Source organism: Thermobaculum sp. T2p, from assembly GCF_059335935.1.
The window spans coordinates 1-57,671 of the sequence record NZ_JANZYQ010000027.1 but is presented as its reverse complement, the minus strand read 5'-3'; the positions used below and the strand labels follow the sequence as shown (position 1 = coordinate 57,671).

59 protein-coding genes (1 of these 59 running past the window's edge) are annotated in these 57,671 nt (G+C 48.7%); 25 read left to right on the top strand and 34 right to left on the bottom strand.

All coding sequences use genetic code 11. From position 1 onward, the window contains the following. The 7 genes from N2245_RS12610 to N2245_RS12580 all read left to right on the top strand — a co-directional run. Nucleotides 1-201 carry the 3' portion of a hypothetical protein gene (locus N2245_RS12610; protein ID WP_494537086.1) on the top strand. It extends 21 nt beyond the left edge of the window, so only the last 201 of its 222 coding nucleotides appear in the window; its start codon lies off the left edge, out of view; its stop codon occupies nt 199-201. A gap of 20 nt (nt 202-221) precedes the next feature. Beyond that, entirely contained in the window at nt 222-1,091 is an 870-nt protein-coding gene (locus N2245_RS12605) for a formate dehydrogenase accessory protein FdhE (protein WP_494537085.1), read from the top strand. After that, nucleotides 1,076-1,477, top strand: coding sequence for a hypothetical protein (locus tag N2245_RS12600; protein WP_494537084.1), 402 nt, complete (start codon nt 1,076-1,078; stop codon nt 1,475-1,477). Before N2245_RS12605 ends, N2245_RS12600 begins: the two co-directional genes overlap by 16 nt. Nucleotides 1,478-1,560: 83 nt before the next feature. Further along, nucleotides 1,561-2,424, top strand: coding sequence for a GNAT family N-acetyltransferase (locus N2245_RS12595; protein WP_494537083.1), 864 nt, complete (start codon nt 1,561-1,563; stop codon nt 2,422-2,424). Beyond that, on the top strand, nt 2,421-2,978 hold the full coding sequence (locus N2245_RS12590) for a GrpB family protein (protein ID WP_494537082.1): 558 nt from the start codon (nt 2,421-2,423) through the stop codon (nt 2,976-2,978). The genes N2245_RS12595 and N2245_RS12590 overlap by 4 nt, the downstream gene beginning before the upstream one ends. A gap of 19 nt (nt 2,979-2,997) precedes the next feature. After that, complete coding sequence (locus tag N2245_RS12585) at nt 2,998-4,521, top strand: hypothetical protein (RefSeq protein ID WP_494537081.1); 1,524 nt, start codon at nt 2,998-3,000, stop codon at nt 4,519-4,521. Next, on the top strand, nt 4,514-5,323 hold the full coding sequence (locus N2245_RS12580; protein WP_494537080.1) for an inositol monophosphatase family protein: 810 nt from the start codon (nt 4,514-4,516) through the stop codon (nt 5,321-5,323). The genes N2245_RS12585 and N2245_RS12580 overlap by 8 nt, the downstream gene beginning before the upstream one ends. A gap of 5 nt (nt 5,324-5,328) precedes the next feature. Here the strand turns inward: N2245_RS12580 and N2245_RS12575 are convergent, their stop codons facing one another. Beyond that, nucleotides 5,329-6,153, bottom strand: a complete 825-nt coding sequence (locus N2245_RS12575; protein ID WP_494537079.1) for a serine hydrolase — start codon at nt 6,151-6,153, stop codon at nt 5,329-5,331. 191 nt (nt 6,154-6,344) lie between these two features. On the opposite strand from N2245_RS12575, the gene N2245_RS12570 reads away from it, so the two are divergent. Genes N2245_RS12570 through N2245_RS12560 form a run of 3 tightly spaced genes read left to right on the top strand, consistent with a single transcriptional unit; the run spans nt 6,345 to nt 8,363 of the window. Beyond that, nucleotides 6,345-7,124 carry an alpha/beta hydrolase gene (locus N2245_RS12570; RefSeq protein WP_494537078.1) on the top strand — a complete coding sequence of 260 codons (780 nt, stop codon included), beginning with the start codon at nt 6,345-6,347 and terminating at the stop codon, nt 7,122-7,124. 43 nt (nt 7,125-7,167) lie between these two features. Beyond that, on the top strand, nt 7,168-7,413 hold the full coding sequence (locus N2245_RS12565) for a 4Fe-4S dicluster domain-containing protein (protein WP_012874553.1): 246 nt from the start codon (nt 7,168-7,170) through the stop codon (nt 7,411-7,413). Between the two features lie 29 nt (nt 7,414-7,442). After that, nucleotides 7,443-8,363: a proline dehydrogenase family protein gene (locus N2245_RS12560; RefSeq protein WP_494537077.1), complete on the top strand. Its 921-nt coding sequence runs from the start codon at nt 7,443-7,445 to the stop codon at nt 8,361-8,363. Here the strand turns inward: N2245_RS12560 and N2245_RS12555 are convergent. The 3 genes from N2245_RS12555 to N2245_RS12545 form a co-directional block, all read right to left on the bottom strand. Beyond that, nucleotides 8,360-8,701, bottom strand: a complete 342-nt coding sequence (locus tag N2245_RS12555; protein ID WP_494537076.1) for a hypothetical protein — start codon at nt 8,699-8,701, stop codon at nt 8,360-8,362. The two genes, N2245_RS12560 and N2245_RS12555, sit on opposite strands and share 4 nt — an antisense overlap. A gap of 20 nt (nt 8,702-8,721) precedes the next feature. Beyond that, complete coding sequence (locus N2245_RS12550; RefSeq protein WP_494537075.1) at nt 8,722-9,075, bottom strand: hypothetical protein; 354 nt, start codon at nt 9,073-9,075, stop codon at nt 8,722-8,724. Nucleotides 9,076-9,166: 91 nt separating this feature from the next. After that, the gene (locus tag N2245_RS12545; RefSeq protein WP_494537074.1) at nt 9,167-10,657 is read right to left on the bottom strand and encodes an NCS2 family permease; all 1,491 of its coding nucleotides are present in this window, start codon (nt 10,655-10,657) and stop codon (nt 9,167-9,169) included. A gap of 131 nt (nt 10,658-10,788) precedes the next feature. Between N2245_RS12545 and N2245_RS12540 the strand changes: the two genes are divergently transcribed. Further along, nucleotides 10,789-13,155: a DNA-directed RNA polymerase subunit alpha C-terminal domain-containing protein gene (locus tag N2245_RS12540; protein WP_494537073.1), complete on the top strand. Its 2,367-nt coding sequence runs from the start codon at nt 10,789-10,791 to the stop codon at nt 13,153-13,155. Nucleotides 13,156-13,180: 25 nt separating this feature from the next. Here the strand turns inward: N2245_RS12540 and N2245_RS12535 are convergent, their stop codons facing one another. The 10 genes from N2245_RS12535 to N2245_RS12490 form a co-directional block, all read right to left on the bottom strand. After that, nucleotides 13,181-13,876 carry a cyclic nucleotide-binding domain-containing protein gene (locus N2245_RS12535; RefSeq protein ID WP_494537072.1) on the bottom strand — a complete coding sequence of 232 codons (696 nt, stop codon included), beginning with the start codon at nt 13,874-13,876 and terminating at the stop codon, nt 13,181-13,183. Then, complete coding sequence (locus N2245_RS12530; protein WP_494537071.1) at nt 13,860-16,163, bottom strand: ATP-binding cassette domain-containing protein; 2,304 nt, start codon at nt 16,161-16,163, stop codon at nt 13,860-13,862. The genes N2245_RS12535 and N2245_RS12530 overlap by 17 nt, the downstream gene beginning before the upstream one ends. Nucleotides 16,164-16,275: 112 nt before the next feature. After that, nucleotides 16,276-17,655: an NAD(P)/FAD-dependent oxidoreductase gene (locus N2245_RS12525; protein WP_494537070.1), complete on the bottom strand. Its 1,380-nt coding sequence runs from the start codon at nt 17,653-17,655 to the stop codon at nt 16,276-16,278. 182 nt (nt 17,656-17,837) lie between these two features. Next, nucleotides 17,838-18,635 (bottom strand): LLM class F420-dependent oxidoreductase, encoded by a 798-nt coding sequence (locus tag N2245_RS12520; protein ID WP_494537069.1) that lies wholly within the window; start codon nt 18,633-18,635, stop codon nt 17,838-17,840. Between the two features lie 98 nt (nt 18,636-18,733). Then, on the bottom strand, nt 18,734-18,973 hold the full coding sequence (locus N2245_RS12515; protein ID WP_494537068.1) for a heavy-metal-associated domain-containing protein: 240 nt from the start codon (nt 18,971-18,973) through the stop codon (nt 18,734-18,736). Between the two features lie 262 nt (nt 18,974-19,235). Beyond that, nucleotides 19,236-19,943, bottom strand: a complete 708-nt coding sequence (locus N2245_RS12510; protein ID WP_494537173.1) for an ABC transporter ATP-binding protein — start codon at nt 19,941-19,943, stop codon at nt 19,236-19,238. Nucleotides 19,944-20,011: 68 nt separating this feature from the next. Then, entirely contained in the window at nt 20,012-20,779 is a 768-nt protein-coding gene (locus tag N2245_RS12505; protein WP_494537067.1) for an ABC transporter ATP-binding protein, read from the bottom strand. 11 nt (nt 20,780-20,790) lie between these two features. After that, a complete protein-coding gene (locus N2245_RS12500) occupies nt 20,791-21,858 on the bottom strand; it encodes a branched-chain amino acid ABC transporter permease (protein WP_494537172.1) in 1,068 nt (355 codons plus the stop codon). Between the two features lie 141 nt (nt 21,859-21,999). Then, on the bottom strand, nt 22,000-22,923 hold the full coding sequence (locus N2245_RS12495) for a branched-chain amino acid ABC transporter permease (protein WP_494537066.1): 924 nt from the start codon (nt 22,921-22,923) through the stop codon (nt 22,000-22,002). A gap of 74 nt (nt 22,924-22,997) precedes the next feature. Beyond that, nucleotides 22,998-24,359, bottom strand: a complete 1,362-nt coding sequence (locus N2245_RS12490) for a branched-chain amino acid ABC transporter substrate-binding protein (RefSeq protein ID WP_494537065.1) — start codon at nt 24,357-24,359, stop codon at nt 22,998-23,000. 160 nt (nt 24,360-24,519) lie between these two features. On the opposite strand from N2245_RS12490, the gene N2245_RS12485 reads away from it, so the two are divergent. Beyond that, nucleotides 24,520-26,025, top strand: coding sequence for a molybdopterin-dependent oxidoreductase (locus N2245_RS12485; RefSeq protein ID WP_494537064.1), 1,506 nt, complete (start codon nt 24,520-24,522; stop codon nt 26,023-26,025). Nucleotide 26,026: 1 nt separating this feature from the next. On the opposite strand, the gene N2245_RS12480 is transcribed toward N2245_RS12485, so the two are convergent. From N2245_RS12480 to mptA, 5 genes are all read right to left on the bottom strand, one after another. After that, nucleotides 26,027-26,704 carry a DUF4230 domain-containing protein gene (locus tag N2245_RS12480; protein WP_494537063.1) on the bottom strand — a complete coding sequence of 226 codons (678 nt, stop codon included), beginning with the start codon at nt 26,702-26,704 and terminating at the stop codon, nt 26,027-26,029. A 19-nt stretch (nt 26,705-26,723) separates the two neighbouring features. Further along, the gene (locus tag N2245_RS12475; protein ID WP_494537062.1) at nt 26,724-27,134 is read right to left on the bottom strand and encodes a VOC family protein; all 411 of its coding nucleotides are present in this window, start codon (nt 27,132-27,134) and stop codon (nt 26,724-26,726) included. Nucleotides 27,135-27,184: 50 nt separating this feature from the next. Then, the gene (gene cobA / locus N2245_RS12470) at nt 27,185-27,979 is read right to left on the bottom strand and encodes a uroporphyrinogen-III C-methyltransferase (RefSeq protein ID WP_494537061.1); all 795 of its coding nucleotides are present in this window, start codon (nt 27,977-27,979) and stop codon (nt 27,185-27,187) included. Next, complete coding sequence (locus N2245_RS12465; RefSeq protein ID WP_494537060.1) at nt 27,976-28,656, bottom strand: precorrin-2 dehydrogenase/sirohydrochlorin ferrochelatase family protein; 681 nt, start codon at nt 28,654-28,656, stop codon at nt 27,976-27,978. Before N2245_RS12465 ends, cobA begins: the two co-directional genes overlap by 4 nt. Before the next feature lie 201 nt (nt 28,657-28,857). Further along, nucleotides 28,858-30,300 carry a GTP cyclohydrolase MptA gene (mptA, locus tag N2245_RS12460; RefSeq protein ID WP_494537059.1) on the bottom strand — a complete coding sequence of 481 codons (1,443 nt, stop codon included), beginning with the start codon at nt 30,298-30,300 and terminating at the stop codon, nt 28,858-28,860. Between the two features lie 165 nt (nt 30,301-30,465). Here mptA and N2245_RS12455 point away from each other — a divergent pair, with 165 nt between their 5' ends. Then, nucleotides 30,466-31,044, top strand: a complete 579-nt coding sequence (locus N2245_RS12455) for a BP74-related protein (RefSeq protein ID WP_494537058.1) — start codon at nt 30,466-30,468, stop codon at nt 31,042-31,044. A 58-nt stretch (nt 31,045-31,102) separates the two neighbouring features. Here the strand turns inward: N2245_RS12455 and N2245_RS12450 are convergent, their stop codons facing one another. From N2245_RS12450 to N2245_RS12430, 5 genes are all read right to left on the bottom strand, one after another. Then, nucleotides 31,103-31,837 carry a C40 family peptidase gene (locus N2245_RS12450; RefSeq protein ID WP_494537057.1) on the bottom strand — a complete coding sequence of 245 codons (735 nt, stop codon included), beginning with the start codon at nt 31,835-31,837 and terminating at the stop codon, nt 31,103-31,105. Between the two features lie 318 nt (nt 31,838-32,155). After that, nucleotides 32,156-32,611: a PRC-barrel domain-containing protein gene (locus N2245_RS12445; protein ID WP_494537056.1), complete on the bottom strand. Its 456-nt coding sequence runs from the start codon at nt 32,609-32,611 to the stop codon at nt 32,156-32,158. Between the two features lie 18 nt (nt 32,612-32,629). Continuing rightward, complete coding sequence (locus N2245_RS12440; protein ID WP_494537055.1) at nt 32,630-33,391, bottom strand: hypothetical protein; 762 nt, start codon at nt 33,389-33,391, stop codon at nt 32,630-32,632. A 67-nt stretch (nt 33,392-33,458) separates the two neighbouring features. Then, entirely contained in the window at nt 33,459-34,109 is a 651-nt protein-coding gene (locus N2245_RS12435; protein ID WP_494537054.1) for a DedA family protein, read from the bottom strand. A gap of 160 nt (nt 34,110-34,269) precedes the next feature. Continuing rightward, a complete protein-coding gene (locus N2245_RS12430) occupies nt 34,270-35,055 on the bottom strand; it encodes a 3D domain-containing protein (RefSeq protein WP_494537053.1) in 786 nt (261 codons plus the stop codon). Between the two features lie 282 nt (nt 35,056-35,337). Between N2245_RS12430 and N2245_RS12425 the strand changes: the two genes are divergently transcribed. Both N2245_RS12425 and N2245_RS12420 read left to right on the top strand, forming a co-directional pair. Further along, the gene (locus tag N2245_RS12425) at nt 35,338-36,288 is read left to right on the top strand and encodes a D-2-hydroxyacid dehydrogenase (protein ID WP_494537052.1); all 951 of its coding nucleotides are present in this window, start codon (nt 35,338-35,340) and stop codon (nt 36,286-36,288) included. 242 nt (nt 36,289-36,530) lie between these two features. Then, nucleotides 36,531-36,899: a SaoD/DsrE family protein gene (locus N2245_RS12420; RefSeq protein WP_494537051.1), complete on the top strand. Its 369-nt coding sequence runs from the start codon at nt 36,531-36,533 to the stop codon at nt 36,897-36,899. Between the two features lie 49 nt (nt 36,900-36,948). Here N2245_RS12420 and N2245_RS12415 read toward each other — a convergent pair whose 3' ends face one another. Then, nucleotides 36,949-38,082 carry an LCP family protein gene (locus N2245_RS12415; protein ID WP_494537050.1) on the bottom strand — a complete coding sequence of 378 codons (1,134 nt, stop codon included), beginning with the start codon at nt 38,080-38,082 and terminating at the stop codon, nt 36,949-36,951. 47 nt (nt 38,083-38,129) lie between these two features. Then, nucleotides 38,130-39,098, bottom strand: coding sequence for a nucleoside hydrolase (locus N2245_RS12410; protein WP_494537049.1), 969 nt, complete (start codon nt 39,096-39,098; stop codon nt 38,130-38,132). A 74-nt stretch (nt 39,099-39,172) separates the two neighbouring features. Here N2245_RS12410 and N2245_RS12405 point away from each other — a divergent pair, with 74 nt between their 5' ends. Then, a complete protein-coding gene (locus N2245_RS12405) occupies nt 39,173-40,474 on the top strand; it encodes a (Fe-S)-binding protein (protein ID WP_494537048.1) in 1,302 nt (433 codons plus the stop codon). A gap of 17 nt (nt 40,475-40,491) precedes the next feature. On the opposite strand, the gene N2245_RS12400 is transcribed toward N2245_RS12405, so the two are convergent. Further along, a complete protein-coding gene (locus N2245_RS12400) occupies nt 40,492-41,457 on the bottom strand; it encodes a sortase domain-containing protein (RefSeq protein WP_494537047.1) in 966 nt (321 codons plus the stop codon). Nucleotides 41,458-41,537: 80 nt separating this feature from the next. Here N2245_RS12400 and N2245_RS12395 point away from each other — a divergent pair, with 80 nt between their 5' ends. Then, nucleotides 41,538-42,362, top strand: a complete 825-nt coding sequence (locus N2245_RS12395) for an SAM hydrolase/SAM-dependent halogenase family protein (protein ID WP_494537046.1) — start codon at nt 41,538-41,540, stop codon at nt 42,360-42,362. Here N2245_RS12395 and N2245_RS12390 read toward each other — a convergent pair. Beyond that, entirely contained in the window at nt 42,359-43,642 is a 1,284-nt protein-coding gene (locus N2245_RS12390; protein ID WP_494537045.1) for an arginine deiminase, read from the bottom strand. The two genes, N2245_RS12395 and N2245_RS12390, sit on opposite strands and share 4 nt — an antisense overlap. A gap of 300 nt (nt 43,643-43,942) precedes the next feature. Here N2245_RS12390 and groES point away from each other — a divergent pair, with 300 nt between their 5' ends. The 3 genes from groES (at nt 43,943) to N2245_RS12375 (ending at nt 46,937) form a co-directional block, all read left to right on the top strand. Then, complete coding sequence (gene groES, locus N2245_RS12385) at nt 43,943-44,251, top strand: co-chaperone GroES (RefSeq protein ID WP_494537044.1); 309 nt, start codon at nt 43,943-43,945, stop codon at nt 44,249-44,251. A gap of 32 nt (nt 44,252-44,283) precedes the next feature. Next, nucleotides 44,284-45,903, top strand: coding sequence for a chaperonin GroEL (groL, locus tag N2245_RS12380; protein WP_494537043.1), 1,620 nt, complete (start codon nt 44,284-44,286; stop codon nt 45,901-45,903). Nucleotides 45,904-46,034: 131 nt separating this feature from the next. Beyond that, the gene (locus N2245_RS12375; protein ID WP_494537042.1) at nt 46,035-46,937 is read left to right on the top strand and encodes a BON domain-containing protein; all 903 of its coding nucleotides are present in this window, start codon (nt 46,035-46,037) and stop codon (nt 46,935-46,937) included. 253 nt (nt 46,938-47,190) lie between these two features. On the opposite strand, the gene N2245_RS12370 is transcribed toward N2245_RS12375, so the two are convergent. Continuing rightward, on the bottom strand, nt 47,191-47,940 hold the full coding sequence (locus N2245_RS12370; RefSeq protein ID WP_494537041.1) for a PDDEXK family nuclease: 750 nt from the start codon (nt 47,938-47,940) through the stop codon (nt 47,191-47,193). A 124-nt stretch (nt 47,941-48,064) separates the two neighbouring features. Between N2245_RS12370 and N2245_RS12365 the strand changes: the two genes are divergently transcribed. Beyond that, a complete protein-coding gene (locus N2245_RS12365) occupies nt 48,065-49,567 on the top strand; it encodes an aldehyde dehydrogenase family protein (RefSeq protein ID WP_494537040.1) in 1,503 nt (500 codons plus the stop codon). Between the two features lie 12 nt (nt 49,568-49,579). Here N2245_RS12365 and N2245_RS12360 read toward each other — a convergent pair whose 3' ends face one another. From N2245_RS12360 to N2245_RS12350, 3 genes are all read right to left on the bottom strand, one after another. Then, the gene (locus N2245_RS12360; RefSeq protein ID WP_494537039.1) at nt 49,580-50,242 is read right to left on the bottom strand and encodes a DJ-1/PfpI family protein; all 663 of its coding nucleotides are present in this window, start codon (nt 50,240-50,242) and stop codon (nt 49,580-49,582) included. 52 nt (nt 50,243-50,294) lie between these two features. Then, the gene (locus N2245_RS12355) at nt 50,295-51,374 is read right to left on the bottom strand and encodes a Gfo/Idh/MocA family protein (protein WP_494537038.1); all 1,080 of its coding nucleotides are present in this window, start codon (nt 51,372-51,374) and stop codon (nt 50,295-50,297) included. Between the two features lie 94 nt (nt 51,375-51,468). Beyond that, nucleotides 51,469-51,834 carry a response regulator gene (locus N2245_RS12350; RefSeq protein WP_494537037.1) on the bottom strand — a complete coding sequence of 122 codons (366 nt, stop codon included), beginning with the start codon at nt 51,832-51,834 and terminating at the stop codon, nt 51,469-51,471. Nucleotides 51,835-52,017: 183 nt separating this feature from the next. Between N2245_RS12350 and N2245_RS12345 the strand changes: the two genes are divergently transcribed. Genes N2245_RS12345 through N2245_RS12335 form a run of 3 tightly spaced genes read left to right on the top strand, consistent with a single transcriptional unit; the run spans nt 52,018 to nt 54,381 of the window. Continuing rightward, nucleotides 52,018-52,191 carry a hypothetical protein gene (locus N2245_RS12345; protein ID WP_494537036.1) on the top strand — a complete coding sequence of 58 codons (174 nt, stop codon included), beginning with the start codon at nt 52,018-52,020 and terminating at the stop codon, nt 52,189-52,191. Continuing rightward, the gene (gene galT / locus N2245_RS12340) at nt 52,184-53,173 is read left to right on the top strand and encodes a galactose-1-phosphate uridylyltransferase (protein WP_494537035.1); all 990 of its coding nucleotides are present in this window, start codon (nt 52,184-52,186) and stop codon (nt 53,171-53,173) included. Before N2245_RS12345 ends, galT begins: the two co-directional genes overlap by 8 nt. Beyond that, nucleotides 53,170-54,381: a galactokinase gene (locus N2245_RS12335; protein WP_494537034.1), complete on the top strand. Its 1,212-nt coding sequence runs from the start codon at nt 53,170-53,172 to the stop codon at nt 54,379-54,381. The genes galT and N2245_RS12335 overlap by 4 nt, the downstream gene beginning before the upstream one ends. Here the strand turns inward: N2245_RS12335 and N2245_RS12330 are convergent. Both N2245_RS12330 and N2245_RS12325 read right to left on the bottom strand, forming a co-directional pair. Continuing rightward, on the bottom strand, nt 54,360-55,781 hold the full coding sequence (locus N2245_RS12330; RefSeq protein WP_494537033.1) for a phytoene desaturase family protein: 1,422 nt from the start codon (nt 55,779-55,781) through the stop codon (nt 54,360-54,362). The genes N2245_RS12335 and N2245_RS12330 overlap by 22 nt on opposite strands. A 23-nt stretch (nt 55,782-55,804) precedes the next feature. Continuing rightward, nucleotides 55,805-56,851: a helix-turn-helix transcriptional regulator gene (locus N2245_RS12325; RefSeq protein ID WP_494537032.1), complete on the bottom strand. Its 1,047-nt coding sequence runs from the start codon at nt 56,849-56,851 to the stop codon at nt 55,805-55,807. A gap of 139 nt (nt 56,852-56,990) precedes the next feature. Here N2245_RS12325 and N2245_RS12320 point away from each other — a divergent pair. Beyond that, a partial coding sequence (locus N2245_RS12320; protein ID WP_494537031.1) for an HD domain-containing protein occupies nt 56,991-57,671 on the top strand: 681 nt, incomplete at its 3' end.

Here is a 57,671-nt window from a genome sequence, read left to right as displayed (position 1 = left end):
AAAATATTGATTCTGCTAGCCTTGTCCATCGTGCTGCTTGTAGGATGTAGCCCGGAGGCGGAGAGAACTAGAGGTGGAGGCCCTGGAGCTGATATTAGAAACAGGGGGCCTGTCGTGCGCTTACACGACGGCGCAAACCCAGCATACAAGGTCCCCGAGGAACTGCCAACCCCTTGGATCATGGACACGTCCGAGCAGTAGTATCTTGAAAGAGGAGGATCATGCAGGTCAGAGCTTATAGGTCGCTACAGGACATTCGGACCTCTAATCCGGAGTACTCTCCATGGATAGACCTGATAGAGCTGACTTTTGAGGAGTGTGACAAACCGGAATGGTCGCAGGTCGAGATCTTCCCAAATATCGGATCCCGAGATCCTGCACCATATATCCATGGGGCTAACATCACCCTAAGACAGCAGCTACTGCAGGATTGGGCTCACAAACTCCTTACTAAGGGAATAGGAGAATCCGAGAGTATCAATAAAATGATCGAGAGCAACCTTCCTGAGCTGACCGCTGCAGCCATCAGCCAGGATATGGCCAATGCTGAGACCATTTGCAGTCAATATGGCCTGGACGAGAAATCTGTGGAGCTGATGTTACCCTTACTAGTAACCCCTCTGCTAAGATCCATATCGATCAAGGCTGCAAGCTACGCAGTAATCGATGCTGGAGAGAGAAGGTATTGTCCTATATGTGGCGCATGGCCCTTGCTACTGGAATATCGAGGATTGGATAGAAGCCGATACCTTAGATGCGGCAGATGCGCCTTCGGATGGGAGATTAGCTGGTCCATTTGTCCCTTCTGCGGAAATAGAGATCACAGATCACTCGAATCTATCTCAACACAGGTAAACAGCTTAAGAAAAGTAGAGACCTGCTCTCAGTGCAAGAGTTATATCAAAGCCATCACTACTTTGGACGCCCTGCATCCTGATGAGCTGCTGGCAGAGGACCTGGCATCCGTAGAGTTGGATCTCATAGCGCTATCAAACGGCTTTCAAAGGCCGAGCGGACTCGGATTTCAGCCTATAACCTTGGTTACCCTTAAGGGAAGCAGGAGAGGTCTCTGGCCATGGATAAAGACCTAAGGTCAACGGAAGATCTGGTTAGACCATCAACGTTTTGTAAATACTTGCTATATGCCCTCCAGGCTAGTGAAGGCAGAAGAAAGAAGCGGAAGAGAAACACAACTCCGGATGCCATTGGGATGGGCATCAAAAGAGATATCATGGAATCTGTGGTCCGTGAGGACCCATCCCCTGAAAGCTTTCAACAATGGTTGGCAGCATACTGTCTCAGGCAGGGCACGGGAGATGGCCCATTTAGAGCAATGGCTATAGATCTCTACTATGAGTGGCAGACTGCCCTAACATCAGCTGAGTTCCAGCAATGGTTGCTATCCGGAGCACCCTCGGAGGATACTGAGCCAGACTCTTCTTCCGCATGCCAGTTACAAAAAAATTTGGTCTCCTAATAATCATCATCAGATAGACCAAAAATCTATGGTAGCGTATACTTATCTTTGCCTAGTTTTCGACTTTAGGGAGAATCCTTGCTATGCTAATCCGCCCTGCAAGTACCGCAGATCTAGCAAACATTAATAGGATTATCCAACTGAACGAAGAAGATCCAGAGGCTCAAACATCGGACATACCAAGCTACATCCAGCATGAACTGAAGACAGGAGAGATGTACGTTGCTGAAGATCCAGACGGTGAGCTGATTGGCTTCTCCGCTGTACTGAACCGAGGGCAAGTTCACTATCTAGCCGAACTATTCGTGCATCCTCAAAAGCAATCCCAAAAAGTAGGGCAGGCTTTGCTAGATGTGGCACTTAAGGGCAAAACAGGGATTAAGTGTACTGTGTCATCGGAGGACAAAAGAGCACTTGCTCTTTATATAAGACAAGGTATGCAACCTCGATGGCAGAACTTCGTGCTTAGAGCAGCAAAAGATGAGATAAAAACACCTTTGAAGAATCTTCAAGAGCAAGTGGAAATCGTCAAAGCCGCACAGCGAGATCCTAGAGTACTCAGTATTGATTCGCAGGTTTCCGGCAGACATAGGACTCAGGACCTGGAATACTTGGAAGAAACGGGCTATGTACCTTTGCTCGTCTCCATATCAGGGGAAACACAAGGATACGCGTACTACCAGATTAATCAATCCACAAGTCGTTGTGAGATTGGACCGATAGCATCCCTGAATAGCAAGTTATCCAAGGACATTACACTCTCCATCGTCAATTTCTGCCTACAACAGACGGCCTTCAAAACCCTGAGCATCTCAGTTCCAGGACCGCATCCTGCGCTTCGTCCTCTACTGGCATCGGGATTCAAGATAACATACGTAGAGACTTTTCTATCAAGCGAGGTTTTCTTTGACCCACAGGAGTATATTATGCTAGTGGATATACTATGAATTCATGGCATGCAGACCCAGTAATAGTTGTCCCCTATGATCCTGAATGGCCTAATCTATTCCAAGCTTTCGCTCACGATATCAGACTAGCCTTAGGAGAAGTAGCACTGCGAATAGACCACATAGGATCGACTTCAGTTATGGGTCTGGCTGCCAAACCGGTAATAGACATTCAGATATCGGTCGAGTCTCTGGAGCCTATGTCTCGCTACTTAGGCCCTCTTACAGATTTAGGTTACGTCTGGATAGTCGATAACCCGGATGTGACCAAACGATACTTTCGTGAGCCCCCAGGTCAAGCCAGAACTCATGTACACGTACGTAAAGCTGGGAGCCTTTCGGAGCAGCTATCGCTGCTGTTCAGGGATTATCTCAGAGTTCACCCTCAAACGGCACAGGAATATGCACAATTGAAATATAAGCTGGCAAGGAAGTTCAAAAACGACCGGGAAAAGTACACAGAATCCAAGAGTCCTTTTATATGGAATACTATACGAAGAGCAAGTGAATGGTCTCAGGTAGCTGGCTGGGAACCTGGATCATCCGACGCTTAGAGTTTGGAGGAAACATAGCATGACTAGCACACAGATAGAAGATATTGTAAAGGGCATCCATGACAGTACTTACGAGATAGAAACTGAGAGTCGTCTGGCAAGAGTGGGTCTGAAAGATACTCAGGACATAGCCAGTATCCTTGCAAAATATTCCTGGCTATATAATTTGGAAACCCTAGAAACAATAAGAGAAGCTTATGATTCCGAGACCGAGCCCAAGCAGAGGGAGCGCCTCAGGCGCATATACTACTACCTGCTAGATGGCTACATCGAAACACAAACAGCCGAGATAGACGATCGCATCGTCTCATTCGAAATGAACGCTGTAGTCAATATAGATGGGCAGAAAGTACCATACCATAACCTTCATAGGCTCATATCAGAAGAACCTGACTATGACAAAAGAGATAGGATCAGGCAGGCTATGCTTGGGGTGGTTGAGCAAACCAACCCTGACAGAATGGAGATCATTCGTAAGAGGTTACAGGTGCTTTCGGACGAGTTTGGATACTACTCCTACACAGCCTACAACAGTGAGAAGAAAAGACTTGACTATGATCTGTTGAGATCTCAGCTCCAAGCATTCATGTCCGAGACCGAAGATCTATACCGAGAACTCATGGGGGAATGGGTAGCTAAGGCCCTAAATCGGCGCCTTGGAGAGATAGGCAGCCACCACTTTGCTTATATGGACAGAAAGCCAGAGTACGACCAGTACTTCCCCAAAGATAAGTTGGTGGATACGTACCGTCGCACGATGGCGGGGATGGGGATAAACGTGGACGAGCAATCTAACATACATCTTGATACGGAAGATCGTCCCAAAAAGAATCCCAGAGCCGTATGCTATGCCCCAGATCCGCCGTTCGAAGTGCACCTCGTCATCAAGCCTATCGGTGGCATGGACGATTACGACGCATTCTTCCACGAGGCAGGACATGCCCAGCACTACGGCAACGTCAGGGCAGATCTGGACTACATCTATAAGGTCATAGGTACCAGCTATGCCCTGACAGAGATCTACAGTTTCCTTATGGAGTTCCTCACCATGAACCCCAATTGGTTGATCGATATGCTGGGTGTGCCAGAGGACAAAGCCAAGGAGATTTCTTACTACAGCAAGCTCTCAGAGTTCTTCCTACTCCGCAGATATATAGCCAAGCTGAACTATGAGCTGCTGTTCTTTGAAAACCCAATGGACGAACACAGAAACATGCAGCTCTATACTGACGAGCTATCTTCTGCCACGGGATTTATTTATCCACCACAGAACTTCGTGAACGACATGGATAGCGGATACTACTCCGCGGACTACCTGAGAGCATGGATAACTGAAGCCATGCTTAGGGAGCATCTACAAGGCACATATGGTGATAGATGGTACAGCAATCCAGACGCAGGGAAGTTCCTGAAGGGCCTATGGAGTAGCGGTGAGAGTATGGAGAACGAAGATGTAGCAAGACAGATAGGTTATGCGCCTTTTGACGTGCAGCCGCTCATAAGACAATTCACCATGTTGAAGGATCTACACCCCAATGCATGAAGAGTACAAGGATTTTCAGAAATCCGCCGTGGAAATAGCCGAGCACGTCGGTAGTTGGCTAAGAGAACAGTTCGGAGAGAAAATTCAGACACGTCTGAAGGCAGACGACTCCGTAGTCACAGAGCTGGATTTGGCAGCTGAGAAGATTATCCTGGAGCAAATAAGAAGGAGATACCCAGATCATAAGGTCCTGGGAGAGGAGCTATCGCCACATCAGCTAATGGACCACTGGACTTGGGTGGTGGACCCAATCGACGGGACCCGTAACTTCGCGCTGGGGATTCCCATATGGGCAGTATCAGTGGCACTCATGGAGAATAGCGAGCCGGTAGCAGCTGCTATACACCTGCCAGTGACGAGCGAAACTTACCATGCTTCCAAGGGCAATGGAGCATGGCTGAATACGCATCGCATAGAAGTCGGGCAGAAGGAGCAACTAAAGGACGCCATCGCCTCCACGGATCTATTGCCCATTGATTATGCTCAACGAATACCCCCTCTTGTCCTACAGGGGATCTTCATGGCCGTTAGACGAACAAGGATGCTTGGGTCGGTCTGCTGTGGCATGTGCTATGTTGCTTCTGGCAAGCTGGATCTATACTACCGTCCAGAAGTAAACGTATGGGATGTAGCTGCAGGAGTCTTGATCGTGAGAGAAGCCAGAGGCGAAGTTAGGTCCTTCGACGGTAAAGATTGGGATTCTAGAACCAGCTCTATACTTGTAGCTAACTCTGCATTAGTACAGAAATTCCTGGATCTCAAATCAGATTTGAACGCTAAGTACGGCTTTGAGGTGGATTAACCACCTCAAAGCCACTCCTTGTATATCTCTAGAGCTATCCTGGCAATAGCGATCTCACCTTCGTGATCAACCTTCCATGAAAGGTCCCTGAGATCTTTAGTCAGTATACATATTACCCATTGTCTACCATCAGAGAACCTTATGAGAGCAACATCATTTCTTACCCCATCTACGGCTCCCGTTTTGTTAGCTACTATAGCGCTGTCGTAGCCGCCACTAACGGAATCATAATCTATCGGAAGAAGCCTGGGGATCATACTCCTATCATGCTGCTTGGCAAGTATAGCTATCATCTCTTCGCAGGCACTCTCGCTAACCACTTTCCCCTCTGCCAGCTTCTGGAAGATCATCATTATATCTCTTGGCGTTGTTCTACCTAATCCTTTTGGCTGCTCAGGATTAATGCTTTTGAAGCCTACCATACGATGAAGCCTGGTATTATAGGCACCTATAGAATCCATACAACGATTAATAGCATCTATCCCTAGATAATCTATAAGCATGTTCGTCGCAACGTTATCACTTAGAGCGATCATGGCCACACATAGATCCCATAGCGTGAGCTGTAGGCCTGAGCGGAACTCCTTCAGGATGCCTGAGCCGCCGGTTCTAAATCTATCTTCTAGAGTTAGCCTATCATCTAGAGAAACATTGTCCTCATAGACTCGCCTAAATAGTTCTATCATGATAGGGACCTTGATCACGCTAGCTGTGTTGAACATCTCATCAGCATTAATGAACAGCTCTCTTCCCTGTGTCAGGTCCTTTGCTGCGATGCCGAAATAACCTACGGAATCTATAATATTTGTTATTCTCTCTTGTAGAGACAAACCTACCACCTCGTTATATTGATACTCAAACCGAGATTATAACCTCGTGCGGCCATATATCCGTCAATAAATTCTGGGTAAATTGTATAGCTCTAGCTTTATACTTATAGCTGATAGCCGGATATCTCTTCTGGTATATGTCTTGCTGATCAATCTGCCGACCAAGACTAATATACGACTTAGAGGTTGCGATGGAAAGAACAGTAACAATCAATAGTAATGGAATCAGTTTATTTGGAATCATTCATACTCCCGAAATTTCCTCGCCAGGACCCGCAGTGCTAATGCTTCATGGCCTGGGAGGTACCCACATAGAGGCACACTTTATCTATACCAAGACAGCTAGGGCACTAGCATCCAGAGGAATTACAGCCCTCAGATTTGATTTCAGAGGCTCGGGAGATAGTCAGGGAGATTTTATGAATACCACCCCACAGGGTGAGATAGATGACGCAAATGCGGCTTTGGATTTCCTGATGTCCCAACCAGAGGTGGATCGCTCCAAAATAGGAGTACTGGGCTTAAGCATGGGAGGCTTTGTAGCTGCCTGTCTAGCTGGACAGAGGCAGGAGGTGAAAGCTCTTGTGTTATGGTCCGCAGTGGCTAACATGGGAGAGCTACTAGACAGCAACACAGATGATATGAGACTGACACAGCTACAGTCCTCAGGGTATGTAGACCTTGGAGGCATTCCGCTAAGCAAGGAATTTATCGAGCAAGCACACCAGATCATACCGGAAGAAAGGGTAAAGCAGTATAAAGGGCCTGCGCTAGTAATACATGGATCTAACGACGAGACTGTTCCCATTGAACATGCTTATAGGTTCAAGAACGCGCTTGGAGATCAGGCCAGGCTAATGATCGTAGACGGAGCTGATCACGTTTTCTCCTCACTAGAATGGGAGAGGACTGTAATCAATGAGACTGTAAATTGGTTCAAGATACTTGACACTGCACCGGTCGCAAGATAGCATAAGCTGCGTTCATAAAAACTAGAAAGAGGATGGTGTCGATATGCCATATGTCATTACAGAGCCATGCATAGGAGTCAAGGATGCTTCCTGCGTGGAGGTCTGTCCTGTAGATTGCATATACACCGACGATGAAGCTCCCATGTACTATATACACCCAGACGAATGTATAGACTGTGGGGCGTGTGAGCCCGAGTGCCCGGTAAGCGCCATCTACCCGGAGGATAGCGTGCCCGAGCAGTGGCAGCACTACATACAGATCAACGCAGATTATTTCAAAGATAAATAAGCTTATTAGAAGGAGTGACGCAACCGGCCATGCTCAGAAAGTTATTACTTTACCTCAGTAATCAGGCTTGGTTGCGTCATTTTATCTCAAGGTATCCTGCGTTTAGAACCATAGCCTGGCGCTTTGTAGCCGGAGAGACCATAGAGTCTGCATTCAGAGTCGTCCAGAAACTGCGTGAACAAGGTATAGAGAGTGCCCTCGACTACCTCGGAGAGAACGTTACTGATCTATCTTCTGCTAGGGAATCCACAGACTTCTATATAAATCTGCTTGATAGAATGCATGCCTCCGGCATAGGTAACTATGTGTCCCTCAAGCTCACACAACTTGGCCTAGATATAGACGAAGAGATATGCAAGCGTCACTTAGAAGAGATAGTCTCTAAGGCCGAAGGATATAACATATTCGTCCGCATAGATATGGAGAGTAGTGCTTATACCCAGAAGACCCTGGATATCTTCAAAGAGCTCTACCTGAGCCATAAGAACCTCGGAGTGGTCATCCAGAGCTATCTGCACCGATCGTATCAGGACGTCCAGGAACTAGTCCAGATGGGTGCGCGCATCAGGCTGTGCAAGGGAGCATACTTAGAACCACCGGAGGTGGCGTTTCAAGATAAGAAGGATGTAGATAGAAACTACATACTCCTGATGGAGTATCTACTCATAAACGGTAACTACCCGGCCATAGCTACTCATGATGAGAGAATAATAAACCACGCAAAGAACTTCGTACAGAAGAATTCTATACCCATCGATAACTTTGAGTTCCAGATGCTGTACGGCGTTAGGAGAGACCTTCAACATGCGTTGGCCACCGAGGGCTACCATGTAAGATGCTACGTTCCATTTGGTAAAGAATGGTACCCGTACTTCATGAGAAGGCTTGCTGAGAGACCAGCCAATGTTGAGTTCGTAGTGCGCAGCATTATAAGAGAAGCTATAAGTTAGTCGCCCTGAGGATTGGGGGCCTCATCCTTCTTTTCAGAGGCATAGTCTTCCGATATGATGTCATCTATGGTCAGTAGTTCCTCCTCAGGAGAAACATCCTCTTCCTCAAAGGATTCGAAAATCAGCTCATCCTGCGCTTCTTCCTTACCCAGAGCCAAATCCGCCTCGGTAGCTGCCTTCTGAAGCCAATGAGGAACGGCCTCCTCAGAGTACTTAGACACCTCAAGCAACCAATCCGGAAGCACCGACTGCTCTTCCAGCTTAGCGCCACAACGGTTGCAGTAGTTACTACCCGCCCTATTGGCTAAACCACATACTTGACAGTAGATAGCAGACACGTCTCCTCCTAAGGATATCTCTATTTGAATCGCCTATAGTACTCCGCCCTAGCTTCAGAGACTGTTTGCCTGAGCCTGGACCATCTATACCCCAGATTCGACTTGGGGCTACCAGAGCGGGCAGAGGTTCGCCCATCCCGCATGTACAGATAGAATTTTATCATGGCCTTCAAGAGGTCAAATATCAGCTCTTCTATAGCTACTGGCAGGCGATCCCGCCAGGTCGAGCGAGAAGATGACATATTACTGCTAGAAAACCCGCGATCAAACCTGCTCCAGAAACCACTACCAGATGCCAATGGAGTTGCACAGGTCAAGCAGTAAGCAGCATCTGGAGGATTGATTCTTCCACACCTATCACAGGTCTTCATCATAATATTCCCTTCGCGCATCCAAAGTTTATTAATTAAACACCAAATCAGGGAAGATGACCTCCCCTGATTTGGTTGGGTTACAGAGGGCAATTTAGATAAGGTACTTGTCCAGTACACCCTGCAGGAAGTAGAGAATAAAGGCTAGAGTGACTATCCACAGTCCTGGATGTATCTTCTTAGCTTTACCAGTAAAGATTTGTATCAAAGTGTAGAGTATGATGCCCGCGCCGATACCGTCCGTGATCGAATAAGTGAAGGGCATTACTATCATAGTGATAGCTGCGGGGAAACCAACCTCAAAATTTCCAAAAGGTATAGTGGATCTTGGCCCGGAAGCTGTATGCTCGACCTCGTCAGCGGTTTCCTCGGACTCAGCAAGAGTAGTCATCATCATCCAACCCACTAACACGAGGGCCGGAGCAGTTGCTTGAGCAGGTATCACAGATGCCAAGGGTGACAGGAACATCATTAGCAAGAAACATATACCTGTCACTACAGAAGTCAGGCCAGTGCGTCCCCCGGCTTCTATACCAGCAGCACTTTCGATATAAGTGGTGGCACTAGAGGCATTCGCGAAACCGCCTACCACAGCCGCAAGGGAGTCTACCAGCAGAGGCTTCTTGACATCAGGGAAATTACCCTGTTCATCAAGATAACCAGCCTTACTACCAACACCAACGAGAGTACCCATGGTATCGAAGAAATCACTTAGCATTATCGAGAAGATGACCAGCAGGGCACTTATTATGCCAAGCTTGTTGAACACTCCTGTAAGGCTCACATTACCTATGGTGCTGAAGTCAGGAGCAGAGACTATACTGCTTGGCCACTGTGCGACGCCAGGCACAGACCAGGCACTACGATCAAAAAACATGGTGTTTATGATAGTAGCAAACAGCGTTGTTAGGAGAATGCCTATAAGCAAGTAGGCATTACCTATGATGGGATGTATCCTCGACCCCACACTCCTGAGGAAGATCATCACCATCATGCCAAATACGAACACCAGAATAGGAAAGGTTGTTAGGTCTCCCAACCTGACAGCTGTAGTATCTGGTGTACCAGGAACAACAAAGCCCGCGTTCACTAGGCCTATAAAGGCGAGAAATAGGCCGATACCTACCGCTATAGCTCTCTTGAGCTCGGTAGGTATCGCCCTCATGATAGCCTCTCGGAAGTTAGTCTGAGTTAGCACCAAGATGATCAGTCCTTCGATGACTATCACACCCATAGCTTCGGCAGGAGTGAGCCCCATAGCAGCAATAAGCTGATAGGCAACTACAGCATTGAGCCCCATACCACTAGCTATCGCAAATGCCTTGTTGGTATACAAACCCATCAGAATAGTCATCACGCCGGCTACGAGAGCGGTAGCTGTGAGGGTGGCAGCCGGGGGAAGCCCCCTGCCTTGCAGGCTTAGCACCGAAGGATTAACAAATACGATGTATGACATCACCATGAAAGTGGTAATGCCAGCCATAACCTCGGTCCTTACAGTAGTGCCATACTCGGAGAGCTTGAAAACTCGGTCCAGCAACCCTCTCGAAGGGACGGCACCGGTCTCAGCTGATACATTCGACATAGAATATCCCTCTCCTTGAAAGATAATATGTATTTAGACAGAAGTATTATAAGTGTTCGCAAGCTACTGTTTGCAAACAGTTCGATGTTATAATTCTGTTTAGATAACATTCAGTCGGAAAGGCCCCTCAGATGGACCCTCACGACCGGTTAGCCAAGATATCTCCTACTGTAGCTAGAGCTCTAAGGATCTCAGGATATAGCAACCTGGAATCATTATCCCAGGTGACGGTAGAGGAGTTCTTGTCTACCGTCAGGGTCAACTATTCCGATCTGCAAAAGATTAGAGAAGCACTACGATCACAGGGACTGGATTTTAAGGAAGATAAAGTCAGATTTCCACTTATTAATCCTCTGCTGATCCAGCAAGTAGCATCCGAAGGCATAGACCTATCTCAGACTAGTCTGTCGAGCATTGGATTACCCAGTTGGGCACAGAGACCTCTAGCATCGGCAGGGATAACTACCGTACAGGATTTGGCTTCATCCTCAACGTTCTATATCAGAGCCATACTAGGCTATGTTGGCCGATCTCAGGCACTTGTAAAACAGTACACAGAAGAGTACTTAATGAAGCTGTTGAGATTATCCAAGTCTCATGAAGTGGATAAAAGCCTTGAAAACCTCGAACTTAGCCCTAGAGTTAGAGGCGTATTGCGAAGAGCCGGCATATTTACGGCAGATCAGCTGTATAGACTAACGGATGAGGATCTTCTCAAGCTCAAGGGGTTAGGTAAATCCGCACTGGAGGAGATAAGGGCTGCAAGGCTAGGCAATGAAGGTCGGGACATCTCTGTTGAGAAAGCTGAAGAAGCCGAACAAGTTCAGGAAGAGGGAGGCTTTAGTATTACACCCGTCATAGCTAACCACCCCATCTCGAAGCTACCGCTATCAATTTCGATCATACATAGATTAGAGCTAGCAGGTATCAGGACCATAGGAGATATCACAGGGAAGAATCTCTCGCGACTCCAGGAGATACCTAGAATCGGGAAGGTAACTGCGAAAAGGATATTAGAGGCTATACAAAGCTACTCTGAACAACTCCCCTCAGATGTAGAGCTGCGACCCGAAACCACTCAAGAAGATACTGACATTATAGAGCTAGACAAAGAGATCACAAAGCTCATCCAAACTATTAAGTCGCCCAGAGTACGAAGAGTGCTCGAAGCTAGATTTGGAGTAAGTGGCAAGATACTCACTCTTCAGGAAATAGGCTCAGAGTTAAACATATCTAAGGAACGCGTAAGGCAGCTTGAGGAGAGGGGCCTAAGGCTTATCAGGAAACAAAACAGCGACCTGATAGCAAGATTGATTAATCCTGCTGTTGATGCCATGAAGGTAGTTGGCGGAGTAGCCACACTCAGATACCTATTAGATCGATTCCACAATACTTACAAAGTACATAATCTAAATCCTGCAGGAGCGGCTCGGTTCCTGTTCGAGATAAGTGATGTGTTAGTTCCGCTGCAAGGTCGAAGGTTCGCACTCAGGGAAGCTCCAGTGCAACAGGTAGAAGACCTGCAAGAGCTCATGAAAGGGCTACTGGTCAAAAGGCTTAGTCCCATGCCCATCAGGAGCTTGGAAGAACTACTGGCATCAAACAGTGATTATGTCACATTAAAGACTACTTACCCTAACTTTTCACTAGAAGAGTTCGTGAGAGCCACCCCTGGCTTATACATCACCCCTTCGGGAGACGTTGCGCTACAGGAATGGAAGAGAACTAAGATAGACAATATAGTCATGGCTCTAAGGGAGATAGGTAAACCAGCTCATTACAAGACTATAACTAAGCATGTAATCGATCACCTCCAAGACAGCACCTCTCCAGGACCTATAAGTACAGAGAGCATATATAACATACTATTGACAGAACCTTATTTCATGCGCCTTGGTAGAGGATTATTCGGATTGACCGAATGGGGCACCGTAGATAAAGAGCTGGAATCTATAATAGAAAACATGATGCTGACAGTTGGAAAACCTCTGCATGCAGAAGAGATAGCTGAAGCAATAGGTCGCGACCCCAAGGACATTAGTAGGGTTCTAATAGCAAGCCCCAGGTTTATCCCTATAAGAGAGAACTATTGGCTATTTGGAGAGGAGTATGACGCTAAGTCTGTGTCATCTAGACACAGACTGCAGAAAACCGTGAGAGAGCTTGTCAGGACACCTGCTGGGAGCATAGTAGCTCGAATACAAATCAGCAGATCTACCTATAGAAGTGGCAGTCTAGCAGTAAGCTCTGATCTTCACGCTATATTCCCCTCCGAGGGAGAGATAGTGGCAAAGTGCGGTGACACACAGGAGTCTACCCACACCTACAGGTTACATAGAGGCAGATCACATATATCCGGACTACGCATGTTCATGAGATCTCACCAGGTAACACCGGGACAAAGTATATATATAGAAGCTCTACAGTCAGGTGAGTACCGATACAGGTTATATACTGAAGAGCAGTGGGCCAGAAGATTAAGTCAGGAAAACTCTTAGCAATCTATTCGGCCTTATTTGCGTCCTACTGTGACACGAGTTCTCGTAGTTGCTCAAGCGAATGCAAGAATAACTTACCATCTTCTCTAGATAAAATACCTTGATGTATCAGCCATTCCAGGTTTATCGCAGCGCTCTCCTTGGAAATCCCTGCTAGCACTGCCAGCTCTTTCGTGTCCGGCACTCCCTTGAGCCATATTCTATCCTCTTGCTGTACACCTAACTCATCAGCTACCTGTATCAGCAGATTCGCCAACCTAGCTAGGCCAGAACTGATGGCGGACATCTCTAATATCCAATGCAAGCCACATGCTGCTTCGTACAGACCTTTTATTAGTTCGACCGCTGATTGATCATCTTTTGGCAAGAATCCCCAGCCCAAAGATTCATCCCAGCTAACGCACACTGCTTGCCCAACTGGTTCAAATCTAACCAGACTGGTAGCCTGGGATTTACTGATCGGCAGGATCAGCTTTCCATGTTCTATCCGTCCTATTCTCGAAGGTCTGCCAGACACCTTTTGTTCGTACACGTTTAACTTACCATCAAGCAGTAACGTTGGAGACTCCACAGCTACAGTCTCAGGTGCCGAATATACTATTTTATTGCCTGAGCTTATATCGAGCTCTGTCTCGTCCAGATCTATCAAGATGTAACCCGAGACCAGGAGCTTGTACCCGAGATCCCCCATTCGCCAGGAGAACTCACTTTTTATCGTCAAAGTTACCACCTTGCAACAGATTCTCCAATCGCTTTTGCAACTCGGTGTACTCTTCGATGATCAATCTGGATCTATGTTCATCAAGGAAAATGCCAGGATCCATAAGCACTCTTTCTATCTCTGACAAGCGAGCACGGATAGACTCAGCAACAGCCTCTGGCTCATCTCCCTGAGAATCTTCACTCCCTGCTTGGCTATCTATCTGACTAGATGGACGAGATTCATTACTCTTGCTCAGGTTCAAGTATTCCTGAAGTACAGCCGCGAGCTCTCCCTGGTTTTCATATAGGGCAGGGTCTTCCAACGCGTTCTTGAGTTCCCGTAGCCTTCTTTGTGCTTCAGGCTCTAACTCATCAGGCTCTAAGGATGCAGAACCCAGCATTTCCAACTGCTCTAGCAAGGAAGCCTTCTTTTCCCAGCGCTCATTCAGATCCTGCAGTCTACCTTGAAGTTCTCCGTATTCAGATAGGAGAGAATAATAGTGCTCCCGATCCTGGTACAAGCTATTATCTTCAAGATGAGCTTGCAGCTCCTGGAGGCGTTCCTCAGTATCGCTGATTTCAGTTTCGAGGTCTTGAACTTGCGCACGCAATCTAAGGATCTCTCTTTCCTTAGTGTGGGGCTTCTTGGTAGCTTTATGCTGCACCTGCACCGGAGCAGGCTTAGTGCTTACCTCCAGCTTACCCTCAGACACCTTAGCCTTATAATCCGTGTAGTTGCCCAAGTATGATGTAATATGCGTATCCTCTACAACGATTATCTTCTGGGCAAATTTATTTATAAAGTATCGATCGTGAGATACTACTACGCAAGTACCAGGGAACTCACAAATAGCAGACTCCAACACCTCCTTGCTAGCTATGTCCAGATGGTTTGTGGGCTCATCCAGAAGCAGTGTATTTACGGGTCTTAGCAGCAGCAGGAGCAATGCGAGCCTGCTTCTCTCACCACCACTGAGCACGGATATATATTTCTCTACATCATCACCTCTAAATAGGAATCTACCGAGTAGGTCACGGATATCAGTGACTGTCCATTCCTGTGGAGCTTGCTCCAGAACTAGGTCATATATGGTCTTGTCGCTCTGCAGGATCTCTGCCTGATGCTGGTCGTAATATCCGAGCCTGACGTTATATCCAAAGCGTATCGAGCCGGAGGAAGGCTCTTCCACGCCTGCCAGTATTTTCAGGAGGGTAGTTTTACCACTCCCGTTGGGACCTATTATGGCAATCTTGTCACCACGCTCCACAAGGAGATCTATGCCTTCTAGAATCTTGTGAGAGCCATAGGACTTGGAGATGTTCTTCAGAGCGAATACTTCTCGACCGCTGTGACCAGCATAGTTGAACTTGAAGGATATCTTCCTCGAGAAGATCTTCGGCGCTTCGACCTTCTCTATCTTCTGAAGCATCTTCTCTCGGCTTTGCACCGCTCTGGCTTTGGTCGCCTTGTAACGAAATCGCTCTATAAAAGCCCTCTGCCTCTCAAGATACTTCTGCTGTCTCTGGAAGGACTCAAGCTGATCCTGAAGCCTTCGCTCCTTCTCTGCAACATACCAGCTGTAGTTACCTTGATAATCCGTGGCCTTACCATCCTGCAACTCGATAGTACGAGTAGTCAACTTATCCAGGAGATATCGATCGTGCGAAACCAGGATCACAGCACCTTTGTAGCGTACTAGAAAATCTTCAAGCCACTCGATAGCATGCAGATCCAGATGATTGGTAGGTTCATCCAGTAGAAGTATATCTGGCTCCTCCAGCAATACCTTGGCGAGCGCTACACGGCTCTTCCATCCACCGCTGAAATTCGATACTACCCTTGAGAGATCGTTGGGTGTGAATCCCAAGCCATGTAGTACCTTACCTACTTCCCTCTCGATCGTGTAGCCTCCAAGCCTTTCAAACTCAGAGCTGAGTCGCTGGTACTCGGCAAGCAGATGGTCCAGCTCTTCCCCTGTAAGCACGGACATCTCCTGTTCGAGCTTGCGCTGCTTGGACTCTATCTCTAGCACATCTCCAAACACGGAAAGCATCTCGTCATGTAGAGTTCTGCTGGAGACTATGAAGCTGTCTTGAGGCAGATAGCCAACCTTGAGCCCCGGAAGAAGAACTATCTTGCCTCCCGAGGGCCGTAGTTCGCCGCTGATAGCCCTAAGCAGAGTGCTCTTGCCAGCGCCATTGGCCCCAACTAAGGCTACCTTTTCTCCGGCATTAACCTTGAAGCTTACGCCGGAGAGTATTGGCTTTCCATCTAGAATTATCTCGAGATCTATAACCTGCAGCATAGAAAACACTCAATAAATTGTCATCTTGTGTTTATAAAGATTCTACACCAACAAACTACATAAGGGGTGGAACATGACCACCCCTTATGTAGTTTGTTGCAGAATGTATAAGCTATTCTGCTAATGACTCGCTTGGCACCTTGGAAGGTGTAACAGGTAATTTACTAGTTTCCCTTCTGTCAAATACACCAAACAGCCAGTCCACCAGCACGCTTGCCTTGTTCTTGAAGCCTTCGAGCTTATACAGATACACAGCGCGCCACACAAGCCATCCTACAAACCCGCTGAACTTTATACCCATTATGTTGGCCACAGCATTGTTCTTACCAAGGCTAACGAGCTCACCCTGGTACTTATACTTCAAAGGCTCCAGTGGTTCGTTCTTCAGAGTATGAATTATATTGATAGCCGCAGTCTTCCCGCCAGCGATAGCCACAGGTGCGTTGGGAGGAAGTGGCCTCTGCTCACCGGGCATAAAGTACATCGCGCAGTCACCAATCACATATACTTCGGGGTGGTCAGGCAACTGCATGAAGTCATTAACTCTGACCCTGCCATCCCTGCCTTTCTCTCCTGGCAGATCGGCGATCAAAGGATTGGCCTTCACACCTGCTGTCCACACTACAGTCTCACTCGGAATGAAGCTCCCATCCTTGATGCGCACCCCACCCTTCTCTACATCAGCCACAGGAGTATTGAGAAGGACTTCTACACCCTTCGATTGTAGGGTTTTCATTGCATTCTGGCGCAGCTGATCATCCAGAGCAAGGAGGATACGATCCAGGGCCTCAACCAATACAACCCTCACCTCGCTGGGATCTATTCTAGGATACTCCTTGAGAAGTACGTGGCTCGCCAGGTCACGCAGGGACGCCGCAAGCTCCACTCCTGTGGGACCAGCTCCTACAATCACGAAAGTCAGCAGTCTGCGGCGGACTTCAGGATCCTGCTCTACCTCGGCGCGCTCGAAGGCATCTATTATGTGATTACGTAGCTCTATGCCATCGCTGATTGTCTTCAGAGTGAACGAATTTTCCTCCGCACTGGCAAGACCAAAGAAGTTATTGGTCGCGCCCAGAGCCACTACCAAATAGTCATAGTAGATCGGGCCGTCATCAGTATAGACGCACTTATCTTCTATGGATATCTTTTGCACATTGCTTTCCTGAAAGCGGAAGCCATCGGCCTGAGTAGCATACCTTACTGGATGGGTAACATTATCCGGTTCAACCCCCCCAGTCGCAACTTGATAGAGTATAGGCGTAAACAGGTGGAAATTAGCACGATCCACCAGTAATACATCCAAATCCAGGCCATCTCTGTTGCGAGCTAAGGTTCTTGCGGCTGATAACCCTCCGAAACCCGCTCCTAATACTACCACCCGAGTAGAGTTGTTGCTTGAGTAATAGCCCCCTCCTCTACGCGTTGCCTGCAATGCAACCAAAGCTCCTACCGATCCTAAGAGTCCTATCCCGAGTAAAGCCTTTTTCATTCCAGCTCCCCTAGCAAAATTTACTTTTGATGAGAAGACTTTTATCGACAACTATCGTGACATCTACTTGCAAATAGGATAGCATAAATAGCCCATGAGTTCCTATTAGGATTCCAGACAAAAATATACCACCAGGATATCCTGGTGGTAATAAGCATACTGAGAATGAATTGCAGGAACCTCTATCGGCTAGCCGCTTCCTCTGCAACAGGCTGTCTACTGTTACGCCATTCGACCAGCTTAGCTAGCGGCTCTAGGTTATACTCAGGGCCATCAGCCCCCACTATTAGATGGGTTACGCCGGCTTCGACGTAGTAATCCGCCTTATCTACCCACTCATCATCTATCATTATGGAACGTTCTATCTCACTGGGATCTCTCCCTACCTTTTCACACCATTCATCTATAACTTTATTCAACTCCCTGGCCTCATCGGGAGTGCCAAAACCGTTCCAGGCATCTGCGTACTGTGCTACTAGGCGAAGAGTCACCTTTCTACCACTACCACCTATGAGAATGGGTATGTGACCTCTAACTGGACCCGGATTGAGCTTTTTCCAACGCTCAATGATTATAGGCAGCGATCTCTCCAGATCCTTCAGCCTGCTAGCAGCAGTTCCAAACTCGTAGCCATACTCTCTGTAATCTTTTTCAAACCATCCTGCACCGATACCAAGGATGAGTCTTCCTTTTGATATATGGTCCACCGTACGGGCCATATCTGCGAGCAGATTAGGGTTCCTGTAGGAGTTGCAGGTTACAAGGGCACCAATCTCCACTCGCTTCGTCACTTCGGCCATACCAGCTAGCATAGTCCAACACTCGAAGTGCTTACCATCAGGATCTCCCCATAGGGGAAAGAAATGGTCCCAATTATAAAGCACGTCTGCACCTATATTCTCTGCCCTTATCCAAGCATCTCTGATCTGGTCATAATCAGCATGCTGTGGCCTAATCTGCACTCCAACTCTAAGTCGCACGCAAAAACCTCCTAATATGGTGTTCTATTAGGGGAAGTACCACAGCTTAGTATAGCAATGAGTATGCCGGTCTTGGAAAGTAGTCTATATTGTCTTCTTTACCTATAGCCGTTGGAGTAGCGCTGTACCATCAAGCCAGTAGACTCTATCAACGCCTTTATCTCTTCAGGTGAAACTTCTTCCGGATCGTATTTCACCTGCACCAAGCGTGCAGGCAAGTTTATCACTACCTCCTCTATCCCAGGGACCCCATCTAGAGAACTATGGACAGCAGATCGATCACTATCCTGTGTCATACCAGGTACGTTGAAGCTCACGAGATCCAAAGTAGAAGCCACTTCCACACACTCCTTAGCGATTTATACGAAACGTACAGTTAAGGCACCATATCGAGATTGTACGGCTATAGGGGTTGGCCTTACCAGCCAGGGGACCACCACAGGCTGGGCAAGGAGCTTCCAATTCTACCACCTGATTAGGAGTAGACATCAGCTTTTCAGATATCTCGGCCATACGGTGTGTGAGCTTGTAATCTCCAACTGGATCTCTATCAAAAGTCTTCTCGTTAGTCTTAGGCTTAGCAGGTCCACCATACATTATCTATTCCTCACCAAGATAAGATTTGCGTACCATATCATTTTCTTGTAGCGCCTTAGCGCTATCAGCCAGTACTATCTTACCCGTTTCTATCACGTAGCCTCTATGAGCTATGCTCAAAGCCATCAGGGCATTCTGCTCTACCAACAGTATAGTCGTGCCCTGCTCATTTATCTCCTTGATGATAGAGAAAATCTGCTCCACAAGAATTGGTGCCAGTCCCATTGAGGGCTCATCCAGCAACAACACTTTTGGTCGGGCCATCAGAGCACGAGCTATAGCTAGCATCTGTTGCTCACCACCAGACATGGTTCCAGCCTTCTGGTTTATCCTCTCCTTTAGCCTGGGGAAAAGAGTGAACACCCTCTCCATATCGGCTCTGATCCCATCCTTGTCGTTGCGCAGGTAAGCCCCTAGCTCCAAATTTTCCTTCACACTCATTCGAGGGAAGATCCTCCTTCCCTCCGGGGCGTGGCCTACTCCCCTGGCAACCACTTCGTGAGTTGGCAACATCTCGATTCTTTTGCCCTCAAGCTTTATAGTGCCCATTCTCGGATGTATAAGCCCCGAGATCGTACGCAAGGTGGTAGTCTTACCTGCACCATTACCACCTATTAGGGTAACTATCTCCCCACGCTGTACGTTCAAGGATATGCCTTTTAGGGCGTGTATATTGCCGTAATAGACGTGTATATCCTCAAGCTCCAGCATAGACTCCTGCTTTTCATGCGGAGTACCTGTCTGTTGTAATGCATTTGTCACTGCAGATCTGTGTTCTGTCATGCTGTCGCAGCTCTCCCTAGACAAGCTTCAATAACTCTTGGATCGGACCTGACCTCATTAGGTGTTCCCTCGGAAATCTTCTCTCCGTAATCGAGCACAGAGACTCTATCGCTTATCCCCATGACGACCTTCATATCATGTTCTATCAGGAGAATGCTTAGACCCAAGTCTTCCCTCAATCTACTGATAAAACGAGTCATGGCAGCCGTTTCCTGAGGGTTCATTCCCGCTGTAGGCTCATCCAGCAAGAGTAGCTTTGGATCTGAGGCAAGCGCACGTGCGATCTCCAGTCGCCTCTGATCGCCATAGGAAAGATGCTTAGCTGTAACATCTTCCACTCTCCTAAGGCCAACAAATGCTAGGAGTTCCCTAGCTTTTCTAACTGCATTCTCTTCCTCTCTTACAACAGATGGAGGCCTGAATATAGCTCCAATAAGTCCTGCCTTCAGCCGTACATGCTCTCCTACAAGTACGTTTTGAAGAGCAGTCATATTCTGAAACAACCTTATATTTTGAAAGGTCCTACACATTCCTAACTTCACGATCTCGTGAGGAGGTTTGCCCGTAATATCATAGCCATCGAACTCTATCCTGCCTGAGGTTGGTTTGTATAATCCGGTCAAAATATTAAAGAAGGTTGTCTTGCCAGCACCATTTGGCCCAATGATACTGACTATGGACCTTTCGGGAATAGTGAAATCGACATCCCTCACGGCTACTAAGCCCCCAAATTCCTTGGTAACTTTGTGTGCGTGCAGAAGCATATCTATCCCTCCTAGGAACGGGCTCCGCCAGTGGACTGAGTTTCGGATCTTACATCATATAGTTGCTCAGGAGTCTCCTCATCCTCATGCAGTTCAGCCATTCGTTCAGCACTGGGAAGTATCCCCTCGGGTCGCAGAAGCATCATGATAACAAGTGTTAGGCCGAAGATGAGATATCTGTACTTGGTAAGATCGAGGTTGAGCAGGAAAGACCAATTGGTTCTCTCGCCGAGCGTTTGTCCCCATTCTGATATTTTGTCAGCTAATACTCTGTCAAAAAGACCTAGGAGAAAACCACCTACAATAACACCCCAAATGTTACCCATACCTCCCAATATGACCATGCACAGGAGCAACACTGAGGTACTGAATTCAAACTGGCTGGGAGCGGCAAAGGAGTATCGGCTGGCAAACATAACGCCTACAAATCCTGAAAAGCTAGCACCCATAGCAAAGGCAAGCAGCTTGGTTCTAACCAAATCTATGCCCATCGAAGCTGCTGCTACCTCGTCCTCTCGCATGGCCATCCATGCTCTACCTATGCGGGAATCCCGCAGGCGGCGGGCGATGAAGATGAGTATCGCTCCAATAGCAATCAGTAGATAGTACCAGGCTATAGTGCTCTGTGGCCCACTCCCCAGCCGGAAACCAAATATCACAGGTTGGTCTATAGCATTCAGTCCTTGTTCTCCATAAGTTATGCTGTGGGCATTTAGGAATATAACCGGTACTATCTCACCAAAACCCAGGGTAACTATCGCTAGATAATCTCCTCTTAACCGGAGTGTGGGAGCGCCAAGAATTACGCCGCATATCGCAGTGATAAAGAATGCAAGTATTAGTGAGAACCAGAAGTTGACATGGAGAAATGGTAGGCTCGAAGAAAGGAATTGTGCTACCGGGCTTCTTGGGCTCGTCAGGATAGCGATCGTATAAGCACCTATCGCAAAGAATGCCGCGTACCCTAGGTCGAGCAATCCAGCATAACCTACCACTATATTCAGGCCAAGGGCCAACAGGATATAGGCTATGATAGGGAACATTTGATCTATCATACTGAAGTGCAACACGAGCCGCATCAGAGGATCTATAACCCATGGCCAGGTCAGTGCCGCTAGTATAACTATGGTGGCTGTGACAGTGTTTACTTTGTCTTTTCTGTAGTTCTCTCTCAAGTTGTTAATCTGTTTTGAAACCCATAAAGCCATGCCTCATCCCTCCTACGCCTTATCTCCTACCTGCTCGCCCAACAGACCAGAGGGACGAAATACCAGGATAACGATCAGGATCGCGAATATAACAGCATTGGTCCATGTAGACTGTAGGTAGTAATTACTGAAGGATTCGACTATGCCTATAATGAAACCTCCAAGAACAGCACCACTCAGATTGCCTATACCTCCGAGGACAGCAGCAGTAAAGGCCTTGAGGCCCGTCTCAAATCCTCTGGTAAACACCATGGTGCCTGTGTGGAGACCATACATCAGGCCAGCAGCGCCTGCAAGCGCACCTCCGAGTAGGAAGGCGAAAGATATGGTCCTATTTATGTTAATACCCATCAAAGCCGAAGCATCCCTATCCTGAGAAGTAGCCCTCATGGCCTTACCGATTTTCGTATGCAGAACGACAAACCGTAGCAGAATAAGCAGGATAACGGTCATAGAAATTACCAGAAGACTGCGCAAGTAGAACCTCAGTCCAAGCCCTGTCCAATCAAGCAGATTAATAGGAGGTATCCATAGCCTTGGGAAACTGACGGGCGAGGGGCCTTTCCAAGTTAGTCCAATCTGTATAAGTATGAATGACACCCCTATAGCACTGATAAGGGGAGCCAGACGAGGGGCGTTTCTGAGTCTTCTGTACGCTACCCTCTCTATGATTACATTCAATACCCCTCCAAATATCATAGGTATTACGAGCGCTAGCAAAAAGGCCATGATTTTGATGTAAAACGGGCTTCCGCTATCCACACCGATAGCATCAAGAACTGTCAACGACATGAAGGATGTAAGCATGAATAGGTCGCCATGAGCGAAGTTAATCAGCTCCAGGATACCATAGACTAGCGTATAGCCGAGAGCTATAAGTGCAAACACCGCTCCCAGAGCAATACCATCTAAAAGAACCTGGAGAAATGTCTCCATAAGCTTACCCTCTTTACTTGATCAGAAGACATAGTAAAAAGGGGCGCGAATCTAAAAGTCGCGCCCCGAGACCGCTAACTACCAGCATTAAGCTGCTTCACCCAGACCCACTTACCGTCCTTTACCTGGTATCCATGGTAGGTCTTGAGAGTCGTATCTCCGCGCTTATCAAAGCTCCATTTGCCTAGTGCACCATTGACGGTACCCAGGTTATTCAGCGCTTTGAGGACATCCTTGGGATCCTTGCTACAAGCTTTATCTATCGCGAGCAGGGCAGCTAGCATAGCATCGTGACCGAAGATCGCATATGGTTCTGGCTCAGAGCCAAACGTCTTCTTGTAGTTTTCGTAGAACTCCTTGCCCGGGCCAGTGAGCTTGTCCGGAGGCGCTGCAGCCACTGTTCCATAGGCTCCCTCAGCAGCATCACCAGCGCCATCAATAAAGGAGCTCTCGAGAATACCGTCAGGACCCATGAACTTTATCTTCTCTGGATCGGGCTCTATATCTCTAAGATCCTTGACCAGCTGGGTGCCACCGGTCTCGACCAAGCCTCCAAAGTAAACCAGGTCCGCACCTTTATCAACTATCTTCTGCATGAGAGAAGCATATGAACCCGCTTGTGGATCTATACCTTCAAATCCCAAAACCTCCAAACCTATCTTCTGAGCATGCTCGCGGAAGACTTGAGCTAGCCCCAGACCATAAACTTCTTGATCGTTGAGCACATAGACCTTCTTTGCTCCCAACTCCTTCGCCCAATTCGCAGCGGCAGTACCTTGCAGGTTGTCCGCAGGCACTACTCTGAAATAGTTTCTAGGCCCATTCCTATATAGGGACTCGTACAGCTTGGGATCAGGAGGTCCAGGCTGGGTCAGGTTTATGGCCGTATTGGCGGGACTTATCATCGGAATGCCTGCCTCGTTTAGGATGGGTATAGATATGGCGGCAGCACCCGAGTTGAATGTACCTAGATACACAGTAGCCCCATCTCTTATGGCCCTGTTAGCATTCTCAGTCTCCTTCTCTTGAGTCCACTTACCAGCTGCAGCAGTGGCATCATCGAGAGCCTTGAACTCAACCTTGTATCCACCAGCCTTACCGCCGTGCTCCTGAAGGGCCAGCTTCATACCGTTGACAACAGATACAGTCTGGACACGAGAAGGACCGGTCATGGGCAAGCTGGAATAGATCAGGAGCGTCTCGTTCTTCTCAGGACACTTAGCACCAGTCTGAGTCTCCTGGGCTGCTGGAGAGCTGGATGGTGAGGCGCTCGGTGAGGCCGCAGCTGTAGGAGATGGTGAAGGCGAACTCCCAACTCCCTGGGTACCAGGAGTTGGTGTTTGTCCAGCAGTAGTGCCACCACATGCGGATAACAACAAGCTAAAGATTAAGACAAGAACAGCAATAAGTGATGGTTGGGTCTTCCCTTTCCTCATGTTCCCCTCCAATTGCTCTTTAGTGATATTTCTCGGTAAGTGATAACTTTGTGCGGGAGTATAATAACGATAAAGTCAAGTGTCAAGAACCAAATTACCACAATATCCAGGCAAACATATGTGATATTTGCCATATGAAGTCGTAGATATATACTAAATTGTGGATGCACGCAAAGAAACTGGACAGGAATACAAGCTAGGTTATGGGCTGCTTGCAGCTATCTTTGCGATTTTACTCATAGCCTTCTTTCGAATCTTATTCCAGGTCCGTTCACCAATCGAGGTCCTACTTGATAGGCTGCTCACACTAATTCCCATGAGGTGGTTTGAGTCCATCCTGGGTTTCTTTGGTGGCTATGCTAAGCCTTTTGCTTATCTCGCTGCCGTTTTGGTAGCAGTAATCGGTGGTGGACTACTTCTGCTAGTTGCCAGATTTATGTCCTCGGTCTTCAATACGAATCCCAGGACGATCTTCGGTGCTCTGTGCACAGCCATTGCTATCGCACTAGGAATACTTGTACTGACATTTGGAGGGTCTCCATCGACTTTGGCTCTAACCTTAGGAGCTGTATTCATATACTACGTAAGTGTTCAGTACTTCGTCTCTTCAAGGCAGGCTACCAAGAAAGATATAGTGGACACCTCCCGAAGAAGGTTTCTAAGACAGCTAGGAGCAACTGTGGTAGGCGTAGCTGCAGCGGGAATTGTAGTATCCGTGATACAGAGGCTGCTAAGTCAGGCAACTATCACATCTACCGGCAAAGCAAGTGGCAATATGCCAGAACCATTTACACCAAATGATGAGTTCTATGTGGTCTCTAAGAACATCCTAGATCCTAATGTCGATAGTAACTCTTGGAAACTTAGAATAGGAGGTCTAGTACAAAAGCCATTCGAACTGACACTGGATGAGATCAAGCAGCTACCCCCTGTAGAGCAGGATCAGACTCTGGAATGTATCTCCAACCCCGTCGGAGGAGATCTTATAAGCAATGCCAAGTGGAAAGGCGTTAGGTTGATGGACCTCTTAGAGCAAGCACAAGTTAGAGATGGAGTGATAGATATCAAGTTTACCTGCGCTGATGGCTACACGGAATCGATCCCCTTGGAGAAGGCCATGGAGCCAACAGTGCTGCTTGCTTATGAGATGAATGGAGAGCAGCTGCCTTCCAAGCACGGCTCGCCCCTCCGTCTTCTGGTGCCCAATATCTTTGGCATGAAGAACGTGAAATGGGTTGAGAGAATAGAAGCAGTCAATGAGGACTACAAGGGCTATTGGCAACAACAGGGTTGGAGTAATATAGCAACTATCCAAACCATGTCGCAGATCAGAGTGCCTGCGAGTGACTCCGAGATACAGATAGGTAAAGAAACAGAGGTAGCAGGCATCGCCTTCGCTGGGTCAAGGGGTATAAACAAGGTTGAAGTGAGTACGGATGCAGGAAAGACCTGGCACACCGCACAGCTCGATCCAGAGATAGGACCATTATGTTGGCGATTCTGGCGCTACAAATGGACGCCTGATTCTGAGGGATATTACACTTTGGTGGTGAGAGCACAAGACGGCGAAGGTAACTGGCAGACTGAAGAGAGGCAGCCAACACTACCGTCCGGAGCGACTGGCTACCACTCCATCCAGGTAAGAGTAATAGGCTCGAGCCAGTAGATCACTCCTTCCAAGATATCTGGACCTGAGAGTAACCCATGGATGTCATAAGCGACCTTATTGACTGCTCAGCGTTCTGCTTAGCATCCTCCAGCAGGCCATCTTCCACAGCAGCCTGCCTGATTTGATCTTCAGCTGTAGCTCTGACTTTGCTTTCCAGATCCTTGTCAGGTTTAGAAAACAGCCCCGTACTGCGTTCGTAGACATAGCTCTTTTCATTATCCAACCTGCTGTAGAACACCTGAGGCTTAGGCAGTGTCAGCTCTACTCTATCGCCTTGCACACTTATATCTTTTTTAGTGATCCCGGAAAGATCGACTCCTGCAACCACCTCCCCATGTGCTATAAAGAGAATCTTATCCCCTAACAGAGCACTAGGGATATACTTCCTCGTCCTACTAGCTCCAATTACCTTCTCTACAGTGTACTTAGCCGTCTCGAGCCTTGAGAGCTGCTGGATGCTCTTTATAACTTCATCCTGCCGAGTATCGATCACGACGGTTTCTCTAGGAACTAGCCCCTTTGCAAGATTGGAGACCTCGGTCCTCACATAGAGGCAGGATCCTACGACAAGAAACACGGTGATTACCAGCACCATAACCAGAAGGATCAATATCCACCTTGCGAATCCCCTGCTTGGGGTTGCTTCCGGAGGTAAGCTAGGAGGTGAAGAAGACAAAGCTATTGTTTCTCCTTGACTAGCTTGGATGCGTAGCCTTGTACTGAGGCGAATCCCTAGAGATCTGCATTAACTCTATAGGATTGCCATCCGGATCAGAAATCCACGCTTGCCAGTTGTTATCGCGACCTAATATAGGACCTCTATTTATATCCACCCTCTGCCGTCTCAGATCCTCAAGCGTAAGCCCTAGATCATCGACCAGAAGGCACAGATGTCGATAGGACGTGTCAGCAGAGATTCCAGTCCCAGACCCACCTGGGAAGAGCTCTATGAATCTATCTCCTGCTACGTGCAGGTAGACGAGCATCAATGAGCCATCATCGTTGTACAACCTGAAAGCCTCTTTTATCCCCAGCTTTGCGTAGAACTGAATAGAGCGTTCTATATCAGATACTGAGTAAGCTGGATGACCTATATCAAGTATCATAACCCCTCCACCTAGCATGTTTACAGAGAAATATACTACGCAAGACCTATTTAGGCAACATGCGCATGCATCACTTCTTCCAGCGTTCCTCCATAAGCAACAGCTCGAGAAAGCTCCATACCTATCTCAACGGTATCTCCTACAACCAGCACAGCTGGAGGAGTTATGTGTCTTGATCTGGCTATGTGTACGATTTCTTGTAGAGGGGCAAATATCACCTGTTGCTCAGGGGTAGTAGCCCACCTAACCAGCGCAGACAGTTCTTTAGGGCTCCTACCATGAGAGATGAGATTGGACACTATTCGTTCCAGATTCTCTACTGCCATCAAGAAGACAAGCGTATCCGAAGCCTTAGCTAAAGCCTCCCAGTCAAATACCTTATCGCAAGAATTGTCCCGATCATGGCCAGTAGCTATGGTGATCGAGCGAGCGACACACCTGTGGGTGACTGGAATCAAAGCGGCTGCGGGACCTGCCAGGGAAGAGCTGACACCTGGTATCACTTCAAAAGGCACCCCGGCACGTGCGAGGAAAAGGGCTTCTTCAGCACCTCTCCCAAAGACAAAAGGATCCCCTCCCTTGAGCCTTACTACGAACTTGCCTCCTTTGGCCTTGTCCACCAGCAACCTATTTATATCCTCCTGCTGTACTCGGTGCCCTCCCGGAGTCTTGCCGGCGTCAATTAGTTCAGCGTCCTCGCGACAGTAGTCAAGAACACCATCGCCTATTAGGCGATCATGCACAACTACATCTGCACGCTCCAATCTCCTGACCGCCTTTATAGTAAGCAGCTCGGGGTCTCCCGGCCCTGCCCCAACTATAGAAACGAACCCTGATGAGTTCATGCTCTTGCCTCCAATTCAACCTTATCCGGAGCCAGTCTACTCCAAAGCAGCTCTGTCGCTTCGTCTACCTTACCCTCCCACACAAGTGACTTGAGATCATCATCCAGAGCACGCTGCCATTCTTCTGGATCTATAGTAAATCTGGCAGGACCAAGCCTCTCCCTTACGGTGGCAGCTACCTCAAGCAGCTGGGCCCAATGTGGAGGGAAGTCATGTTCTATCTTTCTGCGAACATGGCTGGCTATAGCAGGACTCAAGGCATTGGTAGATATAGCTATAACTAATCTACCTCGGCGCACTATTGCGGGAGCAATAAAATCGCAGTTTGGGATATCGTCTACAGCAAGGATCGGGATATTCCTCTCCCTGGCCTCTTTTGCCACCTTAGCGTTGGCTGATTTATCATCGGTAGCAGCAAAGCATATATAGGCACCCTCTAGATCTCCATAGGCATACTCTCTCTGTATCCAGGTAAGAAGACCTTCGACAGCCCTCTCCCTGATGTAGTCAGAAACCTCTGGAGCTATAACCACCAGCGGATCAGGACCGCATGGAATCAAGCCCTTAACCTTGCCTGTAGCTATCTCACCACCACCTATAACCACTACCTTCTTTCTGCATAGATCCAGAAATGCAGGGTAGTAATCGTAGATCTTATCAGCGTGCGTCCTGGCCATAGCTCACCTCTCAATTGCAAAAAAGTGCAATATATCACTAATCTTCCCCGCTTATTTCTGGATGATATCAAAAATCTAGATAGAAGGGCAAAAATTTATCTCCTAATGCAGCTTTATTTCTACTGCTATTATTTGCAATTAGTAACCACTGACTATCAATAGCCTATAGCTATTTTTGGGGTCTGAGATTACTTGCAAGGTTCATCCTAGCCACTCTTCCAAGGTGGTACACTTGGAAGGGCTGCGGCCATATATGACCTGTTCTCTTAGTTCGCCGAAAGTACCGAATCCTTCAGCGTAAGCATCGTGTTTGTGTATGCTCTCAAAACTTACCACCCTGGCTAACAGGAAGTCTTCCTCAGGCAAGTCAGAGTAAGTATTTACCGCTGATCTCAGTATCTCCCGAGCCACATCCTCTACGAAGCGAGGCCTACGATGAGCCTTATGAACTACGAAGAACTCGTCTGGCCGCTTGAGAAGACCGTAGTTCTCTGAGCTCATGGAGGACTCAGCTATCTCTACCAAGTCCTCAGCTCTTACCATTGCATCTGTCCCAAGAAGTATAGTAGCTTTCGACCTCTGGTTGTGCGCGGCAGTCGGTATGGCGGCCAGAATCTTCTCTGCCTCCTCTGATGTGAATCCCTCTTCGGCTAGCCTCTCCTTAGAGTGTTCGAGTATCATATCCTGTGCACATGGGCACGCCGTCATACCCTCCGCTTCTATCCCTACCATCCGCCGGTAACTATCCTGCTTACAAACTGCTATTCCCAGCAAAGTATACATCTCATCTGTTGGGATTCCTGATATAGGAGCATATCTGCGAAGCGAGAACTTAGCTCTTATTCTTACCTCACTCCTGAGGGCCTTCTGGGCCTTCACGATCTTCTCAGCAATCCTAAGAGCAAGGGATTCCACGTCTGGGGCCTCATTAGCAACCGCATCATCCAGAGTTTCATCAAGAGCATGACTGAAACGAGACATATGAAGCCCTTTCTGGTTTGGACTTATATCTGCCAGCAGGCTTATCTCGGCCTGCAGTACCCTGGATCTGGACCCTCTACCCAGCTTGATCATCCTCTGTACGTTCGTCACCCCCACACGACCGAGGCGTACGGCTACCTCTGGCTCCTGTCCCTGTACATCACGAGACAAGCGTAATGCCAGCCCCCTTCTTGCTTTTCTGACACCAGATTTATCCACCTTCTCCAGAAGCTGAGCGATAGACTCACCTAAGGCCGGGTGGACCACATCAGGAGCTATCTCAGCAAAGGGCACTAGTACAAACGCTCTCTCGTGCATGTAAGGGTGAGGAACTTCTATATCCTCTGATTTGAGGACTAAATCGTCGTACAGCAACAAATCAAGGTCTATTGGCCTGGGTGCGTTTCTGAAAGAAGGCCTCCTACCCATCCTGTGCTCTATGGACTTGAGGAATTTGAGTAGACCCCTTGGATCAAGATCAGTTTGTCCCTCAACTACCGTATTCAGAAACTTGGGCTGTTCTTTGTATCCCACTGGTTCGGTTTCATATATAGAGGCTACCTTGTTGATCTTCACTCTCGAGCGCAGAGACTGGATGGCCTCAGCTATATTGGCATATCTATCCCCCAGATTAGATCCCAATCCTATGTAAACAGTGTGCACTTCTATCTACCTCCAGAAAGGCTCAGAACCTGTTGTACCACTTACAGCTTATATGAGCCAGTACAGGAACTAAAGATAAATCTATAGAAGTTTAGAGGAACAAAAGGTGCATAAAGACAGTTATTTGATCAAAATCCAAAATCAATCTCCTGGGGGACAATAAGCATGAGGGGTCTTCTTCGATTTATCTTTCTAGCCACACTTATAACCACTTGGGGATCCGCGTTCCTCCCTGATTCCTCTCTAGCCGAGGAGGAATCAGCAATAATAGCAACCTTTGACGTCAATGGAGAAAAGTTCAAGGTGCTGATACGTAATCCAGCAACTATAGCTCAAATACTCGATCTGAAGGAAGGTAAGAGCACCGCTAGCATTCCCAATGGGAAGATATTACCTGGTGCGGGGGAGATGAAACACAATGCTCCATACAGTTGGCATCTAGACCCACAAGATATATCTATGGCGGATTTCATGATAGAGCTCTGCGATGGAACACCTAGCTATGTGGAAGATAACGTCAATTACTTTATAGAAAAGGTCGGTAGATACTGCCCCTGGTCAGCAAAATTAGTGTCGGTGGAGTACATGAAAGGGTCTCAGGGCACTGCACCCAAACTCCCTAACAGCGGTGCAGGCAGCATGTATGAGCCTAAAGAAAGCAGTATAGCAGGATCAATACTAGTAGCGTCCGTCCTAGCTTTGGCAGGCGGTACTATATACTGCATACGCAGATTCCTAGCTTAGAAAGCCTAAGGGGATCGGGTTAGTAACCCGATCCCCTTGTAGGTGTTGGCTGACCTATCTAGTTCACTAGACGACGAGCACCGAACCAGCGGGTAGCAAAGTAATCCCAGTTGATATTACTCCAGTGGACGCCGGTCTCTGGAGATCCAGCATCAATCATCCAGCCGTCACCCACATAAATTCCAACATGGGAAAGTCCTCTCCACCAAGTGTTCTGGAAGAACACCAGGTCGCCAGGTTGCAACTCACTCTTGGACACGGACCAGCCCATGCTGTATTGACCCCACAGATTCTCAGGTATCCATATGCCGTTGAGCCTGTACACCCACTGGGCAAAGCCTACACAGCTGAAACCCTCAGATGGGGTATTACCGTAGTAGGCATATCTGTACCCTACATAGCGCTTGGCGGTGTTGGCTATAGCAAGGCCCTTGCTTGAGTAGGTGTTGGAGTAAGTGGTGTTAGTATAGCTGGTACTCTGAGAGGAAAGCTCAGTAGTACCGGATGCGGCAGGTTGAATATAGTAGCCATGGACATAACCAGTCAGCCCGTCATAAGACACACGGTACCACTCATAGTTATAGGGCCCAGAAATAACGTACACTGTTGCCTGTGGGGGAAGAACACGCATGATGGAGTAATTGATGCTTGGTCCAGTTCTAAAATTCAACCAAGTAGTGGTATAGGCGTATTGCCCAGGTACGCCAGCGGCTTTAGAGCCAACTGCCGGCACGACAGACAGCGCTAATGCAATCAACAGAGCACACGAGAACAACTTGAGTCTCACAGACATCCCTCCGTTCTTTCTTCTAGTCTTTTGCTGTTATCCAGGCTGCTGGTGGTGAGTTAGCAACAGCCTCGCGATAGAGAGTGAAAGGAATCCAACTATGACTCCTCTACACTACTTGACTAGTCGACCACCTCCTTTCTACTAAGAACTCAGCTTTAGCGTTGCAGCAGTAGCTTATCCGTATAACAACCGACATGTCAAGATTTTTGTGCTCCATAACTGGTAAGAAAAATGTTAATGTTTGGTTAAACAGAAAAACAAGAAAAAGCGAGGGGAAATCCCCTCGCTTTGATTCTAGCTTCGTCAAGTTGTGGAGCTTCGCTATTGAATAGGTTCTACTGGTTCTCCGGCATGGGAAGGCTCCTGCCCTTCCATAAACTTCACATACTGCTTGTCTACATTCAGATAGACCACATTATCCTCTATTCTGTCTACAGCAGAGAAAGGTACCTTAACCTCTTTTTTAAATATCAGTCCTTCCTTAACCAGCATGTAGCTAGAGTCAACATCTGTAGTAGCGACCACATCATCAACAGTGCCTACCTTCCCATCTGTAGCCATAACGGTGAAACCCTTGACCTCTGGGAGCTCCACAGGTTGCTCTTTTTGTTCCTCAACCTGTTTCATTGCCTCCAGGGTTTCGGGTGGAACAGAAGCTTCAACATGCTGGTAATCCTCAGAGGAGAGCTCGCTTTCAGGCGCTATGTCCATATCGAGCCTTTCATCGGAAAGTCTCTGCTCCTTTTGCTCATCATAGTTGCGGTCACTGGTGCTCATCTCTCACCTCCTTAGTAACTAAGTACTACTAGAAGCTGGATTCTCGTCTTCCGAATGAGTATTATTCATGCTTTCTTCTCGATGCCGAGATGCACGACTACCTTCGCTCTTGTCTTTAGGAGGCTTCAATACACCTGTGTCGTCTGATATCCCATCTACAGGCGCAGCACTAACCTCTCCATAAGTGGGATTCGATGTAGAACGAGACTCAGATCCTTCTTCCTGCTCCTGCATGTACTTCCATGATCTTGACGCAGCAGCGTCCTCCATACCAGTCAATGAGCCGGATGCATCTGCAGTTGTGTTCTGCGATACTATCGCTTCAGTTTCGTGCTCCACCGAGGCAGGCGGCTCTGGTGGAGGCGGGGGATTCGAGACAGAAACAGACTCATTCACGGGCTCATCCTGAACCCCAGCCCAAAGTTCAGCGCCTTGCTCTACGCTCCCTGCTGGGTTGTCCGGGATCAGTGTAGCCTCAGATATTACTTCGTTCTGCCTAGTGATATGTGTAGGTTGAGTTGAGGTAGTAGTTGCATCCACTCTACTCCCAGTAGCAGACCTTGCCACATTGGTCAATCTATCTGCCGTATTCTTAGCGGTACTCGCAACAATTTGCCCTATCTGTTTTGATGCCTGTTGGATCTCGACCCTGGTGTCAGCAAGCGCACCGCGCCCCTGTTCTAAGACAACTTCAGTACGAATACTCGACACTTTGTTCCTCAACCAAAACGCTAAGCCACCAAGCAAAGCCAAAGCCAAGGATACCTTACCTAATCTCATTGAACACCTCCTCGCTAAAAGCAAAAAGCCCTAGCTAAAGCTTACTCCGCAGGAGTCATGCCAAATGTTATTCTGGATCCAGGCTGTTAGGCAGCTTGCTGCTAGATTTGGGCTTGCGTCTTAGGATCAAAAGAAGCCCCACAGTTATAAATGCCAGAACGAATATCTGCCCCCCTAGGCCTATATAGTTGAGGACCCTTAGCACCTCATCTCTACTGGTACCCACCCAGTAGCCAATTACGCTATTTGTTACGCTCCAGAAAGTTGCCAAACCAAAAGACACTGCCAAGAACCTGTAGTAGGGAAGTTTGCCCGAGGCAGCGCCGCCCATGAACATGGTTGACCTAGTGAGAGTATGTATATAAGCGGGAATCATGGCCGGAATCGCCTTCAGGTTCCAGATGTTAGGCGCATTAGCTGATCGACCTTTTGTAAGTCTTTCAAGCACCTTGGAGCCTCTTCTCCCTACTATGTAGTCTATATGGTCGCCGACCATGAACCCTAAGATACCACAGAGAATCACACCCAGAATATTCAGATCTCCTCCCTGAGCGTACATCCCACCCAGAGCGATCATTATGCCTCCTGGAAGAGCCCACGATACCAGGAATGTGTGTTCTAGCATGGCACCAACAAACACTATGAGATACCCGTAGCGAGCATAGAAAGGCTCGAGAAAATCCAGGATCTTGTTTATAAGGTCGGCCAGATCAGGCACTTCTACCCCCTAATGTTTTTGGGAAAATAATAGCATCTGTTAAGTCTGACAATTAGGACTGTTATTATCTCCAATATGTTTCCTAAAAACCAAGCCGAGGAGATATGAAACTCTCCTCGGCTTGGGAAAGCCCCGCCACGAAAGCAACTGTTGGCCAAGACTATGGAATTATGGTTATAGTCCTCCACTGCATACCGTATTGCCTGGCCTGTGCCACACTGGGGAACCATATATCTATTCTCCAGCCCTTGATCGCTCCGCCAGTGTCCTCAGCAACGAATACCTGATTACCGAATCCCGAGATGTACATCCTGGTTCCAAGAGGTATGTATCTTGGGTCAACGGCCACGGCTCCCCAGTGAACCCGACGACCATTAGCCATGTAACCGGTAGAACCAAACTCGGCACCATTGAAGCCAGAGGTCAGTACACTATAGGTCCTTCCAGAAGAACTCACCGGAGCGCTGCTAGCGTTGCTTTCTGAAGGTCTGGAAACTGTTACCTTGGTATTTGTTGTATTAGATGAGCTATCAGAAGCAGCACTTTCATCTGAGTACTCTTGGACGCGCACTTGCGCAACTTGAGCAGGAGGTGTGTTATCCGCGCGGCTGATCCTGTAGAGCCACCAGCCAGCAGCCCAGCCCGCATTACCAGCGGAGTCATAACCGGTCACCTTGTACCAGCCGTACCCATCACTCCAGATTGGACCGGCCACTACGGTAACCACTTGTCCCTCTCGCATAGTCGTTAGCTTGGCATACCTCAGACCAGGGCCAACGCGCACCCTCAAGCCCGCGCCTCTTGTATTACGTACCTGTACTTTGTCTCCCTTGTAAAAGGTCACGCCATAATATGCATAACCCTTACCGGGGAAGGAGGCAATTGGTAGAACTAGTGCCAAAAGCAAGACACAAAGAGATAACTTATTGGACAGCAAGCTTTTCACGACATCCCTCCGTCTGAATTTATAGTTTTATCCATAATTGCCCTGCGACAGAGGTGGCGGCTATATCGCAGGGCGTTTTATCATACTAATACCAGCAAATTCCAGACCTTCAAAGGTTAAGGTTTGGTTAGCAACCTTACTGCCGAGTATAAATGATGCATCTGTAGTTGTCAATAACGCCACAAGTATCCATGGGTCAGTTGAACCCTTGGGTTGCGTTGACACAACAGACTGACCTTAGTTAGCCTGTTACTAAGATCAAAAGCAATAAGAGGGGATAAGTTGGAAAAGACAGAGATAATAGCTAACGTATCGGTCATAGACAAGTTTGGAGATCAAATCAGATCTGTAGATCGATCTGTAGAGCTTATACCTATTGAAAGAGCTCTAAGTGAGTCCGTTTATCATCCTCAGATTCTAATCAGGTCGGAGATCCCTAACGACCTACTAGTTCAGATTCTAGACAAGTTCCCCTCCATCAAGTGGGTACACAGCTACAGTGCTGGAGTGGAGGGTCTAATACCTATTCTCCAAAACAGAAATTTGGTGCTGACTAATAGTGCTGGGCTGCATGGTGAACCTATAGCAGAGTGGGTTATAGCAATGACGCTAGCGCATGCTAAAAGATTCCACCTCCTGTTTAGACACTTTCAAGCCCACGAATGGCAGGCAGAGGAATGCGATGAGCTTGGCGGTAAGACAATGGTAATTGTAGGGGCAGGAGGAATAGGAGCGTCGATAGCACGCAGGGCGAAGTGCCTTGGGATGAAAATCGTAGGTGTAAGATCAAGCGGCAGGAGTTCTGAGTACTTTGATGAAATGCTAACGCCTGATAGCCTGCATACAGCGCTAGGAAAAGGTGACTATGTAGTCATAGCTACTCCTCTTACACCACAGACCGAAGGATTAATAGGTGAACCCGAGCTCAAGGCTATGAAGAACTCGGCCGTGCTGTTAAACATAGCCAGGGGGAAGATTGTCCAGACCGAAGCTCTCATGAGGGCCCTGTCCGAGGGCTGGATAGCAGCAGCTTATTTGGATGTGACCGATCCTGAACCCCTGCCTCCAGACCATCCATTATGGTCAACCCCTAACGTGTTTATCACAGCTCATACCTCAGGGTATTCGCCGTATTCTGCCGAGCGACTGGCAAAGTTCTTCTGTGAAAACTTAAGGCGTTGGCTGCAGGGAGAGCCCTTGCTCAACCAAGTCGATCTGGCCCGAGGTTACTAGCTTCGGCAGAAGCCAAAGTGACAGTCTCTGGGAACCTGAGAGCAGTGTGGATGCTGCTTCAGGACACCATGATTTGTTTTCTTCTATAGATTTCCATATAAATGACTAGTCTGATGAATCCAAGATACTCTACTTCTCTATCTGGAGAGGATGTTCCTATGTTGTTTGCGCCAGATTAAATGATACCAGTATCATTTAATGATTCTTGGGAGTGCACAAGATTAGCATAGAAAGGGGCAATTATGAAAGTAGCCTACATCTTCAGTACAAGTGGCCATACAGTTAGCTACAAGCTGGGCAAGATGATCTTACCGCAGCTGGAGGAAAATCGGCACGGCGCTGAGGTCATCGGCATGTTCTTCTTTGATGACAACACATATATGCTCCGAAAGGGTGACCCAATAGGCGAGAGACTCTCTAAGGTCGCAAAGGAGAAGGGCATAATGCTGATGCTCTGTGACCAGTGCGCTGTAGAGCGAGGGCTAGCTGAGATTGGACCAGACGGCAAGTGTTATCCAAAGAACGTGGTGGAGGGTGTGCAGGTCGGTTGTTTCCCCGATCTATACGCCTCCTTGGAGACCAATCCACCCGACCAGGTCATCACTTTATAACAACTTTTGCTGGGCACAGATGTAGTGCCCAGCAAAAGTTCAGTAAAAGCTATGGATGGCCGGCTTGTGGCCCGAACACCTTCTTCAGGATCGGGTTTATAGCATTCCAATCGGCGTAGACCACCGACTGCCCATCTGGAGTCATCCCTATAGGACCTTCTATCGAGTAGAACTCTATGTTCCCCTTGGGTAGCGACGCGGCCCATCTGCCAAGCTTTAATTGTTCGGAGGGAGAAAGGCTTGTCTCCACGTGCCCTTTTATGATGTTAAGCAACGTGGGTGCCTTCAAGAGAATAGATGGGCTCTTAGCTTTCTGCTGAACAGCAAGCATGATCTGCTGTTGCCTCTTCATGCGCCCGAAGTCGCTATCGGCATGCCTTGTACGCGCATATTTGAGGGCCGTTTCACCATTCATATGTTGTAAACCAGGGTTGAAAACTACACGCTCGTACCCACCTTTCTCAGATGGATACTGGTTGTCCACTATCTTCTTGGGTACCCTTATATCGATTCCGCCTATCGCATCTATGCCCTTGACAAAGCCCTCGAAATCTATTGTGGCGTACTCATCGATATCTATACCGAAGTTCTGCCGTAGAGTCATTATCAGCAGGCCAATACCACCTCCTACCTGCTTCTTATACTTGGGATTTTCTCCTAAGGCATAAGCTGCATTGATCTTCCAGTAGTTGAAGCCCGGGACGTTCACGTACAGATCTCTTGGAATACTAAGCACGTACGCACGATTATGTTCGAAATCCAAAGAGACAAGTATTATAGTATCTGTCCTTGGGATCTCATTGCCTCTTCTATCTACACCTACCAACAGGACATTTATTCTCTTCTTGCCATTCCAATCTTTTATGTTACTCTGTACTACTGGCGTGGCTTCAGCGGTAGGAGATGGTACCCATTTCGAAGGATCATAGGGAGTCAGTTGCCCAGCAATACTGCGGGTTGATGTGGCCTGCGGGGTGATTATTACTATCGGTATGCGACCAGTTGGCGCAGGTGTAAGAGCTCCTTGAGCCTGTGTGGGGATCTCGTGATATATGGATCTGCTGGTCTGCCAAGTTTTAGCAGCCAGGTATAGAGCCGGGGCAGCAATTAGCACTATTATGGCTATGGCCACCCACAGAGGAGATATGTTAATTCTTCTACCGATCCTAATCCTGGTCCCCATTAGATACCTCGATTGAAATTTTATGACTGTAAATTAAAATAGCTATATTATCTTACTTGATAAGATGCAATAGAATCCACCAAGTGTGACACAAACGCATCACCATCTACCTTCATGATCACCTCTGTGTTAGACTCACCTATAAAGTAGTAAGGTTCCGAAGTCGCCCGCATGCTTTCCGATCTTCTATCAGCTACCGTTTGCCCTAGGCCAGGCCCAACTACTGTGTTTACCCAAACTGGACAAGTCACTGACTCATGAACCTCTACTTTACCAACAGCTATGCCGACCGCGAGCGCATCATGCATAGCGCACGCCATGTACCCAAGCGATTGCGAGTAGAACTGCATATAGAACGGCACTATGCGCAGTAACCACTCGGTAAGAGGCGTTCTAGCCTGCTTCCATGCATCTAGATGTTGCTCTAGGAGTAAGGTCTTCATGGTAACATCCAGTCCCACCATAGTTACCTTCCAAGGAGCACTAAACACTATTTGTGCAGCTTCTGGGTCGTGAGCTATGTTAGCTTCTGATACTGGCCCGACGTTGCCTGGATGCTCTACAGTTCCTCCCATCACCACAACATGAGGTATAAGCTGAGGCAGCTTAGGCTCCTTGAGAAGCGCTATGGCAGCATTCGTCAGGGGCCCAGTGGTTATCAGGGTGATCTCCCCCGGATTTTCACGAGCAAGCCTGATTATCTGATCTGCTGCATGCTCATCCGAAGGAACCAGTCCTGAAGGTGCAAAGTTCGCATTACCCAAGCCATCCTCACCATGTACGAATTTAGCCATAGAGAGAGGTCTGATCATCGGTTTGGGTGCGCCCACTGCCACCGGAATGTCAGTCCTGTTCATGACCTTGAGCAGCTTGAGCGTATTCTCGGCCGCCACATCAGCTTCAATGTTACCGTGGACCGATCCTATACCTAGCACATCCACATCCTGAAGAGCTAAAGCATAAGCTACAGCTATAGCATCGTCTATGCCCATGTCACAATCTATGATGACCTTCATCGCTTCCTCCTTAGAGTAATCTCGTTTGCTGTTGTTTTGGTTACTCGAACAGCCTGATATTAGTTATACTTCTTGTGTGGCCTTCGAGTAATACACTACAGAACTGGGATGAACTCGACCCCCCAGCATACGATATAATCAACGCATGCGTCCAGTGCGGCCTCTGCTTGTCGGTATGTCCTACCTACCTGCTCACTTTCAAGGAGACTTCTTCTCCGAGAGGAAGAATCCACTTATTAAAGGCCGTATGGGAAGGAAAACTTGACGCCAGAGATCCCATCCTGGATCACCAAATGTATGAATGCCTAGACTGTCGGGCCTGCGAGGCCATATGCCCCTCCGGAGTCAGATACGGGGTGCTGGTAGAGTCGGCTAGAGCCCAGCTGGAAAGAAAGCATCCGCGTAGCCTTTGGGTCAGAGCTCTGAGATGGGTGGTGTTTAACAAGTTGTTTGCAAGCATGACCCTCTTCAGGGCGTTTAGCAGGGCCATCTGGCTATATCAGCGGTTAGGATTCTCGAGTATTGCAAGGTCGACGCGCATACTAGATATACTCCATCTTGCTGACAAGGAGGCGCTGCTGCCACAAATCCCCTCCAGGTTCTTTGTTCCAAGGGACCAAGTGGTACCACCTAAGGGTAACAAGAGATTCAGGGTTGGATTATTTGCAGGATGCATCATGAGCACTGCCTTTGCGGAGATAGACAGGGCAACGATACGAGTTCTGCAACACAATGGCTGTGAGGTCGTAATCCCGAAGAGACAGGGGTGCTGTGCCGCTCTCAACGTACACTCTGGAGAGAGAAGATGCTCCATCGAGATGATGAAGGCCAACATACAAGCATTTGAAGAACTTGATCTCGATTACATAATCGTGAACTCTGCAGGCTGCGGAGCAACGCTCAAAGAATACCCACACTTCTTCAAGGACGATCCAGAGTGGCACGAGCGAGCAAAACATTTCTCATCACTTGTTCGAGATGTAAGCGAATTCCTGAGTGAGGTAGGCATGAGTAAGCCTCACAGATCGTTACCCCTAAAGGTTACTTACCAAGATCCCTGTCATCTAGCACATGCTCAAGGAATATATAGGCAGCCCAGGGAACTGCTTGCATCCATACCCGAATTAGAGCTGGTAGAGATGCAGGAAGCTAGGCTATGCTGTGGCAGTGCTGGAATATACAACATAACGAACCCTGAAATGTCGAACCAGCTACTGGATAGAAAGCTAAAGCACGCGCTGGCTACAGGCGCCAAGGTGATAGTATCCGCCAACCCAGGATGTATGCTCCAGCTACAGAAAGGTCTACGCCAAAGGGGACTCAACATAGAGGTAAAGCACCTCGTCCAGATCTTGGACCAGGTGTATGAGGACTGAAAAAGTAGTAGATTGCCCTAACTTATCTTCTCCGTGAACACCACCAGCTTCTTATCATATCTCTTAGCCTTAGGATCCCATGAACCATCACATGTAATAAGGTTCAGTCGAGACTTATCTGTGGGACCAAATATATCGTACAGAGGCGCATCCTCGTCGAAGTAGGATTGAATCTTCGTGACTTTGAAGTTAATCTTATGTCCATCTTCGTCAATTACGGACACCACATCCCCTATCTTGATGTCTCTCAGCTTCCAGAAGACCGCCGGACCTGTGGTGGAGTCCAGGTGACCTGCTATTACTGAGTTACCTTGCTGACCAGGGACTGGCCCTAAACGATACCAGGCAACATCCTCCCACTTCTTGGGCACGTCCATAGCCCCATCGGGAGTTAACCCCACGTACTCAACAGCGGCATCCACATCCAGTCTATCATTCTTTATGATAAGACGTACTGGGGGAGGAGCTGGCCTCTGCGCACTAAGCAGTGTAGCTAATATGTACCCTTCCTTACCATGATAGCTTGCGGGGAACCATAGGTTACCATCGGCTCCTTGCATAGGACCCTTGGTGGTCCTAACAGGCTCTCTGTTCTTGATAACTAGCAAGGACTGTGATTCGGTGGAAGGTCTAGCCCTGAGGTTGACGCCTACGTATCCTTCCCGAATGCCGTCAACATACATAATCCTGGTGTATTTGTTAACCCTCTCTTTAGCTATGGTGCTAGTAGGACTAACCTGCGCAGGTGTAGGTGATGGGCTCGCCACAGCTTCAGTAGCAGAAGGCGTTGGCGCAACTGCCTCGTCAGTAGACGGAGAGGGCGCAGGAGTAGGGCTAGAAGCAACCGCTCCTTGCGTCACAGGGGTAGGAGAAGGCATTCCTGCACTGCTGTTAGCGTTGCCACCACAAGCATTCAATAGGACCGAGAATGCTATCGCAACAAATAGCCAGAAACTGGCATTGAAAGTTCTAATCTTAGACATGTTCTTCCTTTTCAAAAATGGTTTTGGTAGCCTCTTCATAAAAGTATAACGTAGGTACCGACGATAGGGTTTTGTGAGCCATGAGATCAGATATATCAAGACTTCCTAACTTAGTGACTTTCATTACAGATTTTGGACTAGACTGGGGTCCAGTTGGTATATGCCATGCCGTGATGAGGGGCATAAATCAACAGATCAGCATAGTAGATATCTCCCATGGCATCCCAGCTTTCGACATAAGAGCTGGTGCATGGGTTCTAACCTCCATCTTTCCTTACGTGCCTCCGGCAGTGCATGTAGTAGTTGTTGATCCAGGAGTCGGAACCCAGAGGCTGCCGATAGCGATCTTGTGCAGGCGCGGAGATGTGCTTATAGGTCCAGATAACGGGGTGCTGATGCCGGCAACACGAAGGCTGGGGGGTATAGTCGAGGCAAGGAAAATATCTAACAGAGCTCTTATGCGCTCGGATGTATCTTATACCTTTCATGGGAGGGATATTTTCTGTCCAGTAGCCGCGCATTTATCTTCGGGCGTGAGCTTTGAAGAAGTTGGGGAGGTACTATCGATAAGCGATCTTGTGCAAGCACCATGGAGAGAACCTGAGATAGATGGGCACAGGGTCGTTGCAGAGGTGGCAATTCTTGACAAGTTCGGTAACATACGAACCAACATAGAGGCGACCGATTGGCCACTTTCAACCGGAGAAAAGATTATCCTCAAGCATGGGAATAGCCAGGTAAATCTGCCCGTAGCCAGAACATTTGGGGAAGTGAACAGGGGAGAACTACTCATTTACGAGGATTCTTCGCGCTTCATCTGTATAGGGCAAAACCTTGGTCACGCCGGGAACACTTTAGGCATAGCTCCCGGAGATACCATCCAGTTGGAAAGAGGCCGTAGTTAGATATCATCTCGCCATAAGGGCATAGTGAGGCAATGAGGTCCACCACGTCCCCTGGAGAGTTCACTGCCAGGGATCGCTATTGCCAACTTCTTACCGCTCCCTATAGCTATCATGCTGACCAGCTCCGGATAGGAAATCCATCTCCCGTCTACAAGGAATACCCCGTCATTACTGGTGCTGGCATCTTCGGGGAAGACTGCATCATCAATCCTAACGATCTCGTAACCAAGACGACTGTGCAACCCTTCCAGGGTAGCCTCGTTTCTCTCGTAGACAACCACTACTCCGGGGTATATAGCGAAGAAATTAGCTCCATCCGTCCACTGCTCCCTTTCCTGCTGCAACCTGTCATTGCCACCGCACTCAACCCACTTCAAATCTATGCCCTCGCACCTGCTTAGCACTATCGGCAGGGGATCATCGTATTCCTTTATCCTAATCCTATTGCCAAGCAGCTGTACTTCGAGCACCGTAACACCTTCGCTCCCGCGACCCAATATCAGCGGAGAGTAGATCACACACTCGTCTTGACTCAAGAAAGTGATGATGGTATCAAGATGCATCCAAGCCCTTCTGGCAGGCATCAGCATCACATATATCTTCTCTACACTGGTTCTAGACCTTATCAAACTTCGAGCGAGGCTATCTATCCCTTGGTAGTCAGTCCTCTCAGAACATCCAACTACCAGCGTGCGCTCGCTCAGGACCAGCACATCCCCTCCCTCTATATGTCCTTGCTGGGCATCTCCATCCTGGGCCAAAGGATCCATCAGTAAGGCGGAGGCAAAATCTGGATGTCTAAGAAGCACATGCCTTAGGAGCAATGATTCCCGCCTGCGCACCTGCAGATGCATGCTGCTTACGATCGCAGAATCACCTATTATCACTGCAGGATCACGCATAAATATTAGGTTAGGCAGAGGTGTAAAGATCCCACCTTCCCCTAAATACCTAGAAGACAGGGAGTCGTAGTCATTAACCTGTGGTCTTCCTATCAGCACATCGGTCAGTATTTGGGGTGAGAGGGATAGCAACCAGCTCTTTGCATCTTGCCTAGTTATGCCTAGAGGAGTATCGACCTTAAGTATTTCCTCGACCAGCTCTGCTCTACAAAGATCATCCGCCAAAGAACTGGATAGCAGGTCCTCGAGATAAAAGACCCCTCCTGTTCCAGTTGCTACCTCAAGGACGGAGGCTAGTATACGATGTTCCAGACGCGCCCTCGGAAGCCACAGCAGCTCCTCGAAAAGCATCTCTTCCCTATTATCAGGAGTTAGCAAATCCATCTCCCTGCCAGGCTTGTGAAGCAGGACTTTGCGAAGTCTCCCTACCTCGTTGGTTATGTGTAATTTTGACATGGCAAGGGAAGTATGCCACAAAACTGTCGGATGTTACACCAGTAATGTCCCTACACAATGCAACGGATCAGGAACAAGCAAGGTCATTTTTAGCACTTTTGAGGTTAGAGTGCTAAAAACTCTTGCAGGATAGCAGGACATTGTTGTAGAATACGTGCCGGAGCTAGCAGTCTGGCACTGAGAGTGCCAATAAGAAATTCTCATAAGGAGGAAGGGAGGCAAATGACACAGTCGGTAACAAAGACGATCCGACCGCTAGGTGATCGCATAGTAGTCAAGCCGATCGAGCGGGAGGAAGTAACTAAGAGCGGTATAGTTCTGCCTGACACTGCCAAGGAGAAGCCTCAGATGGGCGTAGTGCTCGCTGTGGGACCTGGCAAGATCCTAGACAATGGTCAGCGGCAGCCAATGGATGTGCAGGTAGGGCAGACAGTACTCTTCGCCAAGTATGCAGGCACAGAGTTCGAGCTTGATGGTGAAGATGTTCTAATACTGCGTGAAAGCGACGTAATGGGCATTCTTGGCGAGTAAAATTCTCGAAGAAAAGGAGGTTGATGTAGGCTATGGCGAAGCAGATAGAGTTCAATGAGTCGGCACGTGCTTCCCTTAAGGAGGGTGTTGACATCCTAGCAAACGTAGTTAAGGCTACACTCGGTCCGAAGGGCCGCAACGTAGCGCTGGACAAGAAGTTCGGTGCTCCCAATGTTACCCATGATGGTGTGACTGTAGCTAAGGAGATCGAGCTTGAGGACCCATTTGCTAACATGGGGGCTCAGCTCCTGAAGGAAGCCGCTACCAAGACCGAGGATGTAGCTGGTGATGGTACTACTACATCCATCGTTCTGGCTCAGGCTATAGTGCACGAAGGACTTCGCAATGTAGCAGCTGGCGCAAACCCGATGCAGCTCCGCAAGGGTATTGAATTGGCTACTAAGAAGGCAGTCGATGCTGTCAAGGAACTAGCCACTCCAGTTAAGGGTCGTGAGGATATCGCCCAGGTTGCCACGGTATCTTCCGCAGATTCCGAGATCGGTAACCTCATCGCTGAGGTGATGGAGAAGGTAGGTAAGGATGGCGTAATTACCGTCGAGGAGAGCAAGGGCCTTGGCTTTGAGGTAGAGTACACCGAAGGTATGCAGTTCGACCGCGGTTATATCTCCCCCTACTTCGTAACCAACGCTGAGAGGATGGAGGCTGTAATCGAGGAGCCTTACATCCTGGTAACTGACAAGAAGCTTTCGTCCATCAACGACATCCTGCCAACCCTCGAGAGAGTCCTGCAGGTAACCAAGAACCTGGTGATCATCGCCGAGGATGTAGAGGGTGAGGCGCTGGCCACACTGGTAGTCAACAAGCTCCGTGGCACGATCAACGCTCTCGCTGTGAAGGCGCCCGGCTTTGGTGATCGCCGCAAGGAGATGCTCCGCGATATAGCGATCTTGACCGGCGCTCAGGTAATCAGCGAGGAGGTCGGTAGAAGGCTGGATAGTGTCCAGGTAGAGGATCTGGGTCGTGCCCGCAGAGTCGTAGCTACCAAGGATGAGACCACTATTGTCGAGGGTTATGGTGATCCCAACGCCATCAAGGGCAGGTGCGAGCAGATAAGAGCTCAGATCGAGACCACCACCAGCGACTTCGATCGCGAGAAGCTGCAGGAGAGACTGGCTAAGCTTCAGGGTGGAGTGGCCGTGATCAAGGTTGGCGCTGCCACCGAGGTCGAGCTCAAGCTGCGCAAGACCCGGGTAGAGGACGCTCTATCCACCACCAGAGCTGCAGTCGAGGAAGGCATCGTTCCTGGCGGTGGAGTCGCTCTACTGTACGCATCTGAGAAGCTCAACCCGGAGGAGGCCGAGGGCGACGTCCGGACCGGCATCCTTATTGTAAAGAGAGCGCTCGAGGAGCCTATGCGCCAGATCGCCGAGAACGCTGGCCAGGATGGTGGCGTTGTCGTCCAGACCGTACGCCAGGCTCTGCACGAGGGCAAGAAGGGCTACGGCTATGATGCCTGGGCAGATGAGTACACCGACCTGGTGGAGCGCGGCATCATGGACGCTGCCAAGGTGACCACCTCAGCTCTGGAGAATGCTGCTTCGATCGCGGCCATGATCTTGACAACTGAGGCCCTGGTTACCGACATACCTGAGAAGGAGAAAGCTCCTGCCACTCCGCCAATGGACTACTAGTCCAGTAGTCTAGATATCACTGGCCGCGATCGATCTCGATCGCGGCCTGCTGTTTTTAAGCATTGTTGGTCCAATAATTGCTCGACTAAGACTTGCCACTATCCAGGGACTAACAAAGGAGGTGGATAAAGATGGCAAGAATAAACGTAAAAGTCCCGGAAATAAGATGGGAAACACAACGAGTCAAAATCCCAGAAGGTAATGGTAAATTTAACTTGCCTCAGAATATAGGCAAATCGCTTGAAACGATGATCTCTAGGAGATCTCAGCCCCCTAAGACGGACAGCAAAGGTAGGCTGATCTTTCTAGGAATCGGGACTACTATCGGTGCGATAGCAGGGCTCCTGTTTGCTCCCAGGACAGGTAGAGCGACCAGATCGTATATCTTACAGAAGGGGCAGAAGTATCTAAGAGTTACCAGCAGACAGGTTAACAGAACCCTAAGGTACACGAGCCACATGGTAACAGGAAAGGCCAGGGCACTGTATTACAGAGTGGCTCAAAAGACTGATTATGACCTTACACCCGAGACCATAGAGCACCGAGTTGAAACTAGGCTGGGCGAGGATCCAGTAATTGGAAGGCTGCCCAGACTCAATGTAAATGCTGAGCCAGGCGGGGTGGTGTATCTTAGAGGATCAGTGCCGCGAGAGAACCTGAGGCACCGAGCAGAACTTATCGCATCAAGAGTGCGTGGAGTAACTGAGGTCATCAATGAGATCTCAGTAGTGCCAGAAGGTGAAAAGCTTAAGGAGACTGGCAATCACGATCTAGGGCTGATGAGGCAGGTAATTAACAAGATCCTTGATGATGATAAGCTCAAGGAGCACACAATAGAGGTTGAGGCCGAGATAGGTGGCACGGTCTTCCTGCGCGGCACGGTCCACACAGAGAACGAAAGGATCAGAGCTGAGAAGCTTGTAAAGGGTATACCTGGGGTAAAGACCGTTGTGAACGACCTAGCAGTAGTAAGTCCCGCTCAGGACGTAGTAGAGGGTTATCGGGAGAAGACTCCGTCCCAGCAGACTCACTAATTGACCACATAGTGGGAGAAGGCTTTGCCTTCTCCCACTCCTATTTCGTTTCTAGTAGGACGGCCTGCTGGGGGTGTAGAACAGCCAAAAGAGGAACAGCATAGCAATTAGCGGATAAATAAAGTAAAATCCGATCATTTCCAACCCCTTTCCAGTCCAACTGCTTGTTTCTTCATGACTGAAAAGGAGTATATGTCCCTTATCTAAATTGGCCGCAAAAAGATCAACAGCAAGCGTAAAACAAGCGTAAAACCTAGAACAGTTGGAAACTAGCCTGTGCGTAGCAGCGAGCCAAGCTGTGGCTCGCGTTGCCCGTATTCTCTGGCACTAGTGATAGAATTCTTCTACCTGCGGGGAGAAGATTACCCTCCAGGGGCTCATTATCTATAAGAACCTTAGGCTGGATATGCAGTAATTTATCCTTGCGATTGTCATATACACATTCCAGAGAGGCTATAGTCCTGCTCTCAATCTCTATGTCTAGGTGGTCCGAATAGATCCATATAATACATTCCTTGCCCGCCCAATCCGCCCCCAAAGACAGGGCCCTACCCAGGAAGTAGACACGACCAGATGCTGATACTCGCCTAACTAACCTTCTGCGCCACCTAACACGATCGTAGTACTCCTGAGATGCCCAGGGGATAAGCCTACGAAGGGCATTCTCCCTTTCCTTATAGGATCTCACTGGTCGGATTAGAGACAGGCAATCGTGCAGATAAAGCAACCTGATGTTATGCTCCGGGTATTTCTCCCGCATCAGCCTGACCTTCCGGTTCTTCAGAGTTACTAATCTACGTTTGTGCATAGTGAGCTCCACATAGAGGTCAAACTCTTCGAGATAAAAGTCAGGCGTAAAAGCTACCATTGGAGACCCATCAAATCTGCGGCGCAGGATGAACGTATGGGGTTCATACTGCCATCGAAGGCGCAGGAGATCCAATATGGCGGCAAACCTCTCTTCCATTGAGTTTGCAAAGCGCGACTTACGCCTTCGTCTCATCGGAGAAAACTCCTGCTCTCTAACAAACATGATAATTGCAATCTTGATCCAAAGCAACAAACTGGCGTGACGGATAGTGTTATAATCCGGCTGCTAGAGGCGGTATGTGGAGGTAAAAAGGGTTATGAGAGAGTACATGAACTACATCGATGGCAAGTGGATACCTTCATCCACCAGAGAAACCTTCAAGAGCATAAACCCCGCCAATGGGGAAGTAGTAGCAGTCCTGGCTAAGTCTTCCAGAGAAGATGTAGACAAAGCGGTTGAGGCGGCGCGCAGAGCCTTCGATAAGTGGAGGCTATATCCTGCGCCTAGACGGGGAGAAATACTCTATGAGGTCGGCCGCATCCTGAAGGAACGCAAAGAAGATCTGGCCAGACTCATGACTCAGGAGATGGGGAAGGTTCTTACAGAGGCTAGGGGAGACGTGCAGGAAGGCATAGATATGGCCTTCTACGTAGGTGGAGAGGGCAGGAGGCTCTTCGGTGTTACCACCCCTTCGGAGATGCCTAATAAGTTTCAGATGGCAGTTAGGGACCCAGTAGGCGTTGTAGCAGCTATAACCCCCTGGAACTTCCCGATCGCGATCCCCACATGGAAGCTTATGCCGGCACTAGTGGCCGGCAACACCGTAGTGTTCAAACCAGCTTCTGATACTCCTGCGCTGGGGGCTGAGCTGGTAAAGATCTTCGAAGAGGCGGGACTACCTCCAGGAGTCCTTAATCTGGTGACAGGCACAGGAGAAGAGGTAGGCAAGGCTCTACTTGAACATCCTGGCGTGGATGTAATCTCGTTTACCGGATCCACCGATACTGGCTCGCAGGTACTGACACAGACGGCTAGCAAGAACAAGAAGATCAGCCTGGAGATGGGCGGCAAGAACGCGATAACTGTGATGGATGACGCAGATATCGATCTGGCGATTGAAGGCATTCTCTGGAGCGCTTTTGGCACCACTGGGCAGAGATGTACGGCCTGTAGCCGTCTGATAGTTCACAGAAACATACAAGACACGCTCGCAGAGAAGCTTCTGTCCCGCATCCAGAATCTGCGACTGGGAGACGGACTGGATCCAGAAACGGATGTCGGCCCGGTCATCAACGAGAGGCAACTCAACAAGATCCATCAATACGTAAGTATCGGCAAAGAGGAAGGTGCAAAACTCCTCATTGGTGGAGATAGAGCTACAGATGGAGAATTGAGCAAGGGCTTCTTTTATAAGCCCACTCTATTTACAGATGTTGACCCCAACATGCGTATAGCTCAGGAAGAGATATTTGGGCCGGTACTCTCAATGATAACCGTCAACAGCCTTGAGGAAGCCATAAAGGTGAACAATTGCACGAAGTATGGACTCTCCAGCTCTATCTATACAAGAGATATAAACAAGGCATTTAGAGCTATACGCGACTTTAACACAGGTATCGTCTACATCAACCACGGTACTATAGGGGCAGAAGTACACCTGCCTTTTGGAGGCACCAAAGGCACAGGTAATGGACATAGAGAGGGAGCCGTATGGGCTGCGTTGGATGTATTTACCGAATGGAAGTCTGTATATATAGACTTCAGCGGCAGGCTGCAGAGAGCACAGATAGATATCGATAAGATAAATATTGAGTCGTAGCCCCTCGAGGGGCTACGACTCCTCCCTTTCTGAACTCGACACCCAGCCAGGAGCATCGCTTGCAGGGAAGGATTCCTCCGATGACTCCAGGACTTTGTCCTTGCCGGAAGCTGCTCCCCTAGAAGTATGCACACCGGACTGGACTTCACTGATAAATCTGTCTAGAAAGTCCTCCAGATAATCGGAAGAGGCAGCACTTACCAGGGCCATATCGTTATGAACTGGGGCTTTCACCCAGTGTCCGCCCGCATTAAGAATATCGACCCTAAGAGTATGCCAGGATGATAAAGAGCGATTAGTGATAAGCCCTGATTCTATTAGAATCCAGGGAGCATGGCCTATAACTCCCAGCGGTTTACCTTCTTCCAGAAACTTGGCCACTATCTCGATCACTAGCGTATTGCCTCTCAGGGCATCAACCGAATACAGACCATCGGGTATGACCAACGCATCATAGTCTTCTGGCTTGACTTGGTCAACAGCCATGTCAGGCTCTAGCAACTGCCCTTTATCGAGTCCATTTACCGACTGTAACGAAGCCCCAGTCAAAGAGGCTATGACCAAATTCATCCCCGCAGCAGAAGTCCTTTCCCTTATACTGATCACTTCGTTCTCATGGACGCCATCGGCCGCCAGTAGAATTATTTTTCTGTCTACCTGCCCGGAAAGAGTCACGGCACCAACCTCCTGCTCTTGCTAACTGCAGAGTTAGCACCTTCCATGCCAGTTAGAGGTTAGTATCTATGATGACCTCATGTCCGCTCTCAGCAGACTTGTATATAGCGTCCAGCACACGTAGCACGTCCAAGCCATGTTGGATGTTGGCTTCAGGCTGCTTGTTCTCCCTGACACACTCCACGAAATGAGAGGTCTCCCCTGCGAAGGACTCATAGAGCATATATCCAGGCTGCCTCTGGCGCCAAGTGTTAAACTCTGGTTTCTGGAGCACTGTAACACCATCTACAACGGTATATATGTCCAGGTCCTCTGTGCCTGTATGGCGATCTATCTTTGCGCCACCTTTGGTACCAAATAACTGGCAGTATACCTCGTCCGGGTTCTTGATATGTGATATCCAGCTGACATCAAGCACTATCGTGCCGCCGTTATCTAGCTTTACGAATGCTGTAGATAGATCTTCCACATCTGCCTGTCCAGCGCTTGCCTTCATCACATCTGTAAACTTGTAATAGACAGAACCACTAACACTTACGGGTCTGGGATTACCCATAAACCATAGAGCGAGGTCAAGCATATGAACCCCGAGGTCAATGAGAGGTCCGCCACCGGACTTTTCCTTCTGAGTGAACCATCCTCTAAGGAAGAATTCAGCCGCTCCCCTCAGCCAGCCGGTCTTAGCGTAGTAGATCTCACCGAGTAGACCTTCCTCAATGCGTGCCTTGAGCAATTTACTGTCTGGTCTGAACCTGTTGTTGAAGGCGATCATAAAAACTAGGCCAGTCTCTTTGACCTTCTGAGCTATCTTGATCCCCGACTCCAGATTATGCGCCAATGGCTTTTCAAGCAGCACATGTTTACCAGCATCCAGGGCATCGATAGCCATAGGCGCATGGAGGAAATTAGGAGTGCAGATGCTCACGGCATCCACATTGGCTGACTGCAGCATCTCGTGATAGTCTGCATAGATCTGAGCTTTCAGGTCGTACTGGTCCACTATCTGCTGGGCCAGTTCTGTGTTGACATCAGACACAGCCACTATCTCGACATCTTCACGCCTCTTGTACCCCTCTATGTGCCGCTGACCAGGCCAACCCACACCAATGATACCTATGTGCAACTTATCCATCTCTTCCCCCGAAAGCTATTTTGAATAAAAAATCCGGGATAATCGTATCAACTTGCGGCTACATTGATCCAGTGAAGGTTGGCAATTTGTAGTCTTACTCGACAAGTTCCTCCAGCAGAGATAGAAGATCCTGAACACACAGGGGCTTGATGCGAAAATAACAGCGATGTATCTCATCTAGTATGCGCTGCTGTCGCGGCTTAGGTTTGGTTGCTGAACATAGTATTATCGGCAGGTCTGGGAAAGACCTTCTCACCAAGGAGGAGAGGGTGATACCGTCGATCGAAGGCATATTTATATCCGAAATGATCACATCGGGCATAAATTTCTCGACCACCCTCAATACTTCACCGCTCTCCGATAACGCCTTGACTTCGTAACCTTCGTCCTCCAGTACATCCGACAGGAAAAGGAGTGTGGGGAGACTGTCCTCGACTAGTAAGATCCTTCCCTTGGCCACGACGCAAACCAACTAGATTTCTCTTACTGAAGTAATCATCGCTACAAATATACTCATAGAATACGCATTTACACGATAGGCATTTTTGGCTAGATCCGGGCAGTACTAATATCTCGATCATTCGCTTGACAGGTGTTATGTTGTAGAATGCAAAGCACGCGAAGATCAAGGAAGAGGTTGGTTATGGCAGCAGATAGTCAATCTTGGCAGCCGGAGATGATCAAATCCAAAGAACAGAAGAAAGACGGTAGGTACATAATCTACTACACTTTCACCGAGCACACTGACCAACATCAGACACCAGTGCATGGGCAAGATCAAGCTGTCTCATCCTCGGAGGGGAACAAAGATGTCTGAGCTGAGATGGCACCCACTACTTAAGGAATGGGTGATCACAGCCACACATAGGCAGGATAGAACTTTTCTTCCTCCACGGGATTACTGCCCATTATGTCCTACTAAGAGTGGCAGGCATGAGACAGAAATTCCTGTGGAGACTTTCGATATAGCGGTCTTCGAGAACAAGTTCCCATCTTTACAGAGGAAACCACCGCAACCGGCAATAGAGCCCATGGGAATCTTCGATGTGCGGCCTGCAGAAGGCGTGTGTGAGGTAGTGGTGTACACTCCAGAGCATGACACCACGCTTACCGACCAGAGTGTGAGTCACATCCACCGCTTGATAGCTGTCTGGCGCGATCGTTATATGGAGCTTGGCAACTTACCTTATGTCAAATATGTATTCATCTTTGAGAACAAGGGAGAAGTAATCGGGGTAACCCTGCACCATCCACATGGCCAGATCTACGCATACCCTTTCATTCCGCCCCTTATGCAGAGGGAATTAAGTGCTCTTAGCGAGCATCAGGCGAAGACGGGAAGATGCCTGGTATGCGAAGTCCTAGAACAGGAAGTCGATTATGGCAAGCGGATACTCTTTGAGGAAGGCAACTTTGTGGCGTTTATCCCCTTCTATGCGCGTTGGCCGTATGAGGTGCACATAATTCCCAAGAGGCATTTTGGATCCTTGGCTGAGATAACGAGTGAAGAATCCTGGGATCTAGCTTATGCCCTCAAGAGGGTACTTGTTGGATATGACAAGCTGTTCGGGTTCAGTATGCCGTTTATAATGGCTCTGCACCAGACGCCTACTGACGATCAAGAGCATCCTTACTACCACTTCCAGTTACAGTTCTATCCCCCGCACAGGACCTCTACTAAGCTGAAGTATCTTGCGGGCAGTGAAACTGGAGCGGGAACCTTCATCAACGACTCCCTGCCAGAGGAGAAAGCTCCAGAACTCAGGGCAGTCATACCAGACAAGGAGAGCATTGAATGACCGAGGAGTATCGCTTCAAGCATATAGGAGCTCTCATACGAGCGTTCGAGATGCGTTATGGTGGAAAGCCTACGATAGCTTCCAGAGCACCGGGAAGGATAAACCTTATAGGCGAACACACCGACTACAACGATGGCTGGGTGCTACCGGCGGCCATCAACTACGAGATAAACGTGGTGTGCAGGCCTAGAAACGACTCGCTGGTGAGGCTGGTAGCCCTAGATATGGGCAAGGAATCCGACTTCTATCTAGAGAACCATAACCGTACTGACTTCCTATGGCTAAGATATCCACAAGGAGTAGCGGTAGAGCTACAGAATAGAGGTTATAAGCTCAGAGGTATGGAAGCGGTGTACATGGGCGACATACCTGTAGGGTCTGGACTGAGTTCTTCGGCAGCCGTGGAAGTCGCCTTCGTCCATGCCTTCTGTAGAGCAGCAGATATAGAACTAAGTGGTGAAGAGGTGGCCCTCATAGCACAACGAGCGGAGAATGACTTCGTAGGCGTGCCTTGCGGAGTCATGGATCAGTTCGTCTCCTCGCTAGGCCGGCAGGATCACGCCCTGCTGTTGGATAGCAGGTCTCTGGAGTATCAGCATATACCCATAAATCTGCCGAGCGTATCCCTGGTAATACTAGACACGGGCGTAAGCAGAGAGTTGGCCGGGTCCGAGTACAAGAAGCGCAGGCAGGACTGCGAGGAAGCTGTGGCCAGGCTGAGCGCCAGAATACCAGGAATAAGAGCTCTACGGGATGTGACGTCAGAGCAGCTAGAAGAAAATTCGGATCTGCTCACCGATACACAGCATAAGAGGGCTAGGCATGTGATAGAGGAAAACATGCGCACGCTTGAGGCAGCGGAGGCGCTGCGCAACGGAGATGCAACTGCTATCGGACGCCTAATGAAGGAGTCTCACATAAGCCTCAGAGACCTATATGAGGTGAGTTCCTTTGAGCTAGACACAATCGTCGAGATAGCCTGGGATACAGATGGGGTCATCGGGGCTAGGATGACGGGTGCAGGCTTCGGTGGAGTAGCTCTAGCGCTGGTATACCAGGATGCTGTACCAACACTCTATGAGAGGGTAATGCAAGAATATCCTGCCAGGACAGGGAAAGAACCTAAGGTGTTTGTATGTAGAGCCGTGGATGGAGCTGAGTCTGCTCTCATGGAGGAAGTCCAAGCTCACTCCATATGGAATGTGTAGCGTAAGGCTGATCTGGCTGCCCAGTACCCACACATACCATGCACCCCAGGGCCTGGAGGGGTGGAGGAAGAACAGACATACATCCCACGCATAGGGATCTTGTAAGGCACATGACTCAGAACCGGTCTTGCAAGTACTTGATGTAGATCCAATACCCCTCCAGTGAGATCTCCTCCTATAAGGTTTTGGTCCATGGTTTCAATCTCTCCTGGGGCTAGTATTGATCTGCTCGCTATAGTGTCCCTGAAACCAGGAGCAAACTCCTCTATCATGCCCTCTATCGTATCTGCTAGAGACCTTGCTTCCTGGCCGGAGATCGAGGGCGGTACATGGCAATAAGCCCAGGCAGTATGGAACCCTTTGGGACACCTGCTGGGATCGAATACGCTGGGCTGGTTGAGTATCACAAAAGGTCTCGAGGGTATACGACCTTCCCAGACGCTTCTCTCAGCGGTCGCTATCTCTTCAAAAGTACCTCCCAAGTGTATGGTCCCAGCAGACCTGCAAGCTTCGGACATCCAGGGTATAGGTGCGGACAGAGCCCAGTCCAACTTCAGCACTCCAGGACCATGTCTATATCTTGTACACGCCCTCCTGTATCTGCTTGGAAGTCTGTCGCCCAATATATCAACTATCTGCCTGGGAGCAAGGTCGAATAATACTGCTCTAGCAGAAGGGATATCACTTAGGCTGCGTACAGGAGCAGATAGCTCCACAACTCCCCCAAGATTCCTGAAATAGGCTGCCATAGCTTCTATTAGCCTACCGGTACCACCTCTTACCATAGGCCACTTGGTAATATGTGCTAGCGTGCATAAGAGCAGGATGGGAACGCTGGTAAGTGGTCTGGTAAGTGGCATAGCCCAATGAGCTGCTATACCTGCCAGTAAAGTCCTGGCATGAGAAGTAGAAAACAGCGCATCAGCTAGGACACTAAATGGGAGCAGACCATGCACACCAAAACGTATATAAGACAGTTTCCGAGGAATCTTTATAGCAGGAGCCAGCAGGTCTCTCGCTAAGCTTGGCCACTCAGACACCAAAGAGCCTATCAATCGCGAATATCTGGCCCCATCATCACCAAACTGCATAGCCGTTTCTTGAATGGATTCATGAAGTAGCACGACCTCTCTGGGTCCCAGAGGATGGGCCAGCGGCACGTCAGGATATACCCACTCCGCTCCCAGATCTCTCAAAGGCACACCAATAAAGAAAGGCGAAGCAAAGGCCAGTGGGAGAACCGCGGCACCCAGATCGTGCGTAAAACCAGGTAATGTGAGCTGTAGAGAGGCCGCAGCTCCTCCTAAGTAATTATTGGCTTCGAGCAGCAGCACTCGTAAGCCCTTACGCGCCAGAGTTATGGCAGCAGCCAGTCCGTTAGGTCCGCTGCCAACTACCACAGCATCTAGTATCTTCGTCTCCCCTAAGGAGTCTCATGAGCAAAGTTTTTCGCGTCCTGTATCTCAACCGTGCATTGTCCCTCTTGCTTGCTGGCAGATTCTGTCAGGCTCAGGCCATATATCTTAGCCAACTTCTGTACGTCGTTGACAAAGAACTCACGAAGAGACTTAGGTTCAAGTACCTCTGCCTCGGCTCCCCAGGAGCGTATCCAGGCACTTATCTCCAGGATGCCAGAAACCTTGCCCGTCCATATGACTGAGCCGTCTGACTCCTCTTTAATCTCCTGTGTAGGGTGCCAAATAGCTTCCTTCACAGCCGAAGCCACTCTAGCGCTAAACTTGACCTTTACTTCGACAGGCTCATCTGACCAGATGGTCCAGCTATTCTTGAGGAATTCAAGGGCATCAAAATCTTCTGGAATCTCGTACTTTTCGTCAGTGAGCTCTATATCCTTTATGCGCTGTACTTTGAAGGTGCGTATTTCATCGATTTCCACATCTCTAGCTATGACATACAACGCATGGCTTATGCCCGAGGGCTGCATGAAATAGGGTTCTATCAGCCTCTCCTTGGGCGTTGATCTCCTGGAGGACAGGTACTGAATCCTTACCCTTCTGCCCTCGGCCCACGCACTTGTGAGAGTCCTAACGGTCCTGTTGTACTCTCTATCTAATGGCTTGTTCTTGATCTCCTCGAGGGTTTCTGGGAAGAACCGGGATATGGGCTCAGGCATCACATTACCTATCTTGCTCCAGGCCTCCTCAAGGTCGGGATTCTGCTTGTCCATATAGCGAAGCGCTAGACGGTAGGAGAGAAACAGTCCCATAGCCTCATGCAAGGAGAACTTGACAGGAGGCAGATAGGATGTTCTAAGAACCTTCCATCTACCGTTTTCCCTGGTCAAAGGGACCTCAAAGATCTGTTCCAGATCTTTGATATCACGATATATAGTTCTGATAGATACATCACAGAGCTCGGCCAGGCGCTGGATAGTAAGGCCCTGCGGGTTCTGGTAAAGTATTCTCTCGATTCTCTGTAGTCTTCCAAGCTTCATGAGCCTCGACATCATCCCTTCTCCAAGAAGAAAACTAAGACTAATTAGACCCCTGATTGACGATTGTTATACCTTAACAGATAAAAATCTTCTAGAGTGTAACACCGATTATAATTTCATAGTTTGTAATTTGTGCACAAGGTGGAGGTGGATTTTGGAGGAAGAAATTAATCAGACCACAAAGATAGACAGGCAGGAGGCAGAAGGCTTTGACCTTCCCCAAGAACCAGGGCCGGAGGTATCCCCTGCAGGCACCACCCCATTGCAGCCCTCCGAGATCATCAGATTGCCCACACGCCATAACCCTATCCTCCAGAAGCTGGTGGGCATCGTCAACTCCGATGAGGACCTGCATGCTATCTGGAGATGCCAGAACGTCAACGGGGTCGACAGGCTGGGCATGAGCGATCACGGCCCAGTCCATGTGCAGATAGTCGCCAACCTCGCCCTCAGACTCCTTCGCCTCCTGATGGCTAAGAACATACAACCCTCAATAGTCAAAGACCACGGCATGTCCGAGCACGATGCAGAAGTCGTTGTGGTACTGGCAGCACTCCTCCATGACTGCGGTATGTCCATCCACAGAGATGATCACGAGTTCATGAGCCTCTTCATAGCACTACCCAAACTCCAGGAACTGCTCAGTAACCTCTACTCTGCAGCTGAACGCCGAGTCATCATCTCAGAAACCCTGCACGCCATCATCACTCACAGAAGCGATGGTAGACCCCTCACTCTGGAGGCAGGTATAGTGCGAGTGGCCGATGCGCTCGATATGGCCCAGGGCAGATCCAGAATACCCTTCGAAAGTGGGCACGTCAACATCCACTCCGTG

Excerpts from the sequence above, each read along its gene's own strand:
- N2245_RS12565 (WP_012874553.1), top strand. The coding sequence starts at position 7,168 with ATGCCATATGTCATTACAGAGCCATGCATAGGAGTCAAGGATGCTTCC.
- N2245_RS12545 (WP_494537074.1), bottom strand. The coding sequence starts at position 10,657 with ATGTCGAATGTATCAGCTGAGACCGGTGCCGTCCCTTCGAGAGGGTTG.
- N2245_RS12335 (WP_494537034.1), top strand. The coding sequence starts at position 53,170 with ATGACCGAGGAGTATCGCTTCAAGCATATAGGAGCTCTCATACGAGCG.
- groES (WP_494537044.1), top strand. The coding sequence starts at position 43,943 with ATGACACAGTCGGTAACAAAGACGATCCGACCGCTAGGTGATCGCATA.
- N2245_RS12490 (WP_494537065.1), bottom strand. The coding sequence starts at position 24,359 with ATGAGGAAAGGGAAGACCCAACCATCACTTATTGCTGTTCTTGTCTTA.
- N2245_RS12590 (WP_494537082.1), top strand. The coding sequence starts at position 2,421 with ATGAATTCATGGCATGCAGACCCAGTAATAGTTGTCCCCTATGATCCT.
- N2245_RS12370 (WP_494537041.1), bottom strand. The coding sequence starts at position 47,940 with ATGAGACGAAGGCGTAAGTCGCGCTTTGCAAACTCAATGGAAGAGAGG.
- N2245_RS12450 (WP_494537057.1), bottom strand. The coding sequence starts at position 31,837 with ATGTCTGTGAGACTCAAGTTGTTCTCGTGTGCTCTGTTGATTGCATTA.
- N2245_RS12525 (WP_494537070.1), bottom strand. The coding sequence starts at position 17,655 with ATGAAAAAGGCTTTACTCGGGATAGGACTCTTAGGATCGGTAGGAGCT.
- N2245_RS12570 (WP_494537078.1), top strand. The coding sequence starts at position 6,345 with ATGGAAAGAACAGTAACAATCAATAGTAATGGAATCAGTTTATTTGGA.
- N2245_RS12540 (WP_494537073.1), top strand. The coding sequence starts at position 10,789 with ATGGACCCTCACGACCGGTTAGCCAAGATATCTCCTACTGTAGCTAGA.
- N2245_RS12495 (WP_494537066.1), bottom strand. The coding sequence starts at position 22,923 with ATGGAGACATTTCTCCAGGTTCTTTTAGATGGTATTGCTCTGGGAGCG.
- N2245_RS12585 (WP_494537081.1), top strand. The coding sequence starts at position 2,998 with ATGACTAGCACACAGATAGAAGATATTGTAAAGGGCATCCATGACAGT.
- N2245_RS12550 (WP_494537075.1), bottom strand. The coding sequence starts at position 9,075 with ATGATGAAGACCTGTGATAGGTGTGGAAGAATCAATCCTCCAGATGCT.
- N2245_RS12410 (WP_494537049.1), bottom strand. The coding sequence starts at position 39,098 with ATGAAGGTCATCATAGATTGTGACATGGGCATAGACGATGCTATAGCT.
- N2245_RS12455 (WP_494537058.1), top strand. The coding sequence starts at position 30,466 with ATGAGGGGTCTTCTTCGATTTATCTTTCTAGCCACACTTATAACCACT.
- N2245_RS12475 (WP_494537062.1), bottom strand. The coding sequence starts at position 27,134 with ATGATACTTGATATAGGTCATCCAGCTTACTCAGTATCTGATATAGAA.
- groL (WP_494537043.1), top strand. The coding sequence starts at position 44,284 with ATGGCGAAGCAGATAGAGTTCAATGAGTCGGCACGTGCTTCCCTTAAG.
- N2245_RS12325 (WP_494537032.1), bottom strand. The coding sequence starts at position 56,851 with ATGATGTCGAGGCTCATGAAGCTTGGAAGACTACAGAGAATCGAGAGA.
- cobA (WP_494537061.1), bottom strand. The coding sequence starts at position 27,979 with ATGAACTCATCAGGGTTCGTTTCTATAGTTGGGGCAGGGCCGGGAGAC.
- N2245_RS12560 (WP_494537077.1), top strand. The coding sequence starts at position 7,443 with ATGCTCAGAAAGTTATTACTTTACCTCAGTAATCAGGCTTGGTTGCGT.
- N2245_RS12595 (WP_494537083.1), top strand. The coding sequence starts at position 1,561 with ATGCTAATCCGCCCTGCAAGTACCGCAGATCTAGCAAACATTAATAGG.
- N2245_RS12400 (WP_494537047.1), bottom strand. The coding sequence starts at position 41,457 with ATGTCTAAGATTAGAACTTTCAATGCCAGTTTCTGGCTATTTGTTGCG.
- N2245_RS12415 (WP_494537050.1), bottom strand. The coding sequence starts at position 38,082 with ATGGGGACCAGGATTAGGATCGGTAGAAGAATTAACATATCTCCTCTG.
- N2245_RS12355 (WP_494537038.1), bottom strand. The coding sequence starts at position 51,374 with ATGGATAAGTTGCACATAGGTATCATTGGTGTGGGTTGGCCTGGTCAG.
- N2245_RS12420 (WP_494537051.1), top strand. The coding sequence starts at position 36,531 with ATGAAAGTAGCCTACATCTTCAGTACAAGTGGCCATACAGTTAGCTAC.
- N2245_RS12375 (WP_494537042.1), top strand. The coding sequence starts at position 46,035 with ATGGCAAGAATAAACGTAAAAGTCCCGGAAATAAGATGGGAAACACAA.
- N2245_RS12395 (WP_494537046.1), top strand. The coding sequence starts at position 41,538 with ATGAGATCAGATATATCAAGACTTCCTAACTTAGTGACTTTCATTACA.
- N2245_RS12505 (WP_494537067.1), bottom strand. The coding sequence starts at position 20,779 with ATGCTTCTGCACGCACACAAAGTTACCAAGGAATTTGGGGGCTTAGTA.
- N2245_RS12510 (WP_494537173.1), bottom strand. The coding sequence starts at position 19,943 with ATGCTGGAGCTTGAGGATATACACGTCTATTACGGCAATATACACGCC.
- N2245_RS12605 (WP_494537085.1), top strand. The coding sequence starts at position 222 with ATGCAGGTCAGAGCTTATAGGTCGCTACAGGACATTCGGACCTCTAAT.
- N2245_RS12445 (WP_494537056.1), bottom strand. The coding sequence starts at position 32,611 with ATGAGCACCAGTGACCGCAACTATGATGAGCAAAAGGAGCAGAGACTT.
- N2245_RS12440 (WP_494537055.1), bottom strand. The coding sequence starts at position 33,391 with ATGAGATTAGGTAAGGTATCCTTGGCTTTGGCTTTGCTTGGTGGCTTA.
- N2245_RS12600 (WP_494537084.1), top strand. The coding sequence starts at position 1,076 with ATGGATAAAGACCTAAGGTCAACGGAAGATCTGGTTAGACCATCAACG.
- N2245_RS12365 (WP_494537040.1), top strand. The coding sequence starts at position 48,065 with ATGAGAGAGTACATGAACTACATCGATGGCAAGTGGATACCTTCATCC.
- N2245_RS12465 (WP_494537060.1), bottom strand. The coding sequence starts at position 28,656 with ATGGCCAGGACGCACGCTGATAAGATCTACGATTACTACCCTGCATTT.
- N2245_RS12345 (WP_494537036.1), top strand. The coding sequence starts at position 52,018 with ATGGCAGCAGATAGTCAATCTTGGCAGCCGGAGATGATCAAATCCAAA.
- N2245_RS12500 (WP_494537172.1), bottom strand. The coding sequence starts at position 21,858 with ATGCGGCTCGTGTTGCACTTCAGTATGATAGATCAAATGTTCCCTATC.
- galT (WP_494537035.1), top strand. The coding sequence starts at position 52,184 with ATGTCTGAGCTGAGATGGCACCCACTACTTAAGGAATGGGTGATCACA.
- N2245_RS12530 (WP_494537071.1), bottom strand. The coding sequence starts at position 16,163 with ATGCTGCAGGTTATAGATCTCGAGATAATTCTAGATGGAAAGCCAATA.
- N2245_RS12580 (WP_494537080.1), top strand. The coding sequence starts at position 4,514 with ATGCATGAAGAGTACAAGGATTTTCAGAAATCCGCCGTGGAAATAGCC.